General features: G+C 61.3%; 49 protein-coding genes (1 of these 49 running past the window's edge). 25 read left to right on the top strand and 24 right to left on the bottom strand.

The genetic code is table 11. The features are described from left to right. The 10 genes from N4Q37_RS23980 to yaaA form a co-directional block, all read right to left on the bottom strand. Window positions 1-949, bottom strand: the 5' portion of a protein-coding gene (locus N4Q37_RS23980) for an MBOAT family O-acyltransferase (RefSeq protein ID WP_260962294.1). The gene continues 617 nt to the left of window position 1, outside the view; the window shows 949 of its 1,566 coding nt (coding positions 1-949); the start codon lies at window positions 947-949; its stop codon lies off the left edge, out of view. A 121-nt stretch (window positions 950-1,070) separates the two neighbouring features. Continuing rightward, entirely contained in the window at window positions 1,071-2,207 is a 1,137-nt protein-coding gene (locus tag N4Q37_RS23975) for a mannuronate-specific alginate lyase (RefSeq protein WP_260962292.1), read from the bottom strand. 11 nt (window positions 2,208-2,218) lie between these two features. After that, window positions 2,219-3,667 carry an alginate O-acetyltransferase gene (locus N4Q37_RS23970; RefSeq protein WP_260962290.1) on the bottom strand — a complete coding sequence of 483 codons (1,449 nt, stop codon included), beginning with the start codon at window positions 3,665-3,667 and terminating at the stop codon, window positions 2,219-2,221. An 11-nt stretch (window positions 3,668-3,678) separates the two neighbouring features. Beyond that, window positions 3,679-5,268, bottom strand: a complete 1,590-nt coding sequence (algG, locus tag N4Q37_RS23965; protein ID WP_260962288.1) for a mannuronan 5-epimerase AlgG — start codon at window positions 5,266-5,268, stop codon at window positions 3,679-3,681. Window positions 5,269-5,294: 26 nt separating this feature from the next. After that, window positions 5,295-6,779 (bottom strand): alginate export family protein, encoded by a 1,485-nt coding sequence (locus tag N4Q37_RS23960; protein ID WP_260962318.1) that lies wholly within the window; start codon window positions 6,777-6,779, stop codon window positions 5,295-5,297. A gap of 5 nt (window positions 6,780-6,784) precedes the next feature. After that, window positions 6,785-8,284 (bottom strand): alginate biosynthesis TPR repeat lipoprotein AlgK, encoded by a 1,500-nt coding sequence (gene algK / locus N4Q37_RS23955; RefSeq protein ID WP_260962286.1) that lies wholly within the window; start codon window positions 8,282-8,284, stop codon window positions 6,785-6,787. A gap of 15 nt (window positions 8,285-8,299) precedes the next feature. Further along, window positions 8,300-9,469 (bottom strand): alginate biosynthesis protein Alg44, encoded by a 1,170-nt coding sequence (locus N4Q37_RS23950; RefSeq protein WP_260962284.1) that lies wholly within the window; start codon window positions 9,467-9,469, stop codon window positions 8,300-8,302. A gap of 35 nt (window positions 9,470-9,504) precedes the next feature. Then, window positions 9,505-10,986, bottom strand: a complete 1,482-nt coding sequence (gene alg8, locus N4Q37_RS23945; RefSeq protein WP_390897957.1) for a mannuronan synthase — start codon at window positions 10,984-10,986, stop codon at window positions 9,505-9,507. 100 nt (window positions 10,987-11,086) lie between these two features. Beyond that, window positions 11,087-12,403 carry a nucleotide sugar dehydrogenase gene (locus N4Q37_RS23940; protein ID WP_260962283.1) on the bottom strand — a complete coding sequence of 439 codons (1,317 nt, stop codon included), beginning with the start codon at window positions 12,401-12,403 and terminating at the stop codon, window positions 11,087-11,089. Between the two features lie 810 nt (window positions 12,404-13,213). Beyond that, window positions 13,214-13,993 carry a peroxide stress protein YaaA gene (yaaA, locus tag N4Q37_RS23935; protein ID WP_260962281.1) on the bottom strand — a complete coding sequence of 260 codons (780 nt, stop codon included), beginning with the start codon at window positions 13,991-13,993 and terminating at the stop codon, window positions 13,214-13,216. Between the two features lie 218 nt (window positions 13,994-14,211). Here yaaA and N4Q37_RS23930 point away from each other — a divergent pair, with 218 nt between their 5' ends. The 6 genes from N4Q37_RS23930 to N4Q37_RS23905 all read left to right on the top strand — a co-directional run bounded on the left by N4Q37_RS23930 (window position 14,212) and on the right by N4Q37_RS23905 (window position 19,363). After that, entirely contained in the window at window positions 14,212-15,336 is a 1,125-nt protein-coding gene (locus N4Q37_RS23930; RefSeq protein ID WP_260962279.1) for a polysaccharide deacetylase family protein, read from the top strand. A 338-nt stretch (window positions 15,337-15,674) separates the two neighbouring features. Continuing rightward, window positions 15,675-17,069, top strand: coding sequence for a PhoH family protein (locus N4Q37_RS23925; RefSeq protein ID WP_260962277.1), 1,395 nt, complete (start codon window positions 15,675-15,677; stop codon window positions 17,067-17,069). Between the two features lie 148 nt (window positions 17,070-17,217). After that, window positions 17,218-17,691, top strand: coding sequence for a cyclic pyranopterin monophosphate synthase MoaC (moaC, locus tag N4Q37_RS23920; RefSeq protein ID WP_260962275.1), 474 nt, complete (start codon window positions 17,218-17,220; stop codon window positions 17,689-17,691). Further along, on the top strand, window positions 17,688-17,930 hold the full coding sequence (locus N4Q37_RS23915) for a MoaD/ThiS family protein (RefSeq protein WP_260962274.1): 243 nt from the start codon (window positions 17,688-17,690) through the stop codon (window positions 17,928-17,930). The genes moaC and N4Q37_RS23915 overlap by 4 nt, the downstream gene beginning before the upstream one ends. 3 nt (window positions 17,931-17,933) lie before the next feature. After that, window positions 17,934-18,386, top strand: coding sequence for a molybdopterin synthase catalytic subunit MoaE (moaE, locus tag N4Q37_RS23910; RefSeq protein WP_260962272.1), 453 nt, complete (start codon window positions 17,934-17,936; stop codon window positions 18,384-18,386). A 200-nt stretch (window positions 18,387-18,586) separates the two neighbouring features. Further along, window positions 18,587-19,363 (top strand): ABC transporter substrate-binding protein, encoded by a 777-nt coding sequence (locus N4Q37_RS23905; protein WP_260962271.1) that lies wholly within the window; start codon window positions 18,587-18,589, stop codon window positions 19,361-19,363. 78 nt (window positions 19,364-19,441) lie between these two features. Here the strand turns inward: N4Q37_RS23905 and N4Q37_RS23900 are convergent, their stop codons facing one another. The 5 genes from N4Q37_RS23900 to N4Q37_RS23880 all read right to left on the bottom strand — a co-directional run bounded on the left by N4Q37_RS23900 (window position 19,442) and on the right by N4Q37_RS23880 (window position 24,613). Next, entirely contained in the window at window positions 19,442-20,068 is a 627-nt protein-coding gene (locus tag N4Q37_RS23900) for a helix-turn-helix transcriptional regulator (protein WP_260962269.1), read from the bottom strand. Between the two features lie 89 nt (window positions 20,069-20,157). Continuing rightward, entirely contained in the window at window positions 20,158-21,285 is a 1,128-nt protein-coding gene (locus N4Q37_RS23895; RefSeq protein WP_260962267.1) for an NAD(P)/FAD-dependent oxidoreductase, read from the bottom strand. Next, window positions 21,282-22,271 (bottom strand): ornithine cyclodeaminase family protein, encoded by a 990-nt coding sequence (locus N4Q37_RS23890; RefSeq protein WP_260962265.1) that lies wholly within the window; start codon window positions 22,269-22,271, stop codon window positions 21,282-21,284. The genes N4Q37_RS23895 and N4Q37_RS23890 overlap by 4 nt, the downstream gene beginning before the upstream one ends. A gap of 128 nt (window positions 22,272-22,399) precedes the next feature. Then, window positions 22,400-23,872: an ATP-dependent RNA helicase RhlB gene (rhlB, locus tag N4Q37_RS23885; protein ID WP_260962263.1), complete on the bottom strand. Its 1,473-nt coding sequence runs from the start codon at window positions 23,870-23,872 to the stop codon at window positions 22,400-22,402. Window positions 23,873-23,956: 84 nt separating this feature from the next. Continuing rightward, window positions 23,957-24,613, bottom strand: coding sequence for an alpha/beta hydrolase (locus N4Q37_RS23880; RefSeq protein WP_260962261.1), 657 nt, complete (start codon window positions 24,611-24,613; stop codon window positions 23,957-23,959). Between the two features lie 473 nt (window positions 24,614-25,086). Between N4Q37_RS23880 and N4Q37_RS23875 the strand changes: the two genes are divergently transcribed. From N4Q37_RS23875 to N4Q37_RS23860, 4 genes are all read left to right on the top strand, one after another. Then, window positions 25,087-26,118 (top strand): amino acid ABC transporter substrate-binding protein, encoded by a 1,032-nt coding sequence (locus N4Q37_RS23875; RefSeq protein WP_260962259.1) that lies wholly within the window; start codon window positions 25,087-25,089, stop codon window positions 26,116-26,118. Between the two features lie 65 nt (window positions 26,119-26,183). Beyond that, complete coding sequence (locus N4Q37_RS23870) at window positions 26,184-27,365, top strand: amino acid ABC transporter permease (RefSeq protein WP_260962257.1); 1,182 nt, start codon at window positions 26,184-26,186, stop codon at window positions 27,363-27,365. 10 nt (window positions 27,366-27,375) lie between these two features. After that, a complete protein-coding gene (locus tag N4Q37_RS23865) occupies window positions 27,376-28,473 on the top strand; it encodes an amino acid ABC transporter permease (RefSeq protein ID WP_260962255.1) in 1,098 nt (365 codons plus the stop codon). Between the two features lie 10 nt (window positions 28,474-28,483). After that, window positions 28,484-29,248 (top strand): amino acid ABC transporter ATP-binding protein, encoded by a 765-nt coding sequence (locus tag N4Q37_RS23860; RefSeq protein ID WP_260962254.1) that lies wholly within the window; start codon window positions 28,484-28,486, stop codon window positions 29,246-29,248. 63 nt (window positions 29,249-29,311) lie between these two features. On the opposite strand, the gene N4Q37_RS23855 is transcribed toward N4Q37_RS23860, so the two are convergent. Both N4Q37_RS23855 and N4Q37_RS23850 read right to left on the bottom strand, forming a co-directional pair. Next, window positions 29,312-29,803 carry a type II toxin-antitoxin system MqsA family antitoxin gene (locus N4Q37_RS23855; RefSeq protein ID WP_260962252.1) on the bottom strand — a complete coding sequence of 164 codons (492 nt, stop codon included), beginning with the start codon at window positions 29,801-29,803 and terminating at the stop codon, window positions 29,312-29,314. Continuing rightward, the gene (locus tag N4Q37_RS23850) at window positions 29,800-30,129 is read right to left on the bottom strand and encodes a type II toxin-antitoxin system MqsR family toxin (protein ID WP_260962250.1); all 330 of its coding nucleotides are present in this window, start codon (window positions 30,127-30,129) and stop codon (window positions 29,800-29,802) included. The genes N4Q37_RS23855 and N4Q37_RS23850 overlap by 4 nt, the downstream gene beginning before the upstream one ends. A 260-nt stretch (window positions 30,130-30,389) precedes the next feature. Between N4Q37_RS23850 and N4Q37_RS23845 the strand changes: the two genes are divergently transcribed. The 4 genes from N4Q37_RS23845 to N4Q37_RS23830 all read left to right on the top strand — a co-directional run bounded on the left by N4Q37_RS23845 (window position 30,390) and on the right by N4Q37_RS23830 (window position 33,656). Continuing rightward, on the top strand, window positions 30,390-31,718 hold the full coding sequence (locus N4Q37_RS23845; protein WP_260962248.1) for a CynX/NimT family MFS transporter: 1,329 nt from the start codon (window positions 30,390-30,392) through the stop codon (window positions 31,716-31,718). 87 nt (window positions 31,719-31,805) lie between these two features. Further along, entirely contained in the window at window positions 31,806-32,276 is a 471-nt protein-coding gene (locus N4Q37_RS23840) for a nuclear transport factor 2 family protein (RefSeq protein WP_260962246.1), read from the top strand. A gap of 42 nt (window positions 32,277-32,318) precedes the next feature. Then, entirely contained in the window at window positions 32,319-32,642 is a 324-nt protein-coding gene (locus tag N4Q37_RS23835; RefSeq protein WP_260962244.1) for a GIY-YIG nuclease family protein, read from the top strand. Between the two features lie 78 nt (window positions 32,643-32,720). Continuing rightward, entirely contained in the window at window positions 32,721-33,656 is a 936-nt protein-coding gene (locus N4Q37_RS23830) for a glutathione S-transferase family protein (protein WP_260962243.1), read from the top strand. 62 nt (window positions 33,657-33,718) lie between these two features. Here the strand turns inward: N4Q37_RS23830 and yejK are convergent, their stop codons facing one another. Beyond that, on the bottom strand, window positions 33,719-34,723 hold the full coding sequence (gene yejK / locus N4Q37_RS23825) for a nucleoid-associated protein YejK (RefSeq protein ID WP_260962240.1): 1,005 nt from the start codon (window positions 34,721-34,723) through the stop codon (window positions 33,719-33,721). 395 nt (window positions 34,724-35,118) lie between these two features. On the opposite strand from yejK, the gene N4Q37_RS23820 reads away from it, so the two are divergent. After that, a complete protein-coding gene (locus tag N4Q37_RS23820; protein ID WP_260962238.1) occupies window positions 35,119-35,400 on the top strand; it encodes an HU family DNA-binding protein in 282 nt (93 codons plus the stop codon). Between the two features lie 92 nt (window positions 35,401-35,492). Here the strand turns inward: N4Q37_RS23820 and rlmF are convergent, their stop codons facing one another. The 5 genes from rlmF to N4Q37_RS23795 form a co-directional block, all read right to left on the bottom strand. Beyond that, on the bottom strand, window positions 35,493-36,518 hold the full coding sequence (rlmF, locus tag N4Q37_RS23815) for a 23S rRNA (adenine(1618)-N(6))-methyltransferase RlmF (RefSeq protein WP_260962237.1): 1,026 nt from the start codon (window positions 36,516-36,518) through the stop codon (window positions 35,493-35,495). A 136-nt stretch (window positions 36,519-36,654) separates the two neighbouring features. Next, entirely contained in the window at window positions 36,655-39,501 is a 2,847-nt protein-coding gene (locus N4Q37_RS23810) for a valine--tRNA ligase (protein ID WP_260962236.1), read from the bottom strand. Window positions 39,502-39,611: 110 nt separating this feature from the next. After that, window positions 39,612-40,004, bottom strand: a complete 393-nt coding sequence (locus N4Q37_RS23805) for a DNA polymerase III subunit chi (RefSeq protein WP_260962235.1) — start codon at window positions 40,002-40,004, stop codon at window positions 39,612-39,614. 7 nt (window positions 40,005-40,011) lie between these two features. Beyond that, window positions 40,012-40,440: a DNA polymerase III subunit chi gene (locus N4Q37_RS23800; RefSeq protein ID WP_260962234.1), complete on the bottom strand. Its 429-nt coding sequence runs from the start codon at window positions 40,438-40,440 to the stop codon at window positions 40,012-40,014. Between the two features lie 60 nt (window positions 40,441-40,500). Continuing rightward, window positions 40,501-41,991 carry a leucyl aminopeptidase gene (locus tag N4Q37_RS23795; protein WP_260962233.1) on the bottom strand — a complete coding sequence of 497 codons (1,491 nt, stop codon included), beginning with the start codon at window positions 41,989-41,991 and terminating at the stop codon, window positions 40,501-40,503. A 342-nt stretch (window positions 41,992-42,333) separates the two neighbouring features. Here N4Q37_RS23795 and lptF point away from each other — a divergent pair, with 342 nt between their 5' ends. The 8 genes from lptF to pdxJ all read left to right on the top strand — a co-directional run bounded on the left by lptF (window position 42,334) and on the right by pdxJ (window position 50,935). Continuing rightward, window positions 42,334-43,452, top strand: coding sequence for an LPS export ABC transporter permease LptF (gene lptF, locus N4Q37_RS23790; protein WP_260962232.1), 1,119 nt, complete (start codon window positions 42,334-42,336; stop codon window positions 43,450-43,452). Next, the gene (gene lptG / locus N4Q37_RS23785; RefSeq protein ID WP_260962230.1) at window positions 43,445-44,506 is read left to right on the top strand and encodes an LPS export ABC transporter permease LptG; all 1,062 of its coding nucleotides are present in this window, start codon (window positions 43,445-43,447) and stop codon (window positions 44,504-44,506) included. Before lptF ends, lptG begins: the two co-directional genes overlap by 8 nt. A gap of 198 nt (window positions 44,507-44,704) precedes the next feature. Beyond that, window positions 44,705-46,504, top strand: coding sequence for a translation elongation factor 4 (lepA, locus tag N4Q37_RS23780; RefSeq protein ID WP_260962228.1), 1,800 nt, complete (start codon window positions 44,705-44,707; stop codon window positions 46,502-46,504). A gap of 5 nt (window positions 46,505-46,509) precedes the next feature. Continuing rightward, complete coding sequence (lepB, locus tag N4Q37_RS23775) at window positions 46,510-47,364, top strand: signal peptidase I (RefSeq protein WP_260962226.1); 855 nt, start codon at window positions 46,510-46,512, stop codon at window positions 47,362-47,364. A 325-nt stretch (window positions 47,365-47,689) separates the two neighbouring features. Further along, window positions 47,690-48,379, top strand: a complete 690-nt coding sequence (gene rnc / locus N4Q37_RS23770; protein WP_260962224.1) for a ribonuclease III — start codon at window positions 47,690-47,692, stop codon at window positions 48,377-48,379. After that, entirely contained in the window at window positions 48,372-49,274 is a 903-nt protein-coding gene (era, locus tag N4Q37_RS23765; RefSeq protein WP_260962222.1) for a GTPase Era, read from the top strand. The genes rnc and era overlap by 8 nt, the downstream gene beginning before the upstream one ends. Before the next feature lie 176 nt (window positions 49,275-49,450). Continuing rightward, complete coding sequence (gene recO / locus N4Q37_RS23760; RefSeq protein ID WP_260962220.1) at window positions 49,451-50,140, top strand: DNA repair protein RecO; 690 nt, start codon at window positions 49,451-49,453, stop codon at window positions 50,138-50,140. 51 nt (window positions 50,141-50,191) lie between these two features. Continuing rightward, the gene (gene pdxJ, locus N4Q37_RS23755; RefSeq protein ID WP_260962219.1) at window positions 50,192-50,935 is read left to right on the top strand and encodes a pyridoxine 5'-phosphate synthase; all 744 of its coding nucleotides are present in this window, start codon (window positions 50,192-50,194) and stop codon (window positions 50,933-50,935) included. A 115-nt stretch (window positions 50,936-51,050) separates the two neighbouring features. Here pdxJ and mltF read toward each other — a convergent pair whose 3' ends face one another. Then, window positions 51,051-52,511, bottom strand: coding sequence for a membrane-bound lytic murein transglycosylase MltF (gene mltF / locus N4Q37_RS23750; RefSeq protein ID WP_260962217.1), 1,461 nt, complete (start codon window positions 52,509-52,511; stop codon window positions 51,051-51,053). 289 nt (window positions 52,512-52,800) lie between these two features. Between mltF and purL the strand changes: the two genes are divergently transcribed. Both purL and N4Q37_RS23740 read left to right on the top strand, forming a co-directional pair. After that, on the top strand, window positions 52,801-56,697 hold the full coding sequence (gene purL / locus N4Q37_RS23745) for a phosphoribosylformylglycinamidine synthase (RefSeq protein WP_260962215.1): 3,897 nt from the start codon (window positions 52,801-52,803) through the stop codon (window positions 56,695-56,697). A gap of 4 nt (window positions 56,698-56,701) precedes the next feature. Further along, on the top strand, window positions 56,702-57,013 hold the full coding sequence (locus tag N4Q37_RS23740) for a Nif3-like dinuclear metal center hexameric protein (RefSeq protein WP_123578175.1): 312 nt from the start codon (window positions 56,702-56,704) through the stop codon (window positions 57,011-57,013). The last annotated feature ends 658 nt before the right edge of the window (window positions 57,014-57,671 follow it).

The following is a 57,671-nucleotide window of genomic DNA, read 5'->3' as shown; positions in this document are numbered from 1 at the left end:
GCAGCATGGTCAGGAACAGGTTGCGATAGGTCATCAGGGTGCCTTGGCGGTTACCGCCCAGGGTGATGTACAGGTAATCGCGCAGCCAGGTGGACAGGCTGATGTGCCAGCGCCGCCAGAACTCGGTGATCGACTGGCTGATGTAGGGCTGCTTGAAGTTTTCCATGAAGCGGAAACCCATCATCAGGCCCAGGCCGATGGCCATGTCGCTGTAGCCGGAGAAGTCGAAGTACAGCTGCGCGGTATAGGCCAGGGCGCCGAGCCAGGCGTCGCCCGTGGTCGGGTTCTGCAAGGCGAAGCAGTGGTCGGCGACCACCGCCAGGGTGTCGGCGATGAACACTTTCTTGATGAAGCCCTGCATGAAGCGCGTGCAGCCTTCGGAGAACTTGTCCAGGGTGTGGGTGCGGTTGTTGAACTGGTCGGCCAGGTCACGGAAACGCAGCACGGGACCGGCGATCAGGTGCGGGAAGATCGCCACGAACGCTGCGAAGTCGATCAGGTTGCGGGTCGCCGGCGTGTCACCGCGATAGACGTCGATGATGTAGCTGATGGACTCGAAGATGTAGAACGAGATCCCGATCGGCAACAGCACGTGGGTCAGGATGAACGGTTCGAGACCGAAGCTGGTCATGATCGCGTTGAGGCTGTCCACGCCGAAGTTGGCGTACTTGAAGTAGCCCAGGATGCACAGGTCTACCGCCACGCCGAGCAACAGCCAGCGCTGGGCCGGTTTGGTGCGCACGCCAGCGGCGCCAACCTTCAGGCCGATCCAGTAGTTCCACAGCGTCACGCCGGCGAACAGTGCCAGGAAGTCCACCCGCCACCAGGCATAGAACACATAGCTGGCGACCAGCAGCAGCAGGTTGCGATAGCGTTGCCCGCTCAAGTAGTACAAGCCGAGGAAGATCGGCAAGAACAGGAACAGAAACACGTTGGATGAAAATACCATCCCGATCTCTCCTTGTTGAATCAACAGTCAAGGGCCAAGGCCCCCCCAAACCCCCCCATGAAAACCGGGGGGTTATTGCATTCCAAACAGACCACTTTCCTGCCAGGCAGGAGAGATGGCATCAACTTCCTTTTTCGCCTTTCTCCCGCGCAGGGTCATACACCCGGGTCAGGTCCCCGCCGAGGCGGAAGGTCTTGAACGGTTGCATCTCGTGCTTGCGTTCCAGCACATCCTCGGAGCAGGTGTAGAGGCTGCAGAACGGTTCGAGCCAGGCGAATTTCGAGTCGACCTTCAGGTCCTTCATGTCCTGCTTTTCGCCGTTCTTCTCTTCGAAGATGTCCGGGTCCTTCACGCCGGCCAGTACCCGGTCGGCCAGGCGTTTGAGGGCGCCGTTGTTTTCCTGGCGCAGGTCCACGCCGTTGACCTGGGCGAAGCTGGCGATCATCGCCAGCGGCGGCAGGGCATAGTTGTGGTAGGACAGGGCCCGTTGCTTGCGCTTGAGTTCGTTGGGCAAGAAACCGTCGGCGTCGACCTGGTTGACGCCGACCTTGTATTCCTTGACGGCCCAGTCGAACAGGTCGCGACGGTTGGTCGCCACGGACGCGGCCATCACCGACCACGCCGCCCAGTACGAGTGGTTGTTGGTCATGTCCAGCGGCAGGTTGTCCCAGTCGCTGACCACCTGGTCGGCCATCCGGCTGAACCAGTTTTCGATCAGTTGTGCCTGCTCCTGGTGCGTGGCCAGAGGGCGGGACTCGGAGAACTTCAGGCGCACATAGGCCGAAGCCATGCTGCCCAGGGCCCATTTGCGCATGGACTTGCCGGTGTGGTTGAAGTCCTTGGACATCAACGCATCGGCCTGGGCCCAAGCGGTCAGCCAGTTCAAGGTGCAGTCCAGTTGCTCGGGGCGACCGTCGCGCATGAACTGCATCACTTGCTTGCTGACGCCGCGCTCGATCTTGGTGATGTCGGCGGTGCTGTCACGGAAGGCCTTTTCCGATTGCACATTCAGCGTCGCACGGGCCTTGTCGGAGCCTTCGTACTTGCTGCGAAACTGCAAGGCGCCGGTGTAAGGCGTCGGAGTCGCGTCGCAACCCTGGGCCGGGGCGCCGACCTTGGTCTTCTCGATCGGCGCGAAGTAGCCTTGTGGCGGGCGCAGCGGCGCCGCGGCCTGCGTGGTCCCGGCAAACATCGCCAGGGCCAGCAGGGACGGTGCCAACAGGTTTTTCAACGTTCGGGTACGCGTGGTTCTGGTCATGAGACGAGACCTCATTGTCCGATTTGAGCCGTTTGTTCGGCTTGCACAGAGACGTTGCGTTTGCAGACTTTCGCTTCGATTTGCTGTGGCGCTGCACCGGCTTCGGGACCCTGGACTTCAACGGCCAGCAGGTTTTGCGAAGCCCAGTCCTCATCGGTGCGCAACTGGAAGGCGAAACGTCCGTCGGTGTCCGAGGTATTCGGTTTTTCGATCTTGATATCCTCGTGGCGCCCATTCATGTACCAGAGGGTGGCTTGCAACGTTTTCACCGAGGTGTCGGCGAAACGTATGTCGACTTGGTGACTGCCGTTACGCAGGTCCATGTTCTTGCTGTTGACCATCAATTCATTCTTGCCGGGCTTGAGCGCAGTCTTGCTGCTCATCAGGGCCGGCTTGCCTTCGCAGCCGTTGTTGTCCAGTAGTGCCATCATCTGGCGGTAGATGGTTTCCTGGTCCAGGCGGTACAGCGGCGAGAATTCCCAGATCAGGATCTTCGGCGGGTTCTTCTGGAATTCTTCGCTGCCCAGGTACTGGATCATCGCGCCCTCGAAGCCGCCGCCGGGGAAGGCCACGTTGAGGATGTCGGCGCCGATGGCTTCTTCCAGGAAACCGGCGAAGTTGTAGTTCTTGCCACTGTGGCTGGTACCCACGAGGGTGATCTGCGGGTTGCCGGAATCGCCGAACAGGTCGCCGTCACCGGCTTCGCCTTTCGGCTCGGTGGTGAACTGGTCCATGTACTGGATTGCATAGCTGGTGCCGCACAGTTGCCCGGCCATGTTGTGCAAGGTACCGGTCTTGCCCATGCGGCCGGACTTCTTGGTCTCGAACTCACGCTTGGGAATGTCGGCGAAGGCCGGGATCTGCTTGACCTTCTCGGCGACGATTTTGGCCGTGCGCTGGGCGCCGTAGGGGGTCCAGTGCTGGTCGCCACGGAAATAGAAGTCGTGGGCCGGCAGGGTTTCGGGCTGGTTTTCGTTGGTCAGCGGCGACAGGTCCGGCACCACGTAGCCCATCTGCGCGAAACGGCCGAGCATGCCCTTGTAGTTGGTCAGGGCCTTCTCATAATCGAAGCTGGCTTTTTCCTGCGGGTTGAGCTTGTTGCGGTTCACCAGGCCACGGGTCGGCTGGTAGACGATCACCAGCTCGACGCCCTTTGCCTTGAACGCATCGTGCAGTTGCTGCATGCGCTTGTAGCCGGCCGGGGTGGTGCTGAACTCGGTGCGCAGGTCTTCCTGGGTCCGGAACAGCCAGTCGCCCTGGGCTTGCACCAGCGTGGTGAAGTTCTGCTGGTAGCGCGTGGTGTAGTTTTTCGCATCATGGGCGGCAGGGCACAGGTTGCAGCACGGTTCGGCAGTGAAAGTCGGCGCCTTGATTTCATCGGCGCGCGCACCGCTTGCAGCGGCCAGGATGCCGGCAGTCAGGGCGGACAGGCCCAGGAGTTTGATCATTTGGGGGTTCATAAAGGTCATCCTCAGTCCCGCATTTCGGTCTGGCGTTCGACGGGGTCGATCAGCACGGCTTTCTGCTGGCGCACCAGCAGGTCGAGAATTTCGTCCTGGCGTTCGCCCAGGATTCCCGTGAAGCTGATGCCACTGGTTTTGGTCGGCGCGAGCATGGACACGCGGTACAGCTCGACGCTCAACGGCGAGTCGATGGACAGCGGACCACTGCCGTTGGCAGCCAGTTCACCACCCACGACGATCAGCGAGACCTCGGCGTCGAACGGGTCGAGCTTGATGTCGCGGTCGGTGTCGGACAGGTCCTTGATGTGGCCGTAGATACCGGTCAGGCCGTTGGCCATGGACACGTTTTCGTAAAGGCGAATGTTCACGCTGTTACGAATCCGGATGCCGTGGCGCTGGTTGCTGATCACCTTGTTGTCCCACAGCAGGTTGTCCGCACTCTCATAGAGCGTGATGCCGTCGGTGTGGTTCTTGTAGATCTCGTTGTAGGCGATGATGTTGTTCACGCTGTTCCGGTCGATCACCAGGCCCGAGAGTTTGTTGTCGTAGCTGCGGTTGTTGAAAATGAAGCTGTCGTTGACCTCACGGGAAATAATGATCCCGTGCTTTTTCTTGGTCCCGTAGACGGTGTTGTCGGCGATGACCAGCCGATGGGAACGGTCGTGGGGGTCGATGCCGTAGACGATGTTGTCTTTGTAGGTGTTGCTCTTGACCACGAAGTCGCGGGTTTCGTAGCAGTAGAAGCCGTACCACATGTCCGAGAACTCGGAACCGATGATCCAGCCGGTTGGTTCCGGGCGCTTGAGGACCTTGGCCATGTTCGGCGTGTACTGGGAAATACTCACCCCGTACGACTTACTGTTGGAGTAGCCGAAGCTGGCCATCTTGGTATTGACGATGTAGGTTTCGGTGCCGCCCCAGGACAGCAGGAACGGACGGAACTCCTTGGGCGAGCGGAACGTGGCCGGGCCATTGTCCTTCTCGCGCCAACCGGTGACCTTGGTGTCCCGGATGAACAACTGGCCGTCGTTGACCAGGAACGAGCCACCTTCCTGGGACAAGCGCAGTTCCTGGGTCTGTTTGTCGATTTCCAGGATGCCTTTCTGGCCGACCACGATCGGGATCTTCGCCAGGTAGACGCCTGGCGAAGTTTCGATGATGTACTTGGGCTGTTTCTTGGCCAGGTCCTTGAAGTTCATGTAGCCATCGTCGACGAAGATGGCCTGTGGGATACCGTGCTGGCGCACCACCCACTCGGCCATCTTGTTGTCGCCGCCGATGAAGTCCTTCAGGGCGTTTTCCTGCATCATCCGGCGCACGCTGGTCTTGCCGGGTTTGGCGCGGACGATTTTTGCCGCGGCCGCTTCGGCGGTGAAGCCTTTGAGGTCGGGCAGGGTGGGCTTGGCCAGCTCCAGTGGCGCGGTCGGCGCACTGTTGACGGTGTAGGTCTTGGCGCGTTGCAGTTCCTTGACCACGTTGCCCGGCTTGACCGCCGGTTCAACGTTGGCGAACGCCGGCGAGCCGGCCAGCAGCATGGCTGCGACCAACAGGCTGAGCGAACCTTTCATCGCCTGGCTGTTCCTGAGGTAGCGGTTCATTTCGGGCACTCCCATGGCCATTTGCATCAGAAGCGCCAGATCACGTCGACAAAGGCGCGATGCATGTACGAATCGACCTCTTTGCCGTAGGCGTCGCCCGGCTTGAACACGCCGCCACGAAAGCGCACCAGCGCCGACGGCTCATCGATGGACTGGCTCAGTGCCGCCGGCAACAGGCCTTGCTTGAAGTACTTGGTGACCACCAGGTCGACTTCCTGGCCCAGGTCCTTGTCGCCATCGCGCAGCGGCAGGGTCGAGGTGGACAGGATCGCGCCGGTCACGTCGTCGGTGTTGTTTTCCACCGCGTTGATGCCATTGCTGCCCACGGGCTTGTTGCCGTCCACGCGCCAGAACTTGTGGTACACGAGGCTGGCATCGTATTCGTCACGCAGTTGCCAGGAACCGAACAGGCTGGCGCTCTGGGTGTTGGCCATTTCGCCACGGAACGCTTCGCCGAAACGGTGCACGCGCGAACGGGTGCCGGTGAAGTTCGAACGGTTGCTTTGCAGGCCGTTCTGTTGGTACTCGTCGCTGGCGCGGGCATAGGCCGCACCGACTTGCCATTGCGGGTCCAGGCGCAGGCGGATACCCAGGTCAGTGGCCCAGCCGTTCAGGTCTTCGCTGCGCTTGGCTTGCGCCGGACGCGTGCCGTCGGCGTTGAGCGGGTTGACGGTGTCGCTGTCGCCGGTCATGCCGGTGAGACTGGCCCAGTAGTTGACGGTGTTGGTGTTGCGCCAGTTGTAGGCGTCGCTGTTGGCTTCCAGGCCCAGCCAGGAAATGTCACCGTTCTGGGTCTTGTCCAGGGTGTCGGTGGGTTCGCCCGGGGTCGGGTAGTCGAGGCTGCCGTTATCATGGGTGTGGTGGGCGCGGATGCTGGCCCACTGGCCTGGCATCCATTGGTAACCCACGTCGCCGTAGACGTGCAGGCGATCCTTGTCCTTGGGCGACAACTCCTTGAGGTCGGTGCGGTATTCGCTGAACCGTTCGGCGACGCCGAGGTTGGCCCGCAGCAAGGTGGTGTCGAAGGTCCAGTTCAGGGCTTCGATGTTGGTGTCGCGCCATTGGCCGTCATCGTTGCGCAGGCGTTGGCGACCGAATTTCAGCTGCTCGCCCGGGTACTGGGTCAGGCCGCTGTAGCCAATCCAGAATTCACGCATGGCCAGGTAGTTTTTCTTGGCTTCGCGGTCGCCGCTGTCGGTTTGCTGGGTGCTGCCATCGGACTGTTGCAGGGTGTCCGTCTCGATGACGTCGGTGGAGGTCACGGCCTGGGCCATGGCGTAGGCGCTCCAGTTGCCGCTTTCGCCATAGATCCAGGGACGCAGGTCCAGGCCGACGCCGTTGACGTCGCCACCGCTCTGGGTGCCGAGGTCGCGGTCATCTTCGGACTGGCCGGTGATCTTCACTTCCAGGCCGAAATTCTTGCTTTCGGTCAGTGCCGCCAAGGTCGGGCAAGACCACAGCAGGGCAAACGACAGGCCAATACCGGCCTTTACAAAAGGATTGAGCTTCAAGGGCTTCATAGTTGTTCCTCGCCGTCATCTTCTTTCAGGGCTTGCAGTTCCAGCGTATCGGGGCTCATGGCGCCACGAATGGCCTGCTCTTGTTGTAGCAGGCGTTGGGCTTGGGCAAGCTGCTGCGGCGGTAGTTGTGTTTCGAGGGTCTGGGCAAGCTCGTTCGCTTGCGGGGTGTTCTGGACCTTGGCCAACTGGCTGAACACGTAGGCGTAGACCGGGTTGGGCTTGGTGCCCTTGCCCTGGGAGAACAGCTGGGCAATGGCGTAGTCGGCACTGTTCTGGCCGTTGCGGGCGGCCTTGAGCAGGTGGTCCAGGGCTTTTTGCGAGTACACCTGGCCCAGGTAACCGCGGCGGTAGATCTGGCCGAGGTAGTAGTCGGCGGCCACTTCGCGGCCAACGGCTTTCTGGAAGTGCGCTTCGGCGACCTTGGCGTCGGCCGGCACCCACTTGCCTTCGTAGTACAGCTTGCCCAGCAGCAGCTCGGCACGCGGCTGGTCGGCGGCGCGACCGTTCTCCAGGTATTGCATCATCTTGTCGACGTCGCCCAGTTCGGGGAAGTCGTAGAGCAGTTGCGCCAGGCTGACCCAGGCAGCGGGGTAGCCGGGAGCGATGCCTTCGAGCAGCGACTGCGCGGTTTTTTCATCGGTCTTGCCCAGACTGGAGTCGGCCAGGACGCGAGCGACGCTGTCGACCCGTTGGGCGGACACGACACCGCGGGCATGACCGGCCTGCATCTGCTTGAGCAGTTCAGCCTGCTGTTCCGGTTGGCCGCGTTTCTGATAGACCGTGGCCAGTTCGACATAGCAGATGTCCGTGGTGGCCAGTGCCGCCTTGCAGACTTTTTCCACTTCGTCCAGGTGCTGGTCGTAGGTGCCCTGGGTGCGATAGAGCAGGATCTGCGCCAGGCCCGCTTCCGGGTAGCCGGCGCTGCGCCATTGGCTGATCTGCTGCTGGGCGTTGACGTTCGGGAAGCTGTGGGGGTATTGCAGGTACAGCATCGCCAGCGGGATGAGGGTATTGCCTTCACCGTTGGCGAAGGCTTTCTTCAACAGACCTTCGGCTTCGTGCTTTTCCGCTTCGGTGGAGCCTGGCTTGGCCACCAGCAGGCGACCCAGGCGCGCCTGGGCCCGTGGCGAGATGTCGGCCGCGGCGCGATACGTCGCCTCGGCTTTCTTCATCTGCTCGGGATCATGGCTGTCCACCTGGATGTCAGCCAGGCCCACCTGGGCCTCGCTGTAGCCCAGGTCTGCCAGTCGCTGATAGTTCTGCTGCGCCAGCGCCGTGTCGCCGCGCTTGAGGGCTTCGTTGGCCAGGCGTTGGTCGGGCAGCCCGGCGCAACCGGCCAGGCTGACGGCCAATGCCAGGGCACAGAATGTTCCCAGGTGGGAACGCGCTTGCGGCAAATCATCCTGACCGCGTTGATCCTTTCGCGAGCAATTCGGGTCGCCGAACCGTCGCTCCCACAGGGTCTGTGGGGTGTTCAGGATTTTTATAATGGTCACGGGCATATCCTCGACTTAAATACCGACGGCCATGGCTTTGTCGATCAGCCAGCCCAGGTTCGGGCCCCGGTCGCTGTGAACTTCTGCCGGACGGCCGGCCAGCGAGCTGTCCAGGGGTTCGTCAGGCTTGATCAGCACACGGATATCGGAGGACAGGTCTTCACTTTTCAGACTGGTGCTGCTGACGATCTTGCCGGTACGGGTGACGTCTTCGCCGGCCACCTGGAAGCTGACCGCAGTGCCTGGGCGCACGTCGCCGAACTGGCGATAGGAGAAGCGTGCCTCGATGTTGGCTTCGGTGCCCCGTGGGACCAGTTGGAAGATCGTGTCGCCCTTGCTGGCGTACTGACCGTTGGACACCAGTTGCTGGGCCACGATGCAGTCGCACGGGGAAGTCAGGGTGCCGGTCATCTGCTTGCCGAACAATTCCTCGACCTTGGCCGGTTGCAGTTGGTTGTCGTCCAGGTGGCCCTTGAGCACGTCGAGCATGCTGGTGCTGAACGTGGCCAGCGGGGCGCCCTTGGCGGCTACGCCGTCAGCCTTGACCAGGCTTTGCACGGTGCCGTCGCGAGGCATGGTGATGGCCATGCCCGGTACGTTCACCAGGCCCGCCTGGGCGTGGCTGACGAAGTACATGCCGTACACCGACTTGAAAACGAAGCCGAACGCCGTCAGGCCAACGACGAACACACCCAGGCTGAAGGTCACGGCCCGCAGGCGGCCAAAGGCGCTCATGCCACCGCTTTCGTCTTTTTGCTTGCGCGCCTTGGTGAAGTTGTCGCGTTGCAGGGTCGCCAGCACATCGCCAACGCCGACGATGTCGCCGGCCAGGTGCGAGGTGATGATGTGGCGCAGTGTCGAGATGTCCCGTGGTTCCAGGTTCTGGAACTGGCAGCCGGTGCGGCCGGTCTGGCGGTCGTGGGAGCGGATCTGCAGTTCCACGTCCATGGCCAGGCCCAGGTTGTCGATGACGAATTGCAGGCGACCCTTGTAGGCCTCGCCGACCTTGAGGGGCAGTTGACCGGCATTGAAGCTCAGGCCACCGGCGGACAGGTCCAGGACCTTGACTTCCATGGGCGTCCGGTCGGGGCCGAAGAAACGCAACTTGGCCGGGATTTTCACTCGGGCGTGTTGGCGCTGGGCTTCGGATTCATGCACTACGTTGACATTCACGGCGGTATTCATAGGGGCGATTTCCTGGTTAATTCATTCAAGTCCGGTCAGACCATCATCAGCAGCACGGCAACAAAAATGCTGCCGGCGGAGAAGGTCATGGTCCGAGACGACCATGTGTTGAACCAACGTTGAAAGCTGGCGAGATCACGAGACAGAGAAGTGGGTTGGCGCGTCCAGGACTGTTGGTCGAGGCGGAAGAACACGTAGATCTTCACCAGGGCGCCGACGATCTGGTTGTAATAGAGAATCGCCGGGTAGGCAGGGCCGATCCGGTGGCCGGAGCACGACAGCAGCAAGGTCAGGATGAACCGGGTAATACCGATCCATAGCAGGTACGCCAGGATGAACGCGGTGCCGTACTTGAAGCTGGCGATCAGTGCCACGGTCAGGCCCAGCAGCGAGGTCCACATCGACACGCGCTGGTCGAACAGCACCACCGAGGTAAACAGGCCCAGGCGGCGCAGACCCAGGCCCAGGGCCCGGGAGTTTTGCCGCAAGTTGTTGCCATACCAGCGGAACATCAGTTTGCGACTGGCCTTGATGAAACTCTTTTCCGGCGGATGCTCGACCGTCAGGATCGCCGCATCGGGCACGTAGAACGTGTCGTAGCCCAGGCGCATCAGGCTGAACCAGCTCGATTTGTCATCGCCGGTCAGGAACTTGAAGCGGCCCAGGCGCCAGTGTTGCAGCGAGTCGCTTTCCACGTCGGCGATGAATTCGGGGTTGGTCACCACGGTGGCACGGAACACCGACATGCGCCCGGTCATGGTCAGCACGCGCTTGGACAGGGCCATGGAGCACATGTTGATGTGACGCTGGGCGAAACGCAGCTTGTGCCATTCGCTCATGATGTAGCCGCCGCGCACTTCGCAGAACTCGTTGGTGGTCAGGCCGCCGACATTGCCGAACAGGTGGAACCACGGCACGGTCTTGCGCACGACGCCTTCGGCGAGCACGGTGTCGCCATCGATCACGGCCACCACGGCGCGGTCATCCGGCAGGTGGCGGGAGATGGCGCGGAAGCCGAAGGCCAGCCCGTCACGCTTGCCGGTACCGGGAATGCGCACGAAGTCCAGCTTGACCCGCGCTGGCGGGTTCTGGCGAGCCCAGAGGCTCTTGATCAGCAGTTCGTCGGACATTTCCACGATGGAGCAGACCACGGTGGTGGGCAGCCCGCATTCGATCGCCTCGCGAATCACCGAGCCATAGACCTGGGCGGTGGTCAGCGCGTCGATCCGGAAACTGGTGACCATCAGGTACACGTGGGACGGGTCCGCGGCCTTGCCCATTTTGCGAATCTTGCGACGCAGGTGCGGGTAGACGATGTACAGGAAGATCATTCCACGCACGAAATGCGTCGCGCCCATGGAATAACGCCAAATGCCCACGGCACCGATCAGGAAGATGAAATCCTTGGATTCGGAGTCGAACGTGGACGTGGGCAGCGCCATGGCGATGCCCATCAATAAACTCAAGTAAAACAGCCAACCGGCGGCCTGGAGCAGGCCGTGCTTTAGCCTGTGCATAATCGGTACCCTAAAGTCAGTTGCAAGCTTCAAGCTCCAAGCTTCAAGCCCAGGCGAATGTGCATTCGCCCGGGCTTGGTGCCTGAAGCTTGCGGCTGCCTTACCAGCAGATGCCTTCGGTCCGGCCGCTTGGGGAAGTGGCCTTGGACATGAAGCCGACCAGGTCGATGACCTGCTTGCCTTCCGGTACGTTCTCGGTCAGTGCGCGGAACTGCTCGTCGCGGTTGCCGAGGATGATGATGTCGGAGTTGTCGACCACCGCGTCGAAGTCCGAGTTGAGCAACGACGAGACGTGAGGAATCTTCGACTCGATGTAGTCCTTGTTCGCGCCGTGGACACGGGCGTATTCGACGTTGCGGTCGTAGATGCGCAGGTCGTAACCCTTGCCGATCAGCATTTCCGCCAGTTCCACCAGCGGGCTTTCACGCAGGTCGTCAGTGCCGGCCTTGAAGCTCAGGCCCAGCAGGGCGACTTTGCGCTTCTCGTGGCTGGAGACGATGTTGAAGGCGTTCTGCACTTGCGATTCGTTACTGCGCATCAGCGAGTTGAGCAGTGGCGCTTCCACGTCCAGGGAACCGGCGCGGTAGGTCAGGGCGCGAACGTCCTTGGGCAGGCACGAGCCGCCGAAGGCGAAGCCAGGGCGCATGTAGTACTGGGACAGGTTCAGGGCCTTGTCCTGGCAGACCACGTCCATCACTTCGCGACCGTCGACGCCGACCGCCTTGGCGATGTTGCCGATCTCGTTGGCGAAGGTCACCTTGGTGGCGTGCCAGACGTTGCAGGTGTACTTGATCATCTCGGCGACGGCGATGTCCTTGCGGATGATCGGCGCATCGAGTTCTTCGTACAGCGATTGCAGGACGTCGCCGGAGGCTTTGTCCAGCTCACCGATCACGGTCATTGGCGGCTGGTCGTAGTCCTTGATCGCGGTGCTTTCGCGCAGGAACTCAGGGTTGACGGCAACACCGAAGTCGACGCCGGCTTTCTTGCCGGAGCAGTCTTCCAGGATCGGGATGACCACGTTCGCCACGGTGCCCGGCAGTACGGTACTGCGAACCACGATGGTGTGGCGGGTGGTCTTGTCGCGCAGGACATAACCGATCTCGCGGCATACTGCTTCGATGTAATTCAGTTCCAGGTCACCGTTCTTTTTGCTCGGTGTACCGACACAAATCATCGACAGGTCGGTATCGCGGATCGCTTCGGCGAAGTTGGTGGTGCCACGCAGCCGGCCTGTTTCAATGCCTTGCGCCAACAGCTCACCCAGACCCGGTTCAACGATCGGCGATTTACCGGCGTTGATCATGTCGATCTTGTCTTTGGCGACATCTACGCCAACTACGTCATGGCCCCGTGCAGACAGGCAACCGGCACATACTGCACCGACGTAACCCAAACCAAATATGCTAATGCGCATCGCATTTACCTCTGTTTTTACGCCATTAAATGGCCGGAGTTAATAGTCTTTTCAGCGGTCATAGTGCACTCGGAAGTGTGGCGCGCAGGCGCGACAATGCCGGGTACAGGCATACAAAGTTCCGAGTGGCTAAATAATTGCACTCAAGTTGTGCGCAAGTGGCCTAGTTGTTATGACTTGCCCTGTTATGCAGCCAGTCCTCGTTGTCGGGAACGCTCGTGCAAAGGTTCTTCACTGCTGATTTCTGGCATAAAGCCCACAAAATCAGCAGCTTGTGTGCTCAGGTGAGCACGTGATAGGGGCGCAGCCTTGGCCTTTTTGGGGATACTAATGGTGCGTTATCTCCCGTCCTTTTAAGTGAATCCTATGAGACGATCGTTTCACTAAGTTCTCGTGACAACTTGGTTAAATTCGACCGACCTCCTTTGTAAGTTATCTCTTACACGCTCGCCGAGAATCGTTACGGGTGGTATGAGCCGTGCGATTTCACATAGTTCCGATCCGCCCATCGCGAATTTCGAAATTTTTCGAAATATTATGAAAGATGGCACTACTTTCAATTTGATGGCACTTGCCGTTTCGCCCTTTATTAACGGGTAGTTGGCGGGGGTAGATGGTTCTTTGCCACTACCTGAGAAATTTTTTGGTGCCACTACGCAAAAAACTGACGAGTGTCGAGTGAAAGAAAAGTTAGTGAGAGGGGTGGTCGATTTATTGGCGTCATGAAAATGACGAAATGGGCGAGTAACTAAGATGACAAACGCGGGTTTGATCGAAGCCCCCGATCAGGGGGCGATATAAAGTCATGCTCTATTCGGGGGCATGGTCACGCAGGAAAACCAGTTTGTCCGGGGTCGATTGTTGTGCGTGGAAGCGATAGCCCTGCACATCGAATTCCTTGAGCTGTGCTGGATCGTTGATGCGCTCCTGGATCACGAAGCGACTCATCAGGCCCCGGGCTTTCTTGGCGTAGAAACTGATGATCTTGTACTGGCCATTCTTCAGGTCCTTGAACTCGGTGTCGATGACGCGCGCCTTCAATGCGCTGCGCTTGACCGCCGAGAAATACTCATTGGACGCCAGGTTCAGCAGGACATCGTCGCCCTGGTCGGCCAACGCTTCGTTCAGCCATTCACTGATGCGTGAGCCCCAGAATGCGTAGAGGTCCTTGCCGCGGGCATTGCTCAGTTTCGTGCCCATCTCCAGGCGATAGGGTTGCATCAGATCCAGCGGGCGCAACAGGCCGTAGAGGCCAGAGAGCATGCGCAGGTGTTGCTGGGCGTAGTCGAAATCGGCTTCGCCGAAGCTCTGCGCATCCAGGCCGGTGTAGACGTCACCCTTGAAGGCCAGCAACGCCTGCTTGGCATTGGCCGGGGTGAATGCCGGGGTCCAACTGCCGAACCGCGCGGCATTGAGGCCGCCGATCTTGTCGGAGACGTGCATCAGTTCGCTGATCTGGGCCGGCGAAAGATCGCGCAATTGTTCGATCAGTTCCTGGGAGTGGTCCAGGTATTGCGGTTGGGTAAAACGCTCGGTAGCCGGCGGTGTTTCGTAATCGAGGGTCTTGGCGGGGGAAATCACCATCAGCATGCTAATCGTCTCCTTCAAAGGTGCGGCGATTCTAGGGGGTTGTCCGGGTGGACTCCAGCTATAGGGGGGATAGGTGATGGGGGGCGATTCAGGCCATGGTCTGGGTGCCGTTGGCTTTTGTGGCGAGGGGGCTGTGGGAGCAGAGTCCTTTGACCACAAGGGTATTACCCCAGGATCAGCTATCATGCCGCGCGGGTTTTGCTATGGAGACATCCCTTTTGCGTATCGCCCTTTTGTTATCGGCCTGGTTGTTGAGCCTGGGCGCCATTGCCGCACCCAACGACGTCGCCACCCTGGACCGCAGCACTTGGCCGGAGCAGCTCACCAGCCCGACGTTGTTCGATGTGGCGTCGCGGGCCGAGATCCTGATGTTCGCCAACGTCCTGCTGGACACCGACGCCATGGACGAAATCGCCCTCAAGCAATACCTGGGGTTGCGCTCGGTCAATATGGCAGCGGTCGAGGCTCTTCGTGCGCGGCTGTGGCAGCGGTTGCTGGCCGGCTACAACTTCGCCCAGCAGAGTTGCGATCAGGATGCTTCATTCTGTTACCTGGTCGAGAACATGGCGACCCTGCGAGAAGAAGCGCGCAGGCTCCAGCTTGATGAGAACTCGTATTACATCAAGTGGGCCGAGCCGAGCCGCAGCTTCCACATACGCTACCGCGACGAACTGCTGCGCAAGGCCGCGCTGTTTCCCCAGGCCACCAGCGAGATCGAGCGTTTCGGCGATTACGAACGCAACGGCGAGGGCATGCACGACCGGCTGTTCCTGCTGACCTTCGACAGCGGCGCCAACGTCGTGCCGGACAATACCCCCTGGCTGACTGAATACCTGCGCAAGTCGAACATGAGCGGCACTTTCTTTGTCCTGGGCAAGGATATCCAGGCACGGTTGGCCGAGCATTCGGTCAACAACCTCCAGGCGTTGTATTCGGGGCAATGCGTGGGCGTGCAGGGCTGGGAGTTTCGTTCCCACAGCTACTGGCAAGACTGGCAGGACTCGGTGCGACGCAGTGTCGATCTGGTCAAGGGCAAGCTGCCGGAGAACTACGTACCGCTGTTTCGTCCGCCCCAGGGCCAGCGCCGGGGCGACGCCGGCCCGTTTTTCCGCAACCAGGGGCTGCAAGTGGCGTTGTGGGACATCGACCCGCAGGACAGCAGCAATCGCCTCAAGCCCGAGCAGAGTGCCCATCGCGCATTGACCTTGATGCTGCTGTGGCGTCACGGGGTGATCAACTTCAACGCCAAGCAGGATGCGGTGAAAACGGCGTTGCCCTGGCTCATGACGCACACAGCGCAAAGCGGGATCGGTTGGGAAGATTGCCAGGAGGCGTTTCGCTGAAGCCGGGAAAAGGCCCGGAAACACTGGGAGTAGGAAGAAAAACGGCGCACATTCATGACGACCGGACTTCCGACTTTAACGGCGCAGCGGCGCTACGCCAAGGGTTATTCGTCACTCTGAAAAATAAACTTCAAAAAAGCGTCAAAGTGCTTTTTCCTGTCATGGTTTTTGGAGTAAGAAGAAGTCAGACCGCCGAAACCTGCAACACAGGTGGCGTCTGCAAAGACCCAGGTTGTGTGCAGTTCACCTGAAAACCTCGCGGGTGAATTCGGTGGCTACCTCGAGGCGCAGCACTGTCATGGTATTGCGTCGAATGGCCCCCACAAAGGTGACCGAGTATGGATGACCACGGACGTAGCCCTTCCTCCAACCAGCCAATCCTCTATGTACTCGATACCAACGTATTGATCCACGATCCAAACGCGCTGCTGAATTTCGAAGAACACCACGTTGCCATCCCGATGACCGTGCTCGAAGAGCTGGACAAGCTCAAGAGCGGGCACCACAGCGTCGCGGCCGAATGTCGCCAGGCCATCCGCCTGATCGACAAGACCCTGGGCGATGCGTCTCCCGAGGATGTTGAGCTCGGTGTGCCGATCCAGCGTGGCAAAAGTGGTCCCAAGGGCCTGCTCTCGATCCTGATGAGCAAGCGCACCGAGCCGAACGTGGTGCTGCCGGAACACCTGAACGACAACATCATCATCAACCAGTTGATCGACCTGCACGCGCGCACCAAGGACCAGGCCGTGGTGCTGGTGACCAAAGACATCAACATGCGCCTCAAGGCCCGTGCCTGTGGCATTGCGGCGGAGGACTACAGCACCGACCAACTGGTCGACGACGTGTCGCTGCTGCCCAACGGCTACCACACCATGACCGGCTCCTTCTGGGACCGCGTGAGCAAGGTCGAGACCCGCCAGGACCATGGCCGCACCTGGCACCAGGTGCAGTTGATCGACAACCTGCCGGCGGTGCACATCAACGAGTTCATCATTGACGAACAAGGATTCGTCGGCTGGATCAAGGAAATCGAGGACGACCGGCTATTGATCCTCGACTTGCACCAGGAGCCCCTGTTGCATCAGGAAGCCTGGGGCCTCAAGCCACGCGACATCTACCAGAGCCTGGCGCTGTTCGCCTTGCTCGATCCGGATATCCACCTGGTCAACCTGTCCGGCGCCGCCGGTTCCGGCAAGACCATCCTGGCCCTGGCTGCCGCCATCGAGCAGACCATGGTCAGCAAGCGTTACCGGCGGATCATCGCCACCCGCAGCGTGCAGGGCCTGGACCAGGAAATCGGTTTCTTGCCCGGCACCGAAGCGGAAAAAATGGAGCCCTGGCTGGGGGCGATCACCGACAACCTCGAAGCCTTGCACATGGATGACGAAAGCACCCATGGCAGCGTCGACTACATCCTCAGCAAAGTGCCGTTGCAATTCAAATCCCTCAACTACATCCGCGGCCGCAGCTTCCAGCAAAGCCTGATCCTGATCGACGAATGCCAGAACCTCACCCCGCACCAGATGAAAACCATCATCACCCGTGCCGGCGCCGGTTCCAAAGTGGTGTGCCTGGGTAACCTGGCACAGATCGACACCCCTTATCTGTCCGCGACCAGTTCCGGGCTGACCTACCTGACCGAACGCTTCAAGGACTTCCCCAACGGGGTCCACATCACCCTGCAGGGCGTACCGCGCTCGATTCTCGCCGAATACGCCGAATCTCACCTGTAACTCCAGCCAAGCCGGGCGACCACGCGGTCGCCCGGTTGTTTGCACGTCCGGGGAAATGCGCTGGCTGGAACGGTCGGTGCGACAATCCGCCCTGCCCGAATCTGACCCACGGGTTTACAATCGACACTCCCCGATCAGGAGTAACCCCGTGCTGACCCATCTCGATTCCCAAGGTCGCGCCAACATGGTCGACGTGACCGATAAAGCGGTGACGTTCCGCGAAGCCACGGCCGAAGCCTTTGTGCGCATGCTCCCCGAAACGCTGCAGATGATCGTCAGTGGCGGCCATCCCAAGGGCGATGTGTTTGCCGTTGCGCGCATTGCCGGCATCCAGGCCGCCAAGAAAACCAGCGACCTGATCCCGCTCTGCCACCCGTTGATGCTCACCAGCGTCAAGGTCGAACTCAATGCCGAAGGCGAGGACCGGGTGCGCATCGTGGCTCGTTGCAAACTGTCGGGGCAGACCGGAGTGGAAATGGAAGCGCTCACCGCCGCCAGCGTCGCCGCGCTGACGATTTATGACATGTGCAAGGCCGTGGACCGGGGCATGATCGTCGAGGGTGTGCGGGTGCTGGAGAAACTCGGTGGCAAGAGCGGTCATTTCCAGGCGGATGCGTCATGAAAATCAACGTGAAGTTCTTTGCTCGTTATCGCGAGGCCTTGGGCCTGGATTCGCAAAAGGTCGAAGGCGATTTCTCCACGGTGGACGACGTTCGGGCGTTGCTGGCCGCGCGCGAAGGTTTCGACGTGCTCAATGAGCAGAACCTGATGTGTGCCCGTAACGAAGACCTCTGCCAACTCGACGAGCCACTGGAGGATGGTGACGAAGTCGCGTTTTTCCCCACGGTGACCGGAGGCTGACCCATGGCGATTCGTGTGCAGGCCGAGCCATTCGATCCGGGTTGCGAAGTCAACGCGATGCACGCCGCGAACGTCGGCGTGGGGGCGGTGGTGAGTTTTGTCGGTTACGTGCGTGACTTCAATGATGGCCTGGATGTGTCCGGGATGTTCCTGGAGCATTACCCGGGCATGACCGAAAAGGCCCTGGGCAAGATCGCCACCGAGGCCGAGCAGCGCTGGCCGTTGCTCAAGCTGGAAGTGCTGCACCGCATCGGCGCCCTGGAGCCGGGCGAACCGATCGTCTTCGTGGCCGCTGCCAGCGCCCATCGCCAGGCGGCTTTCGACGCCTGCGCCTTTGTCATGGATTACCTCAAGACCCGCGCACCGTTCTGGAAAAAGGAAAACACCGTCGACGGCCCACGCTGGGTCGAGGGGCGTGACAGTGATCATGCAGCGGCGGATCGCTGGAAGCGTTAGCTAACCGACTGTTTATCCAGAAGTTGTGAGCCCCCCTTTGCGAGCTAGCCCGCGAAGGGGCTACCAGCCTCTCATCACTTTCTCAGATTCTCCTAATTGACGATATGTACATTAAAGTCCAGTATGGATTTATAAGTACATCATATCGCTGCGCCCCCATTTTCTCTGCCAAACCAACAACAACCCGCGAGAGAACGATCATGAAGAAATTCCCCCTCATCACCGGCCTTGCCTTGAGCCTGCTGGCCTCCAGCAGCCTGTTCGCCGCCGAGAAGACCCTGCGCATCGGCATCGAGGCAGCGTATCCGCCGTTCGCTTCGAAGAATGCCGAAGGCAAGATCGAAGGATTCGACTATGACATCGGTAACGCCTTGTGCGCCCAGATGCAGGCCAAGTGTGAGTGGATCGAGGGTGAGTTCGACGGGCTGATTCCGTCGTTGAAAGTGAAGAAGATCGACCTGGCGCTGTCGTCCATGACCATCACCGAGGAGCGCAAGAAGTCGGTGGATTTCACCCACAAGTACTACTTCACCTCGTCGCGCCTGGTGATGAAGGAAGGTGCGGTGGTGGATGATCAATACGCCAGCCTCAAGGGCAAGACCGTGGGCGTGCAACGTGCCACCACCACAGATCGCTATGCCACGGAGGTATTGGAACCCAAGGGCGTGGTGATCAAGCGCTACAGCAACAACGAGGAGATCTACATGGACCTGGCGTCCGGCCGGCTGGACGCGATCTTCGCCGACACCATCCCGCTGGAAGACTTCCTGTCGATGCCGCGGGGCAAGGGTTATGGGTTTGTCGGGCCTGAGCTCAAGGACCCGAAATACGTCGGTGAAGGCGCCGGGATCGCCGTGCGCAAGGGCAATACCCAACTGGTGGCGGATCTGAACAAGGCCATCGATGGGATTCGCGCCAGTGGCGAATATCAGAAGATCGAGGCCAAGTATTTCAAGTCGGATATCTACGGCGACTGATCAGTCGCCATTATCGGATCGCTGTCCGGAGCATTGCCTGGCCTGTTCGCCACGGGGTCAGGCCAGGCAATGCAAAGGTCAGGACTTCAATTCCTTCAGGTGCTTGTACACCGTCGCCCGTCCCATGTTCAGCACGTTGGCCACATAGTTGGATGCGCTCTTGCCCTTGAACGCGCCTTCGGCATGCAGCGCCAGGACCAGCTCGCGTTTGTGGTCGCGGGTCAGCAGGTTCAGGCTCAGTTGGCGCTCACGCAGCCAGGCGTGCAGGAAGGTGTTGATGCGCTCCTGCCAGTCATCGCGAAACAGTGAATCCGGCTGAGGAATCAACTTGTTCGGCGAGAGGAACAGGTCCAGTGCGGCCTTGGCATTTTCGAACAGCGAAATGTTCAAGTTGATGCACAGCACCGCCAGGGGCTGACCCTCGGCATTGCGCAGTACGCTGCTGAGGCTGCGAATCTTCTGCCCATCCCAGTTCAGCTTCTCGTACGGCCCGATGTTACGTTCGCTGACTTCTTCGCTGAGCATGTCTTCCAGGGACGAATCGTCGCCAATTTCGCGCTTGGACAAGTTGTTGGCGATGTAGTCGACTTTCTGTGTGTGCAGGTCGTGCAACACCACTTCGGCGTGGGGATAGAACAGCGTGGCGATGGCGTCGGCAATGACGCGGAAGTTTTCCAGTGCCGGATCGGCTTGCGGGGCATTCATGACAGGGCTCCAGGCAACGTCAGCGCCCCGTGAAGCAGGGGCGCAGGGGAGTGTGCCGCAATCGTGGCGATGCGTCACCTCGATCAGGTTCACCCCAGCCGCTGGGGGGGCAGCATGGCGCTGCTCAGGCCGACGCGCGCCAGCGCCTCGGGCAACGGTTCGCCACGCACCAGGGCCGCGCTGGCCTGGCCCATGGCCGGTGAGGTCTGGATGCCGTAGCCGCCCTGGGCCGCGACCCAGAACAGCCCGGGCACTTGCGGATCGAAACCGGACAGCAAATCACCGTCGTGCACGAAGCTGCGCAACCCGGCCCAGGTGCGGGTGGGGCGGCGGATGGTCAGGGTGGTGGCTTCCTCGATCTGATAGATGCCCATGGCGATGTCCAGTTCTTCAGGCTGCACGTCGTGGGGTTCCACCGGGTCGGCGTTGGCCGGCGAGCCGAGGAACATGCCGGCGTCAGGCTTCATGTAGAAGGACTCGTCGAGGCTCACCAGCATCGGCCAGTCGTGGATATCCACACCCTCGGGACCGGCGAAAATGAATGCCGCGCGTCGCTTGGGTTGCAGGCCCAGCTTCCGGGCGCCGGCCATTTCGGCCACCTGGTCGGCCCAGGCGCCGGCGGCGTTGATCAACACCGGCGCGGTGAAGGTCTGGCCGGCGGTCTTCACCTGCCACAGCCCTTGGTCGTCGCGGCTGATACCCAGCACTTCGCTGTCGGTGTGCACTTTGCCGCCGCTGCGACGAATACCGCGCAGATAGCCCTGGTGCAGTGCATCAGTGTCGATGTCGCAAGCCGTGGGGTCATAGATCGCCCCGTGGACCTTGTCCCGCCGCAGGATCGGCAGTCGCACACAGGCTTCGTCAGCGCTGAGCAGTTGCATTTGCGGCACCGTAGCCTTGGCGCTGTGGTATTGGTTGTTCAGCTCGGTCGGGTCGCCAGTGAAGTCCACGGTCATTTCACCCCGAGGGGTCAGCAGCGGGTGTTCGCAGAAACCGGCCGGTGGTGCGTCGAAAAAGTCGCGGCTGGCCAGGGTCAGCGCGCGTACCTGCGGGGTGCCGTAGGCGGCGGTGTACAGCGCCGCCGAGCGCCCGGTGGAGTGGTAGGCGGGATGGGATTCACGCTCGAGCACAATGACCCGGCCGTGGGGCGCCAGCCAGTAGCCGGTGGAGGCACCGGCAATGCCGCCGCCGATGATGATGAAATCTGCTGAGGTCATGGAATGCTCCTGTCGAGCACGGTGCCGGGAGTTCGAGTCTGGGTGTGCAATCGGTAAAGCGCATTCGCCAACGCCACGTCTTCCAGCCCCAGGCCGATGGAGCGGAAGAATACGTGGCGCTGATAGCTCGGGCGCGCCACCCGTTCGCTGAGCAGGTCGGGCAAGTCGCCAACGATGCTCGACGCCTCCCAGCCATGTTGTTCGGCCGCGATCAGCATTTCACCGGCCGAACCCGGGGTGGTCTGACGATAGTCGCAGAACACGTCCATGTCGCTGAGGCTTTGCGGCGGTACTTCGTGGGCGCGTGGCGCGTTGGTGCTGATGGAGGTGATCAGCGCCGGTTTGCCCAGGGCCTGCGGGTCGAGTACCGCTTGGGCGGACGAGGTGCAGAGCATCACCACATCGGCGTCATGCAGTGCGGCTTGAAGACTGTCGGCGATTTGCAGGCGCGGGTCGAGGTCGGTGAGGGCGGCCAGTGCCTGAGTCGTCCTGGCCTGCAGGCTCGGCGAGTAGAGGTTGATGCTTTCCCAATCCCGCAGCCCTTTGACGTACTGCACATGCGCGCGGGCCACGGCACCACTGCCGATGACCGCCAGGCGCCGGGCCCGGAGCGGGGCCAGGGCATCGACGGCGACGGCGGTGGTGGCGGCGGTGCGGGCAGTGGTCAGTTCGGCAGCATCGCACAGCAGCAACGGCTGGCCGGTCTGCATCGACATCAGCAAGGTCCAGGCAGTGACCAGCGGGCCTTGCTCGCGGACGATGTAGGGCGAGGTCTTGACCCCGTAGACCTGGTCTTGCGCCAGCACGCCCAGGTAATTGATGAAGTCCCCGGCACCCTGGGGAAACACCACCAGTTGCTGGGGCGGCTGCACCGCTTGCCCGGCGGCGAGGTCGCGAAACAGCTTGCGCAGGATGTGTGGCACGTCGATGTGTCCGAGCAGCTCTCGGGCCTGGGCTTGGGTCATGACAGAAGGCGTGCTGGACATGGGCGCTCCGGAAGGCTGTTTGTAAACTAATTTGTCTATTATGGACTTTTTGTTTTGTTGAGCAATATTCCAGGCGAAAAAAAAGCGCAACCCGTGACGGCTGCGCTTTTCTGATGGGGGGGGGGCGGTCAATGCCGCTTGCGTTCAACCGCCCGCAACAAATGCGTCGGTGGCATCTCGCAGCTGATCTTGCGCCCCAGCAGTGCCTCGATGGACGGAAGTTGATACGAGTCATCTTCCCCGGCAAAACTGATGGACACCCCCTCGGCCCCGGCGCGACCCGTCCGGCCGATGCGGTGCACGTAATCGTCCGGAACTTCCGGCAGGGTGAAGTTGATCACATGGCTGATGCCGTCGATGTGGATGCCGCGACCGGCCACGTCGGTGGCGACCAGTACGCGGATCTTGCCTTCGCGAAAGCCTTCGAGAGTCTTGATGCGTTTGTGCTGCGGCACATCGCCCGAGAGTTGGGCGGCGTTGACGCCATCGCGCACCAGGCGTTCTTCGATGCGCCGCACTTCGTCCTTGCGGTTGGCGAACACCATCACTCGTTCCCAGCCGTTGTCGTTGACCAGGTTGTACAACAGCTTGTACTTGTCGGCGCTGGCCACGGCGTAGATGTGCTGTTCGACGTTGTCGCTGGCGACGTTCTCGGCTTCGATCTCGACGATGGCCGGGTCCGTGGTCCACTGCTTGGCCAGGTTCATGACGTCGTCGGTGAAGGTCGCGGAGAACAGCAATGTCTGGCGTTCGATTTTCGGTGGGGTCTGGCGAATGATCTGCCGCACTTGCGGGATGAAGCCCATGTCGAGCATGCGGTCGGCTTCGTCGAGCACCATCACTTCGACCATGTCCAGGTGCACGTCGCCGCGCTGGTTGAAGTCCAGCAGGCGGCCGGGGGTGGCTACCAGGATGTCGCAGTGGCGGGCTTCGAGCTGCTTGAGCTGTTTGTCGAAGTCCATGCCGCCGACGAACGTCATGACGTTCAGGCCGGTGTATTTGGTCAGGGCGGCGGCGTCCTTGGCAATCTGCACCACCAGTTCGCGGGTCGGCGCGATGATCAGCGCACGCGGCTCGCCCATGTAGCGTTCCTTGGGCGGCGGGGTTTGCAGCAATTGGGTGATGATGGAGATCAGGAACGCGGCCGTCTTGCCGGTGCCGGTCTGGGCGCGCCCGATGGCGTCTTTGCCGGCGAGGGTGAAGCCCAGCACCTGCGCCTGGATCGGCGTGCAGTACGGGAAACCCAGGTCCTGGATGGCATGCATCAGCTCAGGGGCGAGTTTGAAATCGTGGAAGCGGGTCTTGCCTTCCTGGGGTTCTACGACGAAGTCCTCGAGCTTCCAGGCAACGACCGGCGGTTTCGGCGCCCGTTCACGACGCGGCTTGGGCGTTTCGTTGCGTGGTTTTTCCGGCGTCGGGGCTGTCACCGGCGCAGCGGTTGGGCGAGGCGACGCTTTCTTGGCCTCTGCAACAGGTGCGGTCTGGCGCGGTTGCTGCGCATCGGTGCGGCTTGGGCCCTGGACGGTGGCGCTGGCGTCTGGCGCGAGCTGCTCGGCCTCGCTTCTACCGAACATCTTCTTGAGTGCTTTGAGCACGGTCATCTCATCGATTGGTTAAGGAATGTACGCCGGCCAGTGTAATGCAAGAAACGGGCGCGGCGTAGTGTGTTCATTAATAGTGCGCGCTTAACGTAACCGTTCGGTCAGCCAGGTGCCGATGTCGCGAATCTCCTCGGGTAACACTTCGTGGCCCATTGGGTATTCCTGCCATGTCACGGTGACACCATGTAGCTTCAAGTACTCTTTTGCGGTCCGCCCCATTGGGTTGAGGACCACTTCGTCGTATTGCCCGTGCAACGCCAGGACTGGAATGCGCTGCTGGCTGGCCGACAACTGCAGTTCTTCGCTGAAGGTCGGTGCATAAGTGGAGAGTGCAAGCACGCCCCCCAAGGGGCCTTGCCATTTCACGAACGCCGTGTGGTAGACCACCGCGCCGCCCTGGGAAAAACCGGCCAGGAAAATACGCGATGCGTCTATTCCGCTGGCCCGCTGGGTTTCGACCAGTTCGATGACCCGTTGTGCCGAGGTTTCGAGCTGCTGTTCGTCGATGGCGCGGGCCGGGCTCAGGGCGCGGATGTCGTACCAACTGGGCATGGCATAGCCACCGTTGATCGTCACCGGCTGGGTCGGTGCCTGGGGCAGAACGAAACGCGTGGTGAGCAGGCTTTGCTGGAGCATTTCGGCTACCGGCAGGAAGTCGTAACGATCGGCGCCCAGGCCGTGGAGCCAGATAACACACGCATCGGCAGTGCCGCTGGGCTCGAGAATCAGGGGGTCGGTCATGGCTGTGCTCCAAATCTGTGCGGGCGCGCTCAATCAGTGCGTGATTACGGTGCGTGCCCGGTGCCTCAGTTAATTAGATGTCGCAAAGTTGAAAGTTTTTGTCTTGACGTGTTTTACATCGGGCTAGGCGCAGCGCTCTGGTACGGGCTTTGCTACGGGATGACCGAGTGATGATTCTTGCGCTGCGCGGTAACACTATCAGTTCGACGCGATGCATGGGATATCAGAAATCCGGTGATGGATGTTCGCCAATAGCCGCTACGGGCTTCGCGAACGTGAAGGGCTACAGCCCGTTCGGCCGATTGGCGAGAGGTGAGGATAGCCGCCGCTGGTGGTGTCTTCATTAATTGACTCATGGCGAAGGTCCAAGACGTCGGTTGACCCTAAAAAAAGCCAACAAGGGTCGGCAATGCCCCAAAAGGGTGCGACAGGACTCAAGCTCCGACACAACAAGAGCAAAACTGGAGGTTTGAATGAAGTTACTGAAATCCACCCTGGCTGTCGTGACCGCAGCAGCTGTGCTCGGTGTGAGTGGGTTCGCCCAGGCGGGTGCAACCCTGGATGCCGTACAAAAGAAAGGCTTTGTGCAGTGTGGTGTGAGTGATGGCCTGCCAGGTTTCTCGGTGCCTGACTCGACTGGCAAGATCGTCGGTATCGACGCCGACTTCTGCCGCGCCGTGGCCGCTGCGGTATTCGGTGACGCGACCAAGGTCAAGTTCAGCCAGTTGAACGCCAAGGAGCGCTTCACCGCTCTGCAATCGGGCGAAATCGACGTGCTCTCGCGCAACTCCACCATGACCAGCTCCCGTGACGCGGGCATGGGCCTGAAGTTCCCGGGTTTCATCACCTACTACGACGGCATCGGCTTCCTGGCCAACAACAAGCTGGGCGTCAAGAGCGCCAAGGAACTGGACGGTGCGACCATCTGTATTCAGGCCGGTACCACCACTGAGCTGAACGTTTCCGACTACTTCCGTGCCAACGGCCTGAAGTACACCCCGATCACCTTCGACACCTCCGACGAAAGCGCCAAGTCGCTGGAATCCGGTCGTTGCGACGTGCTGACCTCCGACAAGTCCCAACTGTTCGCCCAGCGCAGCAAGCTGGCTTCGCCGAAGGACTACGTGGTCCTGCCGGAAACCATCTCCAAGGAGCCACTGGGCCCGGTCGTGCGTAACGGCGACGACGAGTGGCTGGCCATCGTGCGCTGGACCGGCTACGCCCTGCTCAATGCTGAAGAGGCGGGCGTCACTTCGAAGAACGTCGAAGCTGAAGCCAAGTCCACCAAGAACCCTGACGTGGCTCGTATGCTGGGCGCCGACGGTGAATACGGCAAGGACCTGAAACTGCCGAAAGACTGGGTCGTGAAGATCGTCAAGCAAGTGGGCAACTACGGCGAGATGTTCGAGCGCAACCTGGGCAAGGGCACTCCGCTGGAAATCGATCGCGGCTTGAACGCGCTGTGGAACGCTGGCGGTATTCAATACGCACCACCAGTGCGCTGATGGTTCTATCACCCGGTGGGTCCACCACCGGGTGATGTTCTGTTCCATTCTTTGCGGGGCACTTCATGCAAAATTCAATCGGCGCACCTAAGCAGAGGCTAAGCCTCAGCGATCCACGAGTGCGTGCGTGGGTATTTCAGATCGTCACGGTCGTGGCGGTTATTTCCTTGGGCTGGTTCTTGTTCGACAACACCCAGACCAACCTGGCCCACCGGGGTATTACCTCCGGTTTTGGCTTCCTGGAGCGCAGCGCCGGTTTCGGCATTGCCCAGCACCTGATCGACTACACCGAAGCGGACAGCTATGCCCGCGTCTTCGTCATCGGTTTGCTGAACACACTGCTGGTGACGTTCATCGGTGTGATCCTGGCGACCATCCTCGGGTTCATCATCGGCGTGGCGCGCTTGTCGCAGAACTGGATCATCTCCAAGCTGGCCACTGTCTATGTGGAGGTCTTTCGTAACATCCCGCCATTGCTGCAAATCCTGTTCTGGTATTTCGCGGTATTCCTGAGCATGCCGGGGCCGCGCAACAGTCATAACATCGGTGACACGTTCTTTATCAGCAGCCGAGGCTTGAACATGCCGGCCGCGCTGGTGGCGGACGGGTTCTGGCCGTTCATTGCCAGCATTGTGGTGGCCATCGTCGCCATCGTGCTGATGGCGCGCTGGGCTAACAAGCGTTTTGACGAGACCGGTGAGCCGTTCCACAAGTTCTGGGTCGGCTTGGCGCTGTTCGTGGTCATTCCTGCCGTGTGCGCGCTGCTGTTCGGGGCGCCGGTGCATTGGGAGATGCCGGAACTCAAGGGGTTCAACTTCGTCGGTGGCTGGGTATTGATCCCGGAGCTGCTGGCCTTGACCCTGGCCCTGACCGTGTACACCGCGGCGTTCATCGCCGAGATCGTGCGTTCGGGCATCAAGTCGGTCAGCCACGGCCAGACCGAAGCGGCGCGCTCCCTGGGGCTGCGCAACGGTCCGACCCTGCGCAAGGTGATCATCCCGCAAGCCTTGCGCGTGATCATTCCGCCGTTGACCAGCCAATACCTGAACCTGGCAAAGAACTCTTCCCTAGCCGCCGGTATCGGCTACCCGGAAATGGTTTCGCTGTTTGCTGGTACGGTGTTGAACCAGACCGGCCAGGCCATCGAGGTGATTGCGATCACCATGAGTGTGTACCTGGCGATCAGTATCAGTATTTCGTTGCTGATGAACTGGTACAACAAGCGCATTGCGCTGATCGAGCGGTGAGGAAACGCGCATGACGACTCATACTTTCAAACCCGACATGCCACCACCGTCCAGCAGCATCGGCGTGGTGGCGTGGATGCGCGCCAACATGTTCTCCAGCTGGCTCAACACGCTGCTGACCCTGTTTGCGTTCTATCTGATTTACCTGATTATCCCACCGCTGCTGCACTGGGCGATCCTGGATGCGAACTGGGTCGGTACTACCCGCGCCGACTGCACCAAGGAAGGCGCCTGCTGGGTGTTCATCCAGCAACGTTTCGGCCAGTTCATGTACGGCTACTACCCGACGGAGCTGCGCTGGCGCGTAGACCTGACCGTGTGGCTGGCCGTGATCGGGGTGGCGCCGCTGTTCATCTCGCGCTTCCCGCGCAAGGCGATCTATGGCCTGAGCTTCCTGGTGGTGTACCCGATCGTTGCCTGGTGCCTGCTGCACGGTGGCGTATTCGGCCTGGACGCCGTGGCGACCAGCCAATGGGGCGGCCTGATGTTGACCCTGGTGATTGCTACCGTCGGTATCGCCGGGGCGTTGCCGCTGGGTATCGTGCTGGCCCTGGGACGACGTTCGAACCTGCCGGCGATCCGCGTGGTCTGCGTGACGTTCATCGAGTTCTGGCGCGGCGTGCCGTTGATCACCGTGCTGTTCATGTCGTCGGTGATGTTGCCGCTGTTCCTGCCTGAAGGCATGAACTTCGACAAGCTGCTGCGGGCGCTGATCGGCGTGATCCTGTTCCAGTCGGCCTACGTGGCCGAGGTGGTGCGTGGCGGCCTGCAAGCCATTCCGAAGGGGCAGTATGAAGCCGCCGCGGCGATGGGGCTGGGCTACTGGCGCAGCATGGGCCTGGTGATCCTGCCACAAGCCCTGAAGCTGGTGATCCCGGGTATCGTCAACACGTTCATTGCGTTGTTCAAGGACACCAGCCTGGTGATCATCATCGGCCTGTTCGACCTGCTCAACAGCGTGAAACAAGCTGCCGCCGACCCGAAATGGCTGGGCATGGCCACCGAAGGCTATGTGTTCGCCGCCCTGGTGTTCTGGATTTTCTGTTTTGGTATGTCGCGCTATTCCATGCATCTGGAACGCAAGCTCGACACAGGCCACAAGCGTTAGGAGTTGACTCATGAGTGAAGCAATCAAAAAGCCTGTGAGCCCTGAAGGCATTATTCAGATGCAGGGTGTGAACAAGTGGTACGGTCAGTTCCACGTGTTGAAAGACATCAACCTGAACGTGACGCAGGGCGAGCGTATCGTCCTGTGCGGCCCGTCGGGTTCCGGCAAGTCCACCACCATCCGCTGCCTCAACCGCCTGGAAGAGCACCAGCAGGGTCGCATTGTGGTCGATGGCGTGGAACTGACCAACGACCTCAAGCAGATCGAAGCGATCCGCCGTGAAGTCGGCATGGTGTTCCAACACTTCAACCTGTTCCCGCACCTGACCATCCTGCAGAACTGCACGCTGGCGCCGATGTGGGTGCGCAAGATGCCCAAGCGCCAGGCCGAGGAAATCGCCATGCATTACCTGGAACGCGTACGCATTCCAGAGCAGGCGCACAAGTACCCGGGCCAGCTCTCCGGCGGTCAGCAACAGCGTGTGGCCATCGCCCGCGCCCTGTGCATGAAGCCCAAGATCATGCTGTTCGACGAGCCGACCTCGGCCCTCGACCCGGAAATGGTCAAGGAAGTACTGGACACCATGATCGGCCTGGCCGAAGACGGCATGACCATGCTGTGCGTGACCCACGAAATGGGCTTCGCCCGTACCGTGGCCAATCGCGTGATCTTCATGGACAAGGGTGAAATCGTCGAGCAAGCCGCGCCGAACGACTTCTTCGACAACCCGCAGAACGATCGCACCAAGCTGTTCCTGAGCCAGATCCTGCATTGATGCAGCGGCGATACTGAAAAACAGACCCGGCCTTGTGCCGGGTTTGTTTTTTGGGTTTGGGGCTCAGGATGTCCCGAGGACTTCGTGCTCCTTGTGCTCGATAGGGTTGAACCCGCCCCTCAAATCCGCGCCTTCGCCCAGCACTTTGGCATCGGCGAGCAAGTGCGGGTAGCGATCCAGCAAGCGCATCAGCAGCATCAACGCCTTGGGTGGGAGTACCTCGCCGCGCTCGTAACGTGAAAATGCATTGTGTCCACCGCCGGACAGGAGCTGCACCGCCTCTTTTTGCGTGAGGTGCAATTTTCGGCGGATACGTTTCATCTCGGTGCCGATCATTTGCCTGGCCGCGATGACCAGCTCGTCACTGGCCTGCCCGTAACGTTCCGCGCTATCGGTATCGGGATCCCACTCGACTTCATGGCATTGCTGGCATTCCCAGCCAGAAAGATCGTCCACGCGACGCTCCATGCCCTTGACACTTATTGTTTCGCCGCGTCCCTCGAAATGCCTCATTCCCTCATGTGCGCCGCAATTGAAGCATTGCCGGGTTTTCATGGGTTGTTCTCCTTGAAGGAGATTACCGGTGGGCCGCCGGCAGGGCGGTAGGTCACCTTGATGTAAATCTCCAGATCTTGCGAATGGGTGTGATACACGTCTTGCCAGATTCGATGATCGTCATAGGTGGTCATCGACTTGTACAACATCGTGTTCTGCAATTGAAAAACGATTTCTTGCATTTCTCTGTAGCTGAAGCCCAGTTCCGCGCCGGCTTTGCCGGCGGTCTTCGTGAAGGCTTTCCTCCCAAGCCTTCTGACATCCTCCTTGATTGCCGCCAAGTTATAGTGGGGGGCATTTTTTCTCCATAAAGGCCTGAATCCCATTCCTGAAAAATTACCCTGAAAGGGTAATTTTGACCAATCGAAAATATTGCTTCTTTGTTCCCCTATTGACGGTAGGCGGTTGTCGTCCTACACGAAGCTGACTAACATGTCAGAAAATTCAATACGGCTATTTCCAGCTATCGGCGTCCAATTGCGTCGAAATCCAAATATCAGCCAGCCATCATCCTGTATCAGTCTGCCTGTTGATGCGTCGGACAGCAGGATTCGGCGTCGCTCCAGGGCTGTTGCTTTATTGGCCCATGAACCTTCAACCAGAGCTTTCCATGTCCCGCGATCCGCTTGACCGCAGTGCCACCACCCCGCCTGAACGTGCCGCCGAACTCGAAGAGTTATTGATCGACGCCGAAGCCGATGACGAGCAGGTGCAACAGAGCCACTCCTCGGTGCATCGTCCATGGCTGTTGCTGCTCGGGCTGATCCTGGTGGCGCTGAACCTGCGCCCCGCGTTGTCGAGCATGGCGCCGTTGCTCACGCAAGTGTCCGAAAGCCTCGACTTGTCGGCTGCCCAGGCCGGTTTGCTGACCACGCTGCCGGTGCTCTGCCTGGGTTTGTTCGCGCCGCTGGCGCCGGTGCTGGCGCGGCGTTTTGGTGCCGAGCGCGTCGTGTTGGGGATTTTGTTGACGCTGGCGGGTGGGATTGTGCTGCGCAGCGCGTTCGGTCAGGTCGGGCTGTTTGCCGGCAGTGTCCTGGCCGGTGCGAGTATCGGCGTGATCGGCGTGCTGTTGCCGGGCATCGTCAAGCGCGACTTCGCCAAACAGGCGGGAATCATGACCGGTGTCTACACCATGGCGCTGTGTCTGGGCGCGGCCATGGCGGCCGGGGCCACGGTGCCGCTCAGCGAGCAACTTGGCCAGCGCTGGGCCCTGGGCCTGGGCTTCTGGGTGGTGCCGGCATTGCTGGCGGCGGTGTTCTGGTTGCCACAAGTCGGCCAGAAACACGGCGCCCACCGCGTGGCGTATCGCGTTCGCGGGTTGCTGCGCGATCCACTGGCCTGGCAAGTAACGTTGTACATGGGGCTGCAATCGTCCCTGGCCTACATTGTGTTTGGCTGGTTGCCGTCGATCCTCATTGGCCGGGGGCTGACCCCGACCGAGGCCGGGTTGGTATTGTCCGGCTCGGTCATCGTGCAGTTGATCAGCTCCCTTGCGGCACCCTGGCTGGCAACGCGCGGCAGGGATCAGCGCCTGGCTATCGTGGTCGTCATGCTCATGACCCTGGGCGGACTGTTTGGTTGCCTCTATGGGCCCATTGATGGTTTGTGGGGCTGGGCGATCCTGCTGGGCCTGGGGCAGGGCGCGACGTTCAGTTTGGCATTGACGCTGATCGTGCTGCGCTCGCGGGATGCCCATGTGGCCGCCAACCTTTCCAGCATGGCCCAGGGTTTTGGTTATACGCTGGCGTCATTGGGGCCGTTCGCGGTGGGTGTGGTGCATGATTGGACCGGCGGTTGGAATGCCCTGGGGTGGATCTTCGGCCTGATTGGCCTGGGTGCGATCATCGCCGGTGTGGGCGCCGGTCGGGCGCGCTACGTCGGGGTCAGCAGCGAAAGCGTGTCCGATCTTCGCTGATGTCATTTTCATGGCGAATGACGATAGTGTTCCCGACGCGGGCGGATTATCGTGCATGCCTACTGAAACGATTTTCGGAGCCTGTCCATGAGCGATGCCCATAACGCCTTGATCACCCGTTTTTACCAGGCCTTCCAGCGCCTGGATGCCGAGGCCATGAGCGCCTGCTACACCGACGATGTGCTGTTCAGCGATCCGGCCTTCGGCGAGCTGCGCGGACGCGATGCGGGTGACATGTGGCGCATGCTCACCACGCGGGCCAAGGATTTCTCCCTGACGTTCGACGGCGTGCGTAGCGACGAACGTACCGGCGCTGCGCACTGGGTGGCAACATACCTGTTCGGCCAGACCGGCAATGTCGTGATCAACGACATCCATGCCCGCTTCGTGTTTCGCGACGGCAAGATCTGCGAGCACCACGACAGCTTTGACTTGTGGCGCTGGTCGCGCCAGGCGTTGGGGGCCAAGGGCTTGCTGCTGGGCTGGACACCGCTGGTGCGCAACGCGGTCCGGGCCCAGGCGCTCAAGGGGCTGCGGGCGTTCCAGGCCGGTCGCTGATAAGATCGCCGCTTGTGTCTTCTTACCTCGGTCGAGCCTTTCGTGACGAGCACCCCTGAAACTTGCGACCTGCCGATCCCGGCGGTGACCGGGCCGGCGAAACCCTGGTTCGTCTATCTGGTGCGGGCCGCCAATGGCTCGCTGTACTGCGGCATCAGCGATGACCCGGTGCGGCGCTTCGCCAAGCATCAAAGCGGCAAGGGGGCCCGGTTTTTTCTTTCCAGCCCGGCGGTGGCGCTGGTGTACACCGAGGCCTGTCGCGACAAGGGCGAAGCCCTGCGCCAGGAGCGGCTGATCAAGAAACTCCGGAAAAGCGCCAAGGAGTGTCTGGTAGCGAGTGCTTCGTTCCCCCATCAGCCGCACTGATAGCCCGTAATCAGGCCGGTAGGCTGTCCGTTCAAGGCACGCTAAGCTGCGGACTTCTTCCCTGCGGTGGCCAATTCCATGTCAGAGCTGATTCTTCATCATTACCCGACCTCTCCGTTTGCCGAGAAAGTCCGTCTGTTAATGGGCTTCAAGGGCTTGTCCTGGCGTTCGGTGCGTATCCCGCCAATGATGCCCAAGCCCGACCTGACGGCACTGACGGGCGGATACCGCAGGACGCCGGTGTTGCAGGTCGGGGCGGATATCTATTGCGACACCGCCCTGATAGCCCGTCGACTGGAACAGGAAAAAGCCTCGCCGGCGTTGTTCCCGGAGGGCCGGGAGATGATCGCTGCCTTTTTTGCCGAGTGGGCCGATTCGGTGGTGTTCCAGCACGCGGTGGGCCTGGTGTTCCAACCTGAGTCGATGGCGATGCGTTTCGCCAAGCTGACGCCTGAAGCCATCAAGGCATTCATGACCGACCGGGCCGGCCTGTTCAGTGGCGGCTCGACCGCGCGTCCGGCCGCCGAACAGGCACGGCACCAATGGCCAACGATCATGGCGCGCCTGGAGCAACAGTTACAGCGCGAGGAAGGTGACTTCCTGCTGGGTGATCCGTCGATTGCCGATTTCGCCCTGGCTCATTCGCTGTGGTTCCTCAAGGGCACCCCGGTCACTTCGCCGTTGGTGGACGCGTACCCGGCGGTTTCGGCCTGGCTGGCGCGAGTGCTGGGTTTTGGTCACGGCGCAGTCAACGAGTTGAGCAGCGAAGAGGCCTTGGACATCGCGCGCAACGCCACTCCAGCGGCGTTGCCGGATGAATCGTTCGAAGAGCCGAACGGGTTCACGGCAGGCCAGCAGGTGAGCATCGCCGCGACCGACTATGGCGTCGATCCGGTGGTGGGGGAGTTATTGTTTGCCGGTGGCGAGGAATTGATCCTGCGCCGCGAAGACCCCCGTGGCGGTGTAGTGCATGTGCACTTTCCGCGGCTGGGGTTTCGCATCGAGGCTCGCTGAGTAACGCCGCGAGGGCGAGCCTGTTCGCGATGAGGCGCCGGCAACCGTCTGTATTGCCGGCGTCAGGTACGCCGCTTGAGCTGATCGGTCAGCGACGTGGGCAGGCCCTTGATGATCAGCGTGCCGGCTTCTTCGTCATACTCGATCTTGGAGCCCAGCAAATGGGCTTCAAAGCTGATGGACAAGCCTTCGGCGCGACCGGTGAAGCGGCGGAACTGGTTGAGGGTACGTTTATCCGCTGGGATCTCCGGTGACAGGCCGTAATCCTTGTTGCGGATGTGGTCGTAGAAGGCTTTCGGGCGGTCTTCATCGATCAGCTCGGACAGTTCTTCAAGCCCCATGGGCTCGCCGAGCTTGGCCTGGCTGCTGGCGTAGTCCACCAGGGTCTTGGTTTTTTCCCGGGCGTCGTCTTCAGGCAGGTCTTCGCTCTCGACGAAGTCGCTGAAGGCCTTGAGCAGGGTGCGGGTTTCGCCGGGGCCGTCGACGCCTTCCTGACAGCCGATGAAATCGCGGAAGTATTCCGAGACTTTCTTGCCGTTCTTGCCCTTGATGAAGGAAATGTACTGCTTGGACTGTTTGTTGTTCTGCCATTCCGACACATTGATCCGGGCCGCCAGGTGTAGTTGACCCAGGTCCAGGTGGCGGGAGGGGGTCACGTCCAGTTCATCGGTGACTGCCACACCCTCGCTGTGGTGCAACAGGGCGATCGCCAGGTAGTCGGTCATGCCTTGTTGGTAATGGGCAAACAACACGTGGCCACCCACCGACAGGTTAGATTCTTCCATCAGCTTTTGCAGGTGTTCCACCGCCACGCGGCTGAACGCGGTGAAATCCTTGGCGCCGTCCAGGTATTCCTTCAACCAGCCGCTGAACGGGTGCGCCCCGGACTCGGCGTGGAACAATCCCCACGCCTTGCCTTGCTTGGCGTTGTAGCTCTCGTTGAGGTCGGCGAGCATGTTCTCGATGGCTGCCGACTCCGCCAGTTCGGAGTCGCGGGCATGGAGCACTGCGGGGGTGCCGTCGGGTTTTTTGTCGATCAGGTGGACGATGCAATGACGGATCGGCATGGATTTCTCGGCTGATGAAAGGGAGGAGGGCGTGCTCCCCGAAAAAGCCGCAGTGTACCGCAACCATGGGCTTGGGAGGGTCGGGAAGCGTCTTTCAGACCCCTCCGATACCCGCTCGGCGTGTTTTTACCGATTTAGCGCAATAAAGCTGACCAAATGGGTAGGTAGAGGCGGATATTTCAGAGGCGTTGTGCTAGTTTTGCCCGGTCTTACGCTAAGTCACTGCGTTAAGCGTGCATTCAGCATTTGTCAGGTCGAACCAAACCCGGATTTCGGCATCTATTACCCCGATCCGTCGTGGTGATGACCGAGGGCGCCCGATCCGCAGAGACCGGGCTCGATGGCTGACACTGCACTCTGCAATCCATATGAATTTGATAGGGAAGGAACACTACATGGCTCTTACTAAAGACCAACTGATCGCTGACATTGCTGAAGCTATCGACGCGCCGAAAACCACCGCGCGTAACGCTCTGGACCAACTGGGCCAAATCGTTGCCGATCAGCTGGAAAATGGCGGCGAAATCACCTTGCCAGGCATCGGCAAGCTGAAAGTCACCGAGCGTCCTGCCCGCACTGGCCGTAACCCTTCGACTGGCGCTGCCATCGAAATCGCTGCCAAGAAAGTGGTCAAGCTGGTTGTGGCCAAAGGCCTGACCGACGCGATCAACAAGTAAGATCGCTGCAAAAAAAACCGTGCTGCGGAGTGATCCGGGCACGGTTTTTTGTTGCCGCGAGAAAAGTGTGTGGGAGCAAGGCTTGCTCCGACTCAGTCCTTGCGAACCCAGCGCGCCTGGCGCCAGGCCTGTTGCTGCTCCGGCGTGTGGAACGTCCATGCCACGAAGCGGCTCTGTTTCTGTCCCTGGGACATTTCCACCACCTGGCTGTGCAGCGCACCGGCCTTTTTCAGCGCCGCCTGGATCGCCGGCAAGTTCGACGCCTTCGACACCAGCGTGCTGAACCACAGCACTTGCCGAGCCACCTGTGCACTTTCGCCGATCAATTGCGTCACGAACCGGGCTTCGCCCCCTTCGCACCACAGCTCGGCGGCCTGACCGCCGAAATTCAGCACCGGCAACTTGCGTTTCGGATCGGCCTTGCCCAACGCCCGCCACTTGCGCTGGCTGCCCTTGGTGGCTTCCTCCAGCGAGGCATGGAAGGGCGGGTTGCACATCGTCAGGTCGAACCGTTCGGTGTCCTCCAGTAAGCCCAGCAGAATCTGCTTGCGGTTGGCCTGCTGGCGCAACTGGATGACCTTGTTCAGCCCGTTGGCCTGGACGATGGTCTTGGCCGAAGCGATGGCCGTCGCGTCGATCTCCGAACCCAGGAAGTGCCAGCGATAATCGCTGTAGCCGATCAGTGGATAGACGCAGTTGGCGCCGGTGCCGACGTCCAGCACTTTGACTGCCGCCCCGCGTGGGACTTCCCCGTCGTTATGGCTGGCGAGCAAATCGGCCAGGAAGTGTACGTAGTCCGCACGGCCCGGCACTGGCGGGCACAAGTAATCGGCCGGAATGTCCCAGTGGGTGATGCCGTAGAAAGCCTTGAGCAACGCCCGGTTGAACACCCGCACGGCTTCGGGGCTGGCGAAGTCGATGCTTTCCTTGCCGTAGGGGTTGATGATCACGAACCGGGCCAGTTCAGGCGTGGATTTGATCAACGCCGGGAAGTCATAGCGGCCCTGGTGGCGATTGCGAGGGTGCAGGCTGGCCTTCTCGCGCGGTGCGGCGGCGTTGGCCTGCGAGTCGGGCTTGGGCTTCTGGCGGGCGGGTTTGGGCGGGCGGGGGGCAGTCATGGGCAGGTCGATTCGGGGAGGGTTCAAAAAGAGGTGGGCATTGTCCCACATCCAGTGATTGCTCAGCGTTCGCAATAAAGAGGCGGGCAGAAAAAAGGAGGCCACCAGGGCCTCCCTCTTCAATGACGAACCACCGTTACAGGCTGGAGATCCGCGCGTGTTGCTCGGCCAGCTTGCCCAGGGCCTGTTCGGCCTCGGCGAGCTTGGTCCGTTCCTTCTCGATGACTTCGGCCGGGGCCTTGTCGACGAAGCCGGCGTTGGACAGCTTGCCACCGACGCGCTGCACCTCGCCTTTGAGGCGCAGGATTTCCTTGTCCAGGCGCGCCAGCTCGGCTGTCTTGTCGATCAGGCCGGCCATCGGCACCAGTACTTCCATCTCGCCGACCAGGGCGGTGGCGGACAGAGGGGCTTCTTCGCCAGCGGCCAGGACCGTCACCGACTCCAGTTTTGCCAGCTTCTTGAGCAGCGCCTCGTTTTCATTGAGGCGACGCAGGTCTTCGGCATTGGCGTTCTTCAGGAACAGGGTCAGCGGCTTGCCCGGGCCGATGTTCATTTCGGCGCGGATGTTGCGCAGGCCCAGCATGAAGGTCTTGAGCCATTCGATGTCGTCTTCGGCCGCTGGATCGATGCGGGTTTCGTTGGCCACCGGCCACGGTTGCAGCATGATCGTCTTGCCTTGGGCGCCGGCCAGCGGTGCGACGCGCTGCCAGATTTCCTCGGTGATGAACGGCATGAACGGGTGCGCCAGGCGCAAGGCCACTTCCAGCACGCGTACCAGGGTACGGCGGGTGCCACGCTGGCGCTCGACCGGTGCGTTTTCGTCCCACAGCACTGGCTTGGACAGTTCCAGGTACCAGTCGCAGTACTGGTTCCAGATGAACTCGTACAAGGCCTGGGCGGCCAGGTCGAAACGGAATTGGTCCAGTTGACGAGTGACTTCGGCTTCGGTGCGTTGCAACTGCGAAATGATCCAGCGATCGGCCAGGGTCAGCTCGTAGGCTTCGCCGTTCTGGCCGCAGTCTTCGCCTTTGTCCAGCACATAGCGCGCCGCGTTCCAGATCTTGTTGCAGAAGTTGCGATAGCCTTCGACGCGGCCCATGTCGAACTTGATGTCACGACCGGTGGACGCCAGCGAGCAGAAGGTGAAACGCAGGGCGTCGGTGCCGTAGCTGGCGATGCCCTCGGCGAACTCTTCGCGGGTGGCCTTCTCGATCTTCTTCGCCAGTTTCGGCTGCATCAGGCCCGAGGTGCGTTTCTGCACCAGGGTTTCCAGGTCGATGCCGTCGATGATGTCCAGCGGGTCCAGGACGTTACCCTTGGACTTGGACATCTTCTGGCCCTGGCCGTCGCGTACCAGGCCGTGGACGTAGACGGTCTTGAACGGTACCTGCGGGGTGCCGTCCTCGTTCTTCACCAGGTGCATGGTCAGCATGATCATCCGGGCGACCCAGAAGAAAATGATGTCGAAGCCGGTGACCAGCACGTCGGTGGAGTGGAATTTCTTCAGGAACTCGGTCTGCTGCGGCCAGCCCAGGGTGGAGAAGGTCCACAGGCCGGAGCTGAACCAGGTGTCGAGTACGTCGTTGTCCTGTTGCAGCGCGACGTCCGGGCCGAGGTTGTGCTTGGCGCGGATTTCGGCTTCGTCGCGACCGACATAGACCTTGCCCGACTCGTCGTACCAGGCCGGAATACGGTGGCCCCACCACAATTGGCGGCTGATGCACCAATCCTGGATGTCACGCATCCACGAGAAGTACATGTTTTCGTATTGCTTGGGCACGAACTGGATGCGGCCATCTTCCACGGCGGCAATCGCCGGTTCCGCCAGCGGCTTGGTGGAGACGTACCACTGGTCGGTCAGCCACGGCTCGATGATGGTGCCGGAGCGATCGCCTTTCGGGACTTTCAGGCCGTGGTCGTCGACGCTGACCAGCAGGCCGGCGGCCTCGAACGCCTCGACGATCTGCTTGCGCGCTTCGAAGCGATCGAGACCGGCGTATTGCGCCGGGATCTGGCCGTCGATGCGCTCGTTGAGCGTGCCGTCGAGGTTGAACACCTGGGCGGCTGGCAAGACGTTGGCGTTCTTGTCGAAGATGTTCAGCAGCGGCAGGTTGTGGCGCTTGCCGACTTCGTAGTCGTTGAAGTCGTGGGCCGGGGTGATCTTCACGCAGCCGGTGCCGAACTCGGGATCGCAATAGTCATCGCCGATGATCGGGATGCGACGGCCCACCAGCGGCAGTTCGACGAACTTTCCGATCAGGGCCTGATAGCGCTCGTCGTTCGGGTTCACCGCCACGGCGGCGTCGCCGAGCATGGTTTCCGGACGGGTGGTGGCGACGATCAGGTAATCCTGGCCCTCGGCGGTCTTGGCGCCATCGGCCAGCGGGTATTTCAGGTTCCACAGGAAACCTTTCTCGTCATGGTTTTCCACTTCGAGATCGGAAATGGCCGTGTGCAGCTTGGTGTCCCAGTTGACCAGGCGCTTGCCGCGATAGATCAGCCCGTCTTCATGCAAGCGCACGAAGGCTTCCTTCACCGCTTCCGAGAGACCGTCGTCCATGGTGAAGCGCTCACGGCTCCAGTCCACCGACGAGCCGAGGCGGCGGATCTGGCGGCTGATGTTGCCACCGGACTCGTCCTTCCATTCCCAGACCTTCTCGAGGAATTTCTCGCGACCCAGGTCATGGCGATTCTGGCCCTGGGCTTCGAGACGGCGCTCTACCAGCATCTGCGTGGCGATACCGGCATGGTCGGTGCCCGGCTGCCACAAGGTGTTGCGGCCCTGCATGCGACGGAAACGGATCAGGGCGTCCATGATCGCGTTGTTGAAACCGTGGCCCATGTGCAGGCTGCCGGTGACGTTCGGCGGCGGGATCATGATGGTGTAGGAATCGCCCGCGCCTTGCGGAGCGAAATAATTCTCGGACTCCCAGGTGTTGTACCAGGAAGTTTCAATGGCGTGCGGCTGGTAGGTCTTATCCATGCGCGGCGGGACCCTATTGGCATCTATTCAGGAAAAGCCGGCAAGTATAGCCCTGCGGGCAGCGGCAAGCTACAAGCCGCAAGAAAGGCAGCCTGGCTTTGGCTTACCGCTTAAAGCTTGCCGCTCGTAGCTGCGGCGAGCAGCCGCTCCATCCTTGCATCCAGCCGGCGCTTGATCTCGGTCTCGATGTGCGGGGCGAAGTCGTCGATGACGTCTTGCATGATCAGTTGTGCGGCGGCGCGCAGTTCGCTGTCCAGGTGCAACAGGGCGTCGGGGCCCTTGGTTTCGGGTTTGGTTTCGGGCCTGGGGGCGGGCTGGGGTTCTTGGCCATTGATCGGCTCGAACAGCAGCGGGATCTGCTCGTCGTGGGCAGTGGCGGGGGTGATCGCGACCGTGTCGGTCAGCAGCGGCGGCTGCAGGTTTTCGTCACCGAGCAGTTGGCGGATCGACTCGAGGTCGTCCAGCAGGTGTACAGGTTTTTGCGGCGGTTTTGGAGTGTCCATCGTAGGCTCAGAGTCGCTGTAAACGGTGGTCTTGCAGAGGATAGCCCTGTTCGCGGTAGAAACGGAAACTCTCCCGCGCGGCCTGCCGGATGACCGGATCTTCCACCACCACTTCTGCCACGCGGGCGAAGCGCTGGGCAAAAACCGGCACCTTCAGGTCAAGGTTGACCAGCAGGTCATGGTGCTGGCCGCAATCATTCCCCAACCCCAGCACGATCAGCCCGTCGGGTTCGCTTTCGGCCGGGCAGTGGGGCACGAAGCTTTCACCTTTGAACGCCCAGAGGCGGGCATCGAGGTCTTCACGCTGGCGGGTATCGCTGCAATGCAGGTAGATGCGATGGCCCATGCGCCAGGCTTTTTCGGTGAGCTTGCAGGCAAAATCCAGCCGCGCCGAGGGATCGGCGCTGGGCAGGATGTAAAAATCGACTTTGGTCATTGCGATTCCTGAACGGTCGCTGGCGTCACCTGTGGGTGGCGCCAGCGACGATCATCGGGGTCAGGCCTTGGCGCGGTCCAGCAGGTACTGGGTCAGCAGCGGCACCGGCCGGCCGGTGGCGCCCTTGTCCTTGCCGCCGCTGGTCCAGGCTGTGCCGGCGATGTCCAGGTGCGCCCAGTTCAGGTTCTTGGTGAAGCGCGACAGGAAGCAGGCGGCCGTGATGGTGCCGGCTTTCGGACCGCCAATGTTGGCGATGTCGGCAAACGGGCTGTCCAACTGCTCCTGGTACTCATCGAACAACGGCAGTTGCCAGGCGCGGTCGTCGGCCTGCTGGCCGGCGCTGAGCAGTTGGCCGATCAGCTCGTCGTTGTTGCCCAAAAGGCCCGAGGTGTGGGAGCCGAGGGCGACGATGCAGGCGCCGGTCAGGGTCGCGATGTCGATTACCGCTTGCGGCTTGAAACGCTCGGAGTAGGTGAGGGCGTCGCACAGCACCAGGCGGCCTTCGGCGTCGGTGTTGAGGATTTCCACGGTCTGGCCGCTCATGGTGGTGACGATGTCGCCCGGGCGCGAAGCGTTGCCGCTTGGCATGTTCTCGGCGCAGGCCAGGATGCACACCAGGTTGATCGGCAGCTTCAGTTCGAGCACGGCGCGCAGGGTGCCGAACACGCTGGCGGCGCCACCCATGTCGTACTTCATCTCGTCCATGTTGGCGCCGGGCTTGAGGCTGATGCCGCCGGTGTCGAAGGTGATGCCCTTGCCCACCAGGGCGTAAGGTTTCTCGGACTTCTTGGCGCCGTTGTATTGCATGACGATCAGGCGCGGCGGCTGGGCGCTGCCCTGGCCGACGGCGTAGAACGAGCCCATGCCAAGGTCCTTGATTTTCTTTTCATCGAGGACTTCGACTTTCAGGTCCTTGAATTCCTTGCCCAAGGCCTTGGCCTGTTCGCCAAGGAATGTCGGGTGGCAGATGTTCGGTGGCAGGTTGCCCAGGTCGCGGGTGAACGCCATGCCGTTGGCAATCGCTGTGGCATGGGTCACGGCACGCTGGACTTCAGCCTGGGCGGCCTTGATGGTCAGCAGGGTGATCTTTTTCAGGGCGCGGGGTTCGGCTTTCTGGCTCTTGAAGCGGTCGAACTGGTATTCGCCATCCACCAGGGTCTCGGCCAGCAGGCGATTCTTGCCATAACTGTCGCGGCCCTTGACCACCAGTTCGTCCAGCGCGAGGGTTGCGTCGCCGCCGCCCAGGCCCTTGAGGGTCGCCAGCACGCCGGCGATGATTTTACGGAACGGGCGGTCGCCCAGCTCAGCGTCCTTGCCCGTACCCACCAGCAACACGCGCTCGGCCTTGAGATTGGCCAGGTTGTGCAGCAACAGGCTCTGGCCGACTTTGCCGGCCAGGTCGCCGCGCTTGAGCACGGCGCTGATGGCGCCGCCGCACAGGGTGTCGAGTTGGCTGGCGACCAAGCCGAGCTTGCGGTCTTCACCGACGGCAACGACCAGCGTGGCGGTCTTCAACGTTTCTGGGCTGACGCTTTTTACAACCAGTTCCATGTCCGGGTCCTTGAATGAATGGTCAAGATGTCGGGCGTCGACTGTGGCCAGGGAGCTTGCTCCCGCCCGGTTGCGCAGCAACCACAAAGAAGTGGGGCCTGCTGCGCAGTCCAGCGGGAGCAAGCCCCCTCGCCGCGGCGACAAAGGCCGCAGTTTGAACCCCGGCGCCCAAGCCTGACAACCCTCGCCTTACGGCTTTGAGCGCCGGGTTAAAGCATGCGCAGTGACAGGCGCCTTCAATCACAGGATAATGCGGCTCTTTTTTCGGCGGCTCGCTGCCTGAGCCGGCTCGATACGTTTCCTGTTTGGCCGCCTTAGCCTGACAATCCTGGAGTGTCTGGTTTGATCGTCTTCCGTTACCTGTCCCGCGAAGTCCTGCTGACCTTGAGCGCCGTAAGCGCCGTATTGCTGGTCATCATCATGAGCGGACGCTTCATCAAATACCTCGCCCAGGCGGCGTCCGGCGCCCTGGATCCGGGCTCGCTGTTCCTGATCATGGGCTTTCGCCTGCCAGGCTTCCTGCAGTTGATCCTGCCGCTGGGCTTGTTCCTCGGTATCCTGCTGGCCTATGGCCGCCTGTACCTGGACAGCGAAATGACCGTGTTGTCGGCCACCGGCATGAGTCAGCAGCGCCTGTTCCGCATGACGCTTTTCCCGGCCGCGCTGGTAGCACTGCTGGTGGCTTGGCTGAGCCTGAGCCTCGCGCCCCAGGGCGCCAATCAGTTCCAGATGCTGATCAATCAGCAGGACGCCATGACCGAATTCGACACCCTGGTGCCGGGTCGCTTCCAGGCCCTGCGCGACGGTACCCGCGTCACCTACACCGAACAGCTTTCGGAAGACCGGATCAACCTTGGCGGTGTCTTCATCACGCAAAAGAACCTGTCCTCCGACGCCAAGAAAGACCGTGGCATTTCCGTGCTGGTGGCCGAGAAGGGCCGCCAGCAGATCAGCCCCGAGGGTAATCGCTACCTGATCCTGGAAAACGGCTACCGCTACGACGGCAAGCCGGGGCAGGCCGATTATCGCGCCATCCGCTACGACACCTACGGCGTGTTGCTGCCCAAGCCCGAGGTCAGCGAGGAAGTCACCGACCGTGACGCCATGTCCACTTCCAGCCTGCTGGCCAGCAATGACATTCGAGCGCGCACCGAGCTGCAATGGCGCCTGTCGCTGCCGCTGCTGGTGTTTATCGTGACCCTCATGGCGGTCCCGCTGGCACGGGTCAACCCGCGCCAGGGCCGCTTCCTCAAGCTGCTGCCGGCGATTCTCCTGTACATGGCTTACCTGACCATCCTGATTTCCGCCCGCGGCGCCCTGGAAAAAGGCAAGATCCCACCGGCCTTGGGCCTGTGGTGGGTGCATGCGATCTTCCTCGCCATTGGCCTCGGATTGCTTTATTGGGAGCCGTTGCGCCTGAAGCTGGCCAGTCGTCGCGCGCTGGAGGTGGCCCGTGGTTAAGCTCGATCGCTACATCGGCAGCAGCGTATTCATCGCGATCCTGGCGGTATTGGGGATCATCCTTGGCCTGGCGACCCTGTTCGCCTTCATCGATGAAATGAGCGACGTCAGCGACACCTATACCCTGTCGGACGTCTTGAGCTATGTGCTGCTGACCGCGCCGCGGCGCCTGTACGACATGTTGCCGATGGCCGCCCTGATCGGCTGCCTGATCGGCCTGGGCAGCCTGGCCAGCAACAGCGAGCTGACCATCATGCGTGCTGCCGGTGTGTCCATCGGTCGGATCGTCTGGGCGGTCATGAAGCCGATGCTGGTGTTGATGCTGGTGGGTGTGCTGATCGGCGAATACATCGCCCCGGCCACCGAGAACACCGCCCAGGCCAACCGCTCCCTGGCCCAGGGCGGCGGTGACGCGCAAAGCGCCAAGCACGGCCTGTGGCACCGCCAGGGCGATGAGTTCATCCATATCAACTCGGTGCAGCCCAACGGCGTCCTGTACGGCGTGACCCGTTATCGCTTCGACGACCAGCGGCACATGCTCTCGTCGAGCTTCGCCAAACGCGCCAAATTCGCCGAGGATCACTGGCAACTGAACGACGTTACCACCACCTTGTTCCACGAAAAGGGAACCGAGGTGGTCGCCGCCCCGCAGGAGCGTTGGGACGTGTCCATCAGCCCGCAACTGCTCAGTACCGTGGTGATGGCGCCGGAGTCTCTGTCGATTACCGGTTTGTGGGGGTACATCCACTACCTGGCGGACCAGGGCCTGAACAACGGTCGCTATTGGCTGGCTTTTTGGGTCAAGGTGTTGCAACCGTTGGTCACTGCCGCCCTGGTGCTGATGGCGATCTCTTTCATCTTCGGCCCGTTGCGTTCGGTCACCTTGGGCCAGCGGGTGTTCACTGGCGTGCTGGTGGGGTTCACCTTCCGGATCGCCCAGGATCTGCTGGGGCCGTCGAGCCTGGTATTCGGCTTCTCGCCGCTGCTTGCGGTGCTGGTGCCGGCCGGTGTCTGCGCCTTGGCCGGGCTCTGGTTGCTGCGTCGGGCGGGTTGAGCATGCGCCAGTAGCGAGGGTTGTGGGGGCAAGGCTGTGTGGGAGCACAGCTTGCTCGCGATGCAGGCGATGCGGTCTTTCAGAAATCAAGGTGGCTGCTTCGCGAGCAAGCTTTGCTCCCACTTGCTCGGTGTATCAGGTACAATTCCCGGCTATTTTTCGGCGGGCCATGCCTGCAGCCTTTTTGAGTGTTGATCCGTGAGTGATTTGAGTCATATCCGCAATTTCTCCATCATCGCCCACATTGACCATGGCAAGTCGACGCTGGCTGATCGCTTCATCCAGATCTGCGGCGGCCTGGCCGAGCGTGAAATGGAAGCCCAGGTCCTGGACTCCATGGACCTCGAGCGTGAACGCGGGATCACCATCAAGGCCCACAGCGTTACCCTCTACTATAAGGCCCGCGACGGCATCACCTATCAGCTGAACTTCATCGACACCCCCGGTCACGTCGACTTCACCTACGAAGTCAGCCGGTCGCTGGCCGCCTGTGAAGGCGCCTTGCTGGTGGTCGATGCCGGCCAGGGCGTCGAGGCCCAGTCGGTCGCCAACTGCTACACGGCCATCGAGCAAGGCCTGGAAGTCATGCCGGTGCTGAACAAGATCGACCTGCCCCAGGCCGATCCGGACCGCGTGAAAGAAGAAATCGAGAAAGTCATCGGCATCGACGCCACCGACGCGGTCACCTGCAGTGCCAAGACCGGCCTGGGCGTGGACGAAGTGCTCGAGCGCCTGGTGGCGACCATCCCGGCGCCGACCGGTAACGTCGAAGATCCGCTGCAAGCGTTGATCATCGACTCCTGGTTCGACAACTACCTGGGGGTGGTCTCCCTGGTTCGCGTGCGCCAGGGCCGCGTGAAGAAAGGCGACAAGATTCTGGTCAAGTCCACCGGCAAGATCCACCTGGTGGACAGCGTCGGTGTATTCAACCCCAAACACACCGCCACCGTCGATCTCAAGGCCGGTGAAGTGGGCTTCATCATCGCTGGCATCAAGGACATCCACGGCGCGCCGGTGGGTGACACCCTGACCCTGAGCTCGACCCCGGATGTCGACGTATTGCCCGGGTTCAAGCGTATCCAGCCGCAGGTCTATGCCGGCCTGTTCCCGGTCAGCTCCGATGATTTCGAAGATTTTCGCGAAGCCCTGCAAAAGCTGACGCTCAACGATTCGTCCCTGCAATACACGCCAGAAAGCTCCGACGCCCTGGGCTTCGGCTTCCGCTGCGGGTTCCTGGGCATGCTGCACATGGAGATCATCCAGGAGCGCCTGGAGCGCGAGTACGACCTGGACCTGATCACCACGGCGCCGACGGTAATCTTCGAGCTGTTGCTCAAGACCGGTGAAACCATCTACGTCGATAACCCGTCCAAATTGCCGGACTTGTCATCGATCGAGGACATGCGCGAGCCGATCGTGCGCGCCAATATCCTTGTGCCTCAAGAGCACCTGGGCAACGTCATTACCCTGTGCATCGAGAAGCGTGGCGTGCAGCACGACATGCTGTTCCTCGGCTCGCAAGTCCAGGTCACCTATGACCTGCCGATGAACGAAGTGGTGCTGGATTTCTTCGATCGCCTGAAATCCACCAGTCGCGGCTACGCTTCGCTGGACTATCATTTCGATCGCTACCAATCGGCTAATCTGGTGAAGCTGGATGTGCTGATCAACGGTGACAAGGTCGACGCCCTGGCGCTGATCGTGCACCGGGACAATGCGCACTACAAAGGTCGCGCGTTGACCGAGAAGATGAAGGATCTGATTCCGCGGCAGATGTTCGACGTGGCAATCCAGGCCGCCATTGGCGGGCAGATTGTGGCGCGGACAACCGTCAAGGCGCTCAGAAAGAACGTATTGGCCAAATGCTACGGTGGCGACGTCAGCCGTAAGCGCAAGCTGTTGGAAAAGCAGAAGGCCGGTAAAAAACGCATGAAGCAGGTCGGTAACGTGGAGATTCCACAGGAAGCCTTCCTTGCGGTGCTCAGGTTGGATAGTTAGGTCTTATGTCGCTAAATTTCCCGCTGTTGCTGGTTATTGCCGTGTTCGTCTGCGGCCTGTTGGCGTTGCTTGATCTGTTGTTCCTGGCGCCGCGGCGCCGGGCGGCCATCGCCTCTTATCAGGGCAGCGTCAGCCAGCCGGATGGCCTGGTGGTCGAAAAGCTCAACAAGGAACCGCTGCTGGTCGAGTACGGTAAGTCCTTCTTCCCGGTACTGTTCATCGTGCTGGTGCTGCGCTCGTTCCTGGTGGAGCCGTTCCAGATCCCGTCCGGTTCGATGAAGCCGACCCTGGACGTGGGCGATTTCATCCTGGTGAACAAGTTTTCCTATGGGATCCGCCTGCCGGTGATCGACAAGAAGGTCATCGAGATCGGTGATCCGCAACGCGGCGATGTCATGGTGTTCCGCTACCCGAGCGACCCGAACGTCAACTACATCAAGCGTGTCGTCGGCCTGCCGGGCGACACGATCCGCTACACCGCCGACAAGCGCCTGTTCGTCAACGGTGAGTCGGTCGCCGAACAACTGCTCGGCTCCGAACCGGGCACGTTGGGCAGCGCGGAACTCTACAAGGAAAAACTCGGCACGGTCGAACACCTGATCCGCAAGGAAATGAGCCGCTACCGCGCAACGCCGGACCACTCGTGGACCGTGCCGGCGGGGCACTATTTCATGATGGGCGACAACCGCGACAACTCCAACGACAGCCGCTACTGGGATGATCCGAACATTCCCAAGGACCTGCTGGGCATGGTTCCCGACCGCAATATCGTCGGCAAGGCCTTCGCGGTCTGGATGAGCTGGCCGGAGCCCAAACTTGGCCACCTGCCGAATTTCTCGCGGGTCGGCCTGATCAAGTAATCACACACGGCGCTGTTGAACACAGCGCCGAATGCATTTCTGGAGCCTGCTAGGGTTTATATGAAAAGTCGCCGAGCAGCGATCAGGCAAGGCGAAAACAGGCGAGGAACGGCCGGGGTCGCGCCCGACTTTACTGATTGTAAATGAGCATTCCGAGCCTGTTTTCAACGCAGCATGATCGCCGCGCAGGCACTTTTCGTACAAACCCTAAGGCGCCAACGATAGTCAGGACGTTATTTTTGAACACAGCGTTAATTGTCCCAAGCCAGCGGCGCCCCATGGCCGCAGCGGTGGAATCCAGCCACGAACTCAGCGTGGGTAAGCCGTGAGCGTTTCTCTAAGCCGTCTCGAGCGTCAGCTCGGTTACACCTTCAAGGACCCGGAACTGATGCTCCTGGCCCTCACTCACCGCAGTTTTGCCGGGCGCAACAACGAACGCCTGGAATTCCTCGGTGATGCCATCCTCAACTTCGTGGCGGGCGAGGCGCTGTTCGAGCGTTTTCCATTGGCCCGTGAAGGCCAGTTGTCGCGTTTGCGCGCGCGTTTGGTAAAAGGTGAGACCCTGGCCGTACTGGCCCGTGGTTTCGACCTGGGCGACTACCTGCGCCTGGGCTCCGGCGAGTTGAAAAGTGGCGGGTTCCGTCGCGAGTCGATCCTGGCCGATGCCCTGGAGGCATTGATTGGCGCGATCTACCTGGACTCGGGCATGGAAGTGGCGCGCGAGCGCGTACTGGCCTGGTTGACCTCCGAGATCGACAGCCTGACGCTGGTGGACACCAACAAGGACCCCAAGACCCGTCTGCAGGAATTCCTGCAATCGCGCAGCTGCGAGTTGCCGCGCTACGAGGTGGTGGACATCCAGGGCGAACCGCATTGCCGGACCTTCTTCGTCGAGTGCGAAGTGGTATTGCTGAATGAAAAAAGCCGCGGCCAGGGCGTAAGCCGTCGCATCGCCGAACAGGTGGCTGCCGCCGCCGCACTGATCGCCCTGGGCGTGGAGAATGGCAATGACTGATACAACCGTCACCCGCTGCGGCTATGTCGCCATCGTCGGCCGGCCGAACGTGGGCAAGTCCACGCTGCTGAACCACATCCTGGGCCAGAAGCTGGCGATCACCTCGCGCAAGCCCCAGACCACCCGCCACAACATGCTCGGCATCAAGACCGAAGGCGACGTGCAGGCGATCTACGTCGACACCCCGGGCATGCACAAGGGCGGCGAGAAGGCTCTGAACCGCTACATGAACAAGACCGCCTCGGCGGCGTTGAAAGACGTCGACGTGGTGATCTTCGTGGTCGATCGCACCAAGTGGACCGAAGAAGACCAGATGGTCCTCGAACGCGTCCAGTACGTGACCGGTCCGTTGATCGTGGCGCTGAACAAGACCGATCGCATCGAAGACAAGGCTGAACTGATGCCGCACCTGACCTGGTTGCAGGAGCAGTTGCCGAACGCCCAGATCATCCCGATCTCTGCCCAGCACGGTCACAATCTCGACGCGCTGGAGCGGGTGATTGCCGAACACCTGCCGGAAAACGAGCATTTCTTCCCCGAAGACCAGATCACCGACCGCAGCAGCCGTTTCCTCGCCGCCGAGCTGGTGCGCGAGAAAATCATGCGCCAGATGGGCGCCGAGCTGCCGTACCAGATCACGGTCGAGATCGAAGAGTTCAAGCAACAGGGCAAGACCCTGCACATCCATGCGTTGATCCTCGTTGAACGTGACGGCCAGAAGAAAATCATCATTGGCGACAAGGGCGAGCGCATCAAGCGCATCGGCACCGAAGCGCGCAAGGACATGGAGCTGCTGTTCGACTCCAAGATCATGCTCAACCTGTGGGTCAAGGTGAAGGGCGGCTGGTCCGATGATGAACGGGCGTTGCGGTCGCTGGGCTACGGCGACCTCTGATCTTTCTGGATGCGTTCCATTGTGAGAGCGAGCTTGGTGGGAGCAAAGCTTGCTCGCGATACAAGCACTGCAATTCTGAATGACCGCACCCACTTCATCGCGGGCAAGCCTTGCTCCCACATTGGTTCCAGGTTGTTTTATACAATTGCGCTCATTCATTGAGAGCTGCGACCTCCATGTCCCCCACCCAACCCATCGCCCAACCCGCCTACGTCCTGCATTCGCGCGCCTACCGCGAAAGCAGTGCCCTGGTGGACTTCCTGACGCCGCAAGGACGGTTGCGGGCGGTGTTGCGAGGCGCTCGGGGCAAGGCCGGGACGCTGGCGCGACCGTTCGTACCGCTGGAAGTCGAATTTCGCGGGCGCGGCGAGTTGAAGAACGTCGGGCGCATGGAAAGCAGCGGCGTCGCCACCTGGCTCAACGGCGAAGCGTTGTTCAGCGGCCTGTACCTCAATGAGCTGCTGATCCGCCTGTTGCCTGCCGAAGATCCCCATCCTGCGCTCTTCGACCATTACGCCGCCACGCTGCTGGCCCTGGCCGAGGGGCGAGCGTTGGAGCCCTTGCTGCGTTCGTTCGAATGGCGCCTGCTGGACGAACTGGGCTACGGCTTTTCCCTGGACACCGACCTGCACGGCGCGCCCATCGCCGCGGACGGTTTGTATCGCCTGCAAGTGGACGCCGGGCTGGAGCGGGTCTACCTGCTCCAGCCCGGTCTGTTCAACGGTACCGAGCTGTTGGCCATGGCCGAAGCGGACTGGAGCGCCCCGGGTGCCTTGCCGGCGGCCAAGCGGCTGATGCGCCAGGCGTTGGCGGTTCATCTGGGTGGCCGGCCGCTGGTCAGTCGCGAGTTGTTTCGCAAGCCCTGATCTACCCGTATGCTGTGGGCCGACTATCTGCCCATTCAGGAGCGCTTTTTCGTGAGCACCAGCAATCGCATTCTTCTCGGCGTGAACATCGACCATGTCGCCACCCTGCGCCAAGCCCGTGGTACGCGCTACCCGGACCCGGTCAAGGCCGCGCTGGACGCGGAAGAGGCGGGTGCCGACGGCATCACCGTGCACTTGCGTGAGGACCGTCGTCACATCCAGGAGCGCGACGTGCTGTTGCTCAAGGATGTGCTGCAAACCCGCATGAATTTCGAAATGGGCGTGACCGAGGAGATGATGGCGTTCGCCGAGCGCATCCGCCCGGCGCACATCTGCCTGGTGCCGGAGACGCGCCAGGAGCTGACCACCGAAGGCGGCCTGGACGTGGCCGGGCAGGAGGCGCGGATCAGGGCGGCCGTGGAGCGTTTGTCGAAGATCGGTGCCGAGGTCTCGCTGTTCATCGATGCCGACGAGCGACAGATCGAAGCCTCCAAGCGTGTCGGTGCCCCGGCCATCGAACTGCACACAGGCCGTTATGCCGATGCCGAAACCCCGACGGCTGTGGCCGATGAGTTGCAACGGGTCGCCGACGGCGTCTCCTTTGGCCTGGCCCAGGGCCTGATCGTCAACGCCGGCCATGGCTTGCACTACCACAACGTCGAGGCGGTAGCGGCCATCAAGGGCATCAACGAACTGAACATCGGCCATGCGCTGGTGGCGCATGCGTTGTTTGTTGGCTTTAAGTCGGCGGTGGCGGAGATGAAAGCGCTGATCCTGGCGGCCGCTAAATCCTGATCCCCTTTCAACCCTTGTGAGAGTGTCCCAGGGGGAGTTCCCACAGGCTCCCCACAGACCCACAGGCTCCCAACAGGCTTGCAGGCTCATTCCCTCAGAGGGGTAGGGCGGGCTGTCAGAGCGGCGGGGTTTCCGTATTCGGCTTGCTCTTGTCGATACCCGGCACGTGCAGGTTGCCCTCGGCCACCTGGTTGCCTTCGAGCTGCGGTTGCGTCACCCAGGTCAGGATGTCGTAGTAGCGACGGATGTTCGCCACGAAATGCACCGGCTCGCCGCCCCGGGCGTAGCCGTAGCGGGTCTTGCTGTACCACTGTTTCTGGGACAGGCGCGGCAGGATCTTCTTCACGTCCAGCCACTTGTTCGGGTTCAACCCTTCCTTGGCCGCCAGCTTGCGGGCGTCGTCCAGGTGGCCGCTGCCCACGTTATAGGCGGCCAGGGCGAACCAGGTGCGGTCCGGCTCCTCGATGCTCTCGTCCAGTTGATCCTTCATGTACGCCAGGTACTTGGCGCCGCCCATGATGCTTTGTTTCGGATCCAGGCGGTTGGACACACCCATGGCCTGGGCGGTGTTCTGGGTCAGCATCATCAGGCCGCGGACGCCGGTCTTGGAGGTGACTGCCGGTTGCCACAGCGATTCCTGGTAGCCGATCGCGGCCAGCAGGCGCCAGTCGACCTTCTCTTGCTTGGCGTAGGTCTTGAAATGCTGTTCGTATTTGGGCAGCCGTTGCTGCAAATGCTGGGCGAAGGTGGTGGCGCCCATGTAGCCGAGGACATCGACGTGGCCGTAGTAGCGGTCTTTCAGGCGTTGCAGGGTGCCGTTCTTCTGCACCTTGTCGAGGTAGTCGTTGATTTCGTTGAGCAGGCTGTTGTCTTCGCCGGGCGCCACCGCCCAGCTCTGGCTGCGGGCGTCGCCCAGGTCGAAGGCCACGCGGACGTTGGGGAAGTACACCTGGTTCATTGCCACTTCGTTGGAGTCCACCAGGGTCAGGTCGATCTGGCCTTCATCGACCATGCGCAGCAGGTCGACCACTTCCACCGCGTCGGACTCTTCGTACTCGATGCCCGGGTATTGCTGTTTCAACTGGGCCAGCTGTTCGGCGTGGGTACTGCCCTTGAGCACCATGATCTTCTTGCCGGCCAGGGCTGAGGCGTCGGTGGGGCGTGACTGGCCGTTACGGTAGATGACCTGCGGGGTGACTTCCAGGTAGGAATGGGAGAAACGCACCTGTTTCTTGCGCTGCTCGCTGCTGACCAAACCGGCGGCGGCCAATACCGGGCCGTTGGGCTTGCCGATCTGGCTGAACAGGTCGTCGAGGTTGTCGGCGGCCTCGATCTTCAGCTCCACCCCCAAATCGTCGGCGAAGCGCTTCACCAGCTCGTATTCGAAGCCGGTTTCACCGTTACGATCCTCAAAGTAGGTGGCGGGGCTGTTTCGGGTAACCACCCGCAGCACGCCATCCTCCTTTACGCGCTCCAGTGTGTTGGGTTTCTCAACACAACCACTGAGCACCAGGAAGAGTCCGGTTGCGATCAGCCACCTGGCGTATCGCGGACGCAAAGCCGTTGGGGAAAACATCTGCGCAGTATACGCAAACGGCCCCTGACACCATATCTCGACAGCAAAAGGCCAGTCTGCTAGCGGTTGCAAAACGTGTCCGTAACGCGTGCGGGCCGGCGCTCGGCGGGGGCTGCCACTGGCGAAAAATATCTTGGTGGGGCGAGGCCAATCCCTTCGCGACGGTGGCATTCATGCAAAGACCGACATTCGGCCTGCATCGTGTATGCCGTTTCGGGTGCCGTCGGCGGCGGTTTAGGCTAGAATGCACGGCCTCAAAGCACACCCCCTTCCCGAGGCTGTCCCGAAGATGTTGATCCTGCGCGGCGCTCCTGCCCTTTCTGCCTTTCGCCACAGCAAACTTCTTGAGCAACTGAGCCAGAAAGTGCCGGCTGTCAGTGGCTTGTATGCTGAATTCGCTCACTTCGCCGAAGTCACCGGCGGTTTGACCGGCGACGAACAGCAGGTGCTCGCGCGCCTTCTGAAGTACGGTCCAAGCGTTCCAGTCCAGGAGCCGACTGGTCGCCTGTTCCTGGTGCTGCCGCGTTTCGGCACCATTTCGCCATGGTCGAGCAAGGCCAGCGATATCGCCCGCAATTGTGGCCTGTCGAAAATCCAGCGCCTGGAGCGCGGCATTGCCTTTTATGTGGCCGGTGAATTCAGCGAGGCCCAGGCCCAACTGATCGCCGAAAGCCTGCATGACCGCATGACCCAGGTCGTATTGGACAACCTCGAGCAGGCCGCCGGCCTGTTCAGCCACGCCGAACCCAAGCCGCTGACCGCCATCGACGTCCTGGGCGGTGGCCGCGCCGCGCTGGAAAAAGCCAACGTCGAGCTGGGCCTGGCCCTGGCCGAAGACGAGATCGATTACCTGGTCAACGCCTTCCAGGGCCTCAAGCGCAACCCCCACGACATCGAACTGATGATGTTCGCCCAGGCCAACTCCGAGCACTGCCGCCACAAGATCTTCAACGCCAGTTGGGACATTGACGGCCAGAGCCAGGAAAAAAGCCTGTTCGGCATGATCAAGAACACCTACCAGATGCACAACGAAGGTGTGCTTTCGGCCTACAAGGACAACGCCGCGGTAATCGTCGGCAACGTCGCCGGCCGCTTCTTCCCGAACCCTGAGACCCGCCAGTACGGTGCGGTCCAGGAGCCGGTGCACATCCTGATGAAGGTCGAGACCCACAACCACCCGACCGCCATCGCCCCGTTCCCGGGCGCGTCCACCGGTTCCGGTGGCGAGATCCGCGACGAAGGCGCCACCGGCCGCGGTGCCAAGCCCAAGGCCGGTCTGACGGGTTTCACCGTGTCGAACCTGCAGATCCCGGGGTTCGAACAGCCGTGGGAAAAACCCTACGGCAAGCCTGAGCGCATCGTCGACGCCCTCGACATCATGATCGAAGGCCCCTTGGGCGGCGCGGCGTTCAACAACGAATTCGGCCGTCCGGCCCTGACCGGCTACTTCCGTACCTTCGAACAATCCATCGCCACCCCGCGCGGCGAAGAGGTTCGCGGCTACCACAAGCCGATCATGCTCGCGGGCGGCATGGGCAACATCCGCGCCGAACATGTGCAGAAAGGCGAGATCGTGGTCGGCTCCAAGCTGATCGTCCTCGGCGGCCCGGCCATGCTCATCGGCCTGGGCGGCGGCGCCGCTTCCTCCATGGCCACCGGTACTAGCTCGGCGGACCTGGACTTCGCTTCGGTCCAGCGGGAAAACCCGGAAATGGAACGTCGTTGCCAGGAAGTCATCGACCGTTGCTGGCAGTTGGGTGACAAGAACCCCATCAGCTTCATCCACGACGTCGGCGCGGGCGGCCTGTCCAACGCCTTCCCGGAACTGGTGAACGACGGTGGCCGTGGTGGCCGCTTCGAACTGCGCAATGTTCCGAACGACGAGCCGGGCATGGCCCCGCACGAAATCTGGAGCAACGAATCCCAGGAACGTTACGTCCTGGCGGTCGGCCCGGCCGATTTCGAGCGCTTCCAGGCCATCTGCGAACGCGAGCGCTGCCCGTTCGCCGTGGTCGGCGAAGCCACCGCCGAGCCGCAACTGACCGTGACCGACAGCCACTTCGGCAACAGCCCGGTGGACATGCCGCTGGAAGTGCTGCTGGGCAAGGCCCCGCGCATGCACCGTTCGACCGTTCGCGAAACCGAGCTGGGCGATGACTTCGATCCGTCCACCCTCGACCTTGCCGATTCCATCGAGCGCGTCCTGCACCACCCGGCCGTGGCGAGCAAAAGCTTCCTGATCACCATCGGCGACCGCACCATCACCGGCCTCGTGGCCCGTGACCAGATGGTCGGCCCATGGCAAGTGCCGGTGGCCGACGTGGCCGTCACCGCCACCAGCTTCGACGTCTACACCGGCGAAGCCATGGCGATGGGCGAGCGCACGCCGCTGGCGCTGCTGGACGCCCCCGCGTCGGGCCGCATGGCGATCGGCGAGACCCTGACCAACCTCGCGGCCTCGCGCATTGGCAAGATCTCCGACATCAAGCTGTCGGCCAACTGGATGTCCGCCGCTGGCCATCCGGGTGAAGACGCCCGCCTGTACGACACCGTCAAGGCCGTCGGCATGGAGCTGTGCCCGGAGCTGGGCATCACCATTCCGGTGGGCAAGGACTCCATGTCCATGGCCACGCGCTGGAAGGAAGAGGGCGTGGACAAGAGCGTGACCTCGCCGCTGTCGCTGATCGTGACCGGTTTCGCCCCGGTCACCGACATCCGCCAGACCCTGACCCCGCAGCTGCGCATGGACAAGGGCACCACCGACCTGATCCTGATCGACCTGGGCCGTGGCCAGAACCGCATGGGCGCCTCGATCCTGGCCCAGGTGCATGGCAAGCTCGGCAAGCAAGCGCCGGACGTTGACGATGCCGAAGACCTGAAAGCGTTCTTCGCTGTGATCCAGGGCCTCAACGCCGACGGCCACCTGCTGGCCTATCACGACCGTTCCGACGGCGGCCTGCTGACCACCGTGGTGGAAATGGCCTTCGCCGGCCACTGCGGCCTGAACCTGACCCTGGACAGCGTGGCCGAATCGGCTGCTGAGATCCCGGCGATCCTGTTCAACGAAGAGTTGGGTGCGGTCATCCAGGTTCGCCAGGACGCCACCCCGGACGTGCTCGCCCAGTTCAGCGCCGCGGGCCTGGCCGATTGCGTCTCGGTGATCGGCCAGCCGATCAACAACGCGCACATCAACATCACCTTCAATGGCGAAAACGTCTTCGAAGGCCAGCGCCGCCTGTTGCAGCGCGAGTGGGCACAGACCAGCTACCAGATCCAGCGCCTGCGCGACAACGCCGAGTGCGCCGAGCAGGAGTTCGACGTGCTGCTGGACGAAGACAACCCGGGCCTGCACGCCAAGCTCAGCTACGACGTCAACCAGGACGTGGCCGCGCCTTACATCAAGAAAGGCATCCGCCCACAAGTGGCGGTCCTGCGCGAGCAGGGCGTCAACGGCCAGGTGGAAATGGCGGCGGCGTTCGACCGTGCCGGCTTCAACGCGATCGACGTGCACATGAGCGACATCCTCGCCGGTCGTGTCGACCTGAATGACTTCAAGGGCATGGTCGCCTGTGGTGGCTTCTCCTACGGTGACGTGCTGGGTGCCGGTGAAGGCTGGGCCAAGTCCGCGCTGTTCAACAGCCGCGCCCGCGATGCATTCCAGGGCTTCTTCGAACGCACCGACAGCTTCACCCTCGGTGTGTGCAACGGTTGCCAGATGATGTCCAACCTGCACGAGCTGATCCCGGGCAGCGAATTCTGGCCGCACTTCGTGCGCAACCGTTCCGAGCAGTTCGAAGCGCGCGTGGCGATGGTCCAGGTGCAGGAATCGAACTCGATCTTCCTGCAAGGCATGGCCGGTTCGCGCATGCCGATCGCCATCGCCCACGGTGAAGGCCATGCGGAATTCGAAAGCGAAGAAGCGTTGCTTGAAGCTGATCTGTCCGGTTGCGTGGCGCTGCGTTTCGTCGACAACCACGGCAAAGTCACCGAGACCTACCCGGCCAACCCGAACGGCTCGCCGCGCGGGATCACCGGCCTGACCAGCCGCGACGGCCGCGTCACGATCATGATGCCGCACCCGGAGCGTGTGTTCCGCGCGGTGCAGAACTCGTGGCGTTCGGACGACTGGAACGAAGACGCGCCATGGATGCGCATGTTCCGCAACGCCCGCGTCTGGGTGAACTAAAGGCGTGTACAAGCTCTGCTTCTTCGTCCCGGCCAGCCATGTGGACGAGGTCAAGAACGCCGTATTCGCCGCCGGTGGTGGGCGGATCGGCGACTATGACCACTGCGCCTGGCAAGTGCTGGGCCTGGGCCAGTTTCGTCCTTTGGACGGCAGCCAGCCGTTCATTGGCGAGGCGGGGCAGGTTGAGCAGGTCGAGGAGTGGAAGGTCGAGCTTGTCGTTGCTGATGAGTTGATTCGTGGAGTAGTGGAGGCGCTGAAACAGAGCCATCCCTACGAGACGCCGGCGTATGAGGTGTGGCGGTTGGAGGACTTTTGATCTTCCTGCGCTTGGATCGCTTAAATGAAAAACCCGCTGAGTAGATCGGCGGGTTTTTTATTGGGGGCGAGTTTTGGGTGTATATCCGTTGCTGCGGTCACGGCTGCTTAGGGTTCCGCCCTGACGGCGGCTCACTTTTTTTCAAACGCCAAAAAAAGTAAGCAAAAAAGGCTTGGCCCCACCACTGGGCACCTCGCCAAGGCTCGGTGTTCCCTCACTCCGGCATTGCTCCGTGGGCCCGCCGCGAAGGGCCCTCCATGGCCCAGCGCGGCTATCCCGGCCTCCATGCCGGGATGCCCACTACGCAACGCCTGCGTTCGGCCCTTGTGGTTAATGGGGCCCCAAGATCAAAAGCAGGATCAAAAGCCAAAGCGAGGCGGCCTAACGGCCGACCTGGGTTTTCTGGCTGTATCTAGATTCATCTGTGGGAGCAAAGCTTGCTCGCGAGGCGGCCTGACAGCCGGCCTGTTTCTCTCAAGTGCACCCAATCCAATTGTGGGAGCGAGCCTGCTCGCGATGGCGGCAGCATAGCCAACATCATCCGATAGCGGTGGCTCAGCTAAAGAAATGCAGGTATGTGAGCTGTTGCTGTTGCTGTTGCTGTTGCTGTTGCTGTTGCTGTTGCTGTTGCTGTTGCTGTTGCTGTTGCTGTTGCTGT

Source organism: Pseudomonas citri (genome assembly GCF_025336485.1).
In the GTDB taxonomy this organism is placed as follows: domain Bacteria; phylum Pseudomonadota; class Gammaproteobacteria; order Pseudomonadales; family Pseudomonadaceae; genus Aquipseudomonas; species Aquipseudomonas citri.
The sequence above is the reverse complement of the archived record's forward strand: the minus strand, read 5'-3'. Positions and strand labels throughout refer to the sequence as shown.

Coding starts and splice junctions, on each gene's coding strand:
- N4Q37_RS23865 (WP_260962255.1), top strand. CDS start 27,376: ATGACGACTCATACTTTCAAACCCGACATGCCACCACCGTCCAGCAGC.
- N4Q37_RS23950 (WP_260962284.1), bottom strand. CDS start 9,469: ATGAATACCGCCGTGAATGTCAACGTAGTGCATGAATCCGAAGCCCAG.
- N4Q37_RS23830 (WP_260962243.1), top strand. CDS start 32,721: ATGTCAGAGCTGATTCTTCATCATTACCCGACCTCTCCGTTTGCCGAG.
- N4Q37_RS23915 (WP_260962274.1), top strand. CDS start 17,688: ATGAAAATCAACGTGAAGTTCTTTGCTCGTTATCGCGAGGCCTTGGGC.
- N4Q37_RS23840 (WP_260962246.1), top strand. CDS start 31,806: ATGAGCGATGCCCATAACGCCTTGATCACCCGTTTTTACCAGGCCTTC.
- N4Q37_RS23900 (WP_260962269.1), bottom strand. CDS start 20,068: ATGAATGCCCCGCAAGCCGATCCGGCACTGGAAAACTTCCGCGTCATT.
- N4Q37_RS23800 (WP_260962234.1), bottom strand. CDS start 40,440: ATGACCAAAGTCGATTTTTACATCCTGCCCAGCGCCGATCCCTCGGCG.
- N4Q37_RS23905 (WP_260962271.1), top strand. CDS start 18,587: ATGAAGAAATTCCCCCTCATCACCGGCCTTGCCTTGAGCCTGCTGGCC.
- N4Q37_RS23875 (WP_260962259.1), top strand. CDS start 25,087: ATGAAGTTACTGAAATCCACCCTGGCTGTCGTGACCGCAGCAGCTGTG.
- N4Q37_RS23845 (WP_260962248.1), top strand. CDS start 30,390: ATGAACCTTCAACCAGAGCTTTCCATGTCCCGCGATCCGCTTGACCGC.
- N4Q37_RS23970 (WP_260962290.1), bottom strand. CDS start 3,667: ATGAACCCCCAAATGATCAAACTCCTGGGCCTGTCCGCCCTGACTGCC.
- N4Q37_RS23810 (WP_260962236.1), bottom strand. CDS start 39,501: ATGGATAAGACCTACCAGCCGCACGCCATTGAAACTTCCTGGTACAAC.
- N4Q37_RS23975 (WP_260962292.1), bottom strand. CDS start 2,207: ATGACCAGAACCACGCGTACCCGAACGTTGAAAAACCTGTTGGCACCG.
- N4Q37_RS23855 (WP_260962252.1), bottom strand. CDS start 29,803: ATGAAAACCCGGCAATGCTTCAATTGCGGCGCACATGAGGGAATGAGG.
- N4Q37_RS23820 (WP_260962238.1), top strand. CDS start 35,119: ATGGCTCTTACTAAAGACCAACTGATCGCTGACATTGCTGAAGCTATC.
- mltF (WP_260962217.1), bottom strand. CDS start 52,511: ATGTTTTCCCCAACGGCTTTGCGTCCGCGATACGCCAGGTGGCTGATC.
- N4Q37_RS23890 (WP_260962265.1), bottom strand. CDS start 22,271: ATGTCCAGCACGCCTTCTGTCATGACCCAAGCCCAGGCCCGAGAGCTG.
- N4Q37_RS23850 (WP_260962250.1), bottom strand. CDS start 30,129: ATGGGATTCAGGCCTTTATGGAGAAAAAATGCCCCCCACTATAACTTG.
- N4Q37_RS23940 (WP_260962283.1), bottom strand. CDS start 12,403: ATGCGCATTAGCATATTTGGTTTGGGTTACGTCGGTGCAGTATGTGCC.
- N4Q37_RS23805 (WP_260962235.1), bottom strand. CDS start 40,004: ATGGACACTCCAAAACCGCCGCAAAAACCTGTACACCTGCTGGACGAC.
- N4Q37_RS23795 (WP_260962233.1), bottom strand. CDS start 41,991: ATGGAACTGGTTGTAAAAAGCGTCAGCCCAGAAACGTTGAAGACCGCC.
- N4Q37_RS23925 (WP_260962277.1), top strand. CDS start 15,675: ATGGATGACCACGGACGTAGCCCTTCCTCCAACCAGCCAATCCTCTAT.
- era (WP_260962222.1), top strand. CDS start 48,372: ATGACTGATACAACCGTCACCCGCTGCGGCTATGTCGCCATCGTCGGC.
- N4Q37_RS23870 (WP_260962257.1), top strand. CDS start 26,184: ATGCAAAATTCAATCGGCGCACCTAAGCAGAGGCTAAGCCTCAGCGAT.
- recO (WP_260962220.1), top strand. CDS start 49,451: ATGTCCCCCACCCAACCCATCGCCCAACCCGCCTACGTCCTGCATTCG.
- moaE (WP_260962272.1), top strand. CDS start 17,934: ATGGCGATTCGTGTGCAGGCCGAGCCATTCGATCCGGGTTGCGAAGTC.
- N4Q37_RS23895 (WP_260962267.1), bottom strand. CDS start 21,285: ATGACCTCAGCAGATTTCATCATCATCGGCGGCGGCATTGCCGGTGCC.
- yejK (WP_260962240.1), bottom strand. CDS start 34,723: ATGCCGATCCGTCATTGCATCGTCCACCTGATCGACAAAAAACCCGAC.
- rlmF (WP_260962237.1), bottom strand. CDS start 36,518: ATGACTGCCCCCCGCCCGCCCAAACCCGCCCGCCAGAAGCCCAAGCCC.
- rhlB (WP_260962263.1), bottom strand. CDS start 23,872: ATGACCGTGCTCAAAGCACTCAAGAAGATGTTCGGTAGAAGCGAGGCC.
- yaaA (WP_260962281.1), bottom strand. CDS start 13,993: ATGCTGATGGTGATTTCCCCCGCCAAGACCCTCGATTACGAAACACCG.
- lepB (WP_260962226.1), top strand. CDS start 46,510: ATGTCGCTAAATTTCCCGCTGTTGCTGGTTATTGCCGTGTTCGTCTGC.
- N4Q37_RS23860 (WP_260962254.1), top strand. CDS start 28,484: ATGAGTGAAGCAATCAAAAAGCCTGTGAGCCCTGAAGGCATTATTCAG.
- N4Q37_RS23880 (WP_260962261.1), bottom strand. CDS start 24,613: ATGACCGACCCCCTGATTCTCGAGCCCAGCGGCACTGCCGATGCGTGT.
- algG (WP_260962288.1), bottom strand. CDS start 5,268: ATGAACCGCTACCTCAGGAACAGCCAGGCGATGAAAGGTTCGCTCAGC.
- purL (WP_260962215.1), top strand. CDS start 52,801: ATGTTGATCCTGCGCGGCGCTCCTGCCCTTTCTGCCTTTCGCCACAGC.
- alg8 (WP_390897957.1), bottom strand. CDS start 10,986: ATGCACAGGCTAAAGCACGGCCTGCTCCAGGCCGCCGGTTGGCTGTTT.